The sequence below is a fragment of the Nocardia sp. NPDC058480 genome (assembly GCF_042720495.1).
Classification (GTDB): Bacteria; Actinomycetota; Actinomycetes; order Mycobacteriales; family Mycobacteriaceae; genus Nocardia.
Genome location: NZ_JBHXMN010000013.1, coordinates 57,005 through 114,675, shown reverse-complemented (window position 1 = coordinate 114,675; position 57,671 = coordinate 57,005). Strand labels below are relative to the sequence as shown.

Annotated in this window: 43 protein-coding genes and 2 pseudogenes (2 of these 45 running past the window's edge); 16 read left to right on the top strand and 29 right to left on the bottom strand. The window is 68.5% G+C overall.

Annotated features, from left to right (window positions below; genetic code table 11):
* The 3 genes and pseudogenes from ACFWO8_RS25825 to ACFWO8_RS25815 all read left to right on the top strand — a co-directional run.
* Positions 1-8,091: pseudogene (locus tag ACFWO8_RS25825) on the top strand (amino acid adenylation domain-containing protein); its annotated part reaches 3,798 nt to the left of the window's first position; the annotation flags it as partial.
* Positions 8,009-8,722 (top strand): annotated as a pseudogene (locus ACFWO8_RS25820) (condensation domain-containing protein); the annotation flags it as partial. The pseudogenes ACFWO8_RS25825 and ACFWO8_RS25820, both read left to right, overlap by 83 nt.
* 135 nt (positions 8,723-8,857) lie before the next feature.
* Positions 8,858-9,991: a thioesterase domain-containing protein gene (locus tag ACFWO8_RS25815; protein ID WP_378963760.1), complete on the top strand. Its 1,134-nt coding sequence runs from the start codon at positions 8,858-8,860 to the stop codon at positions 9,989-9,991.
* 11 nt (positions 9,992-10,002) lie between these two features.
* Here the strand turns inward: ACFWO8_RS25815 and ACFWO8_RS25810 are convergent, their stop codons facing one another.
* Positions 10,003-10,287, bottom strand: a complete 285-nt coding sequence (locus ACFWO8_RS25810; RefSeq protein ID WP_378963699.1) for a GNAT family N-acetyltransferase — start codon at positions 10,285-10,287, stop codon at positions 10,003-10,005.
* Positions 10,288-10,324: 37 nt separating this feature from the next.
* Entirely contained in the window at positions 10,325-11,698 is a 1,374-nt protein-coding gene (locus ACFWO8_RS25805) for an FAD-binding oxidoreductase (RefSeq protein ID WP_378963698.1), read from the bottom strand.
* A 353-nt stretch (positions 11,699-12,051) separates the two neighbouring features.
* Between ACFWO8_RS25805 and ACFWO8_RS25800 the strand changes: the two genes are divergently transcribed.
* Together ACFWO8_RS25800 and ACFWO8_RS25795 are read left to right on the top strand one after the other, a co-directional pair.
* Entirely contained in the window at positions 12,052-12,363 is a 312-nt protein-coding gene (locus ACFWO8_RS25800) for a hypothetical protein (protein WP_378963697.1), read from the top strand.
* Positions 12,364-12,428: 65 nt separating this feature from the next.
* On the top strand, positions 12,429-12,920 hold the full coding sequence (locus ACFWO8_RS25795; protein WP_378963696.1) for a GtrA family protein: 492 nt from the start codon (positions 12,429-12,431) through the stop codon (positions 12,918-12,920).
* 4 nt (positions 12,921-12,924) lie between these two features.
* On the opposite strand, the gene ACFWO8_RS25790 is transcribed toward ACFWO8_RS25795, so the two are convergent.
* The 4 genes from ACFWO8_RS25790 to ACFWO8_RS25775 form a co-directional block, all read right to left on the bottom strand.
* Positions 12,925-13,566 (bottom strand): Type 1 glutamine amidotransferase-like domain-containing protein, encoded by a 642-nt coding sequence (locus tag ACFWO8_RS25790; protein ID WP_378963695.1) that lies wholly within the window; start codon positions 13,564-13,566, stop codon positions 12,925-12,927.
* Positions 13,566-14,405, bottom strand: coding sequence for a maleylpyruvate isomerase N-terminal domain-containing protein (locus tag ACFWO8_RS25785; protein WP_378963694.1), 840 nt, complete (start codon positions 14,403-14,405; stop codon positions 13,566-13,568). The genes ACFWO8_RS25790 and ACFWO8_RS25785 overlap by 1 nt, the downstream gene beginning before the upstream one ends.
* A complete protein-coding gene (locus tag ACFWO8_RS25780; protein ID WP_378963693.1) occupies positions 14,402-14,854 on the bottom strand; it encodes an HIT family protein in 453 nt (150 codons plus the stop codon). Before ACFWO8_RS25780 ends, ACFWO8_RS25785 begins: the two co-directional genes overlap by 4 nt.
* Before the next feature lie 151 nt (positions 14,855-15,005).
* Positions 15,006-15,137 (bottom strand): hypothetical protein, encoded by a 132-nt coding sequence (locus tag ACFWO8_RS25775; RefSeq protein WP_378963692.1) that lies wholly within the window; start codon positions 15,135-15,137, stop codon positions 15,006-15,008.
* Positions 15,138-15,259: 122 nt separating this feature from the next.
* Here ACFWO8_RS25775 and ACFWO8_RS25770 point away from each other — a divergent pair, with 122 nt between their 5' ends.
* The 3 genes from ACFWO8_RS25770 to ACFWO8_RS25760 are packed head-to-tail and all read left to right on the top strand — an operon-like array spanning position 15,260 to position 18,140.
* Entirely contained in the window at positions 15,260-16,402 is a 1,143-nt protein-coding gene (locus ACFWO8_RS25770; RefSeq protein ID WP_378963691.1) for a Re/Si-specific NAD(P)(+) transhydrogenase subunit alpha, read from the top strand.
* A complete protein-coding gene (locus ACFWO8_RS25765) occupies positions 16,402-16,704 on the top strand; it encodes an NAD(P) transhydrogenase subunit alpha (protein ID WP_378963690.1) in 303 nt (100 codons plus the stop codon). The genes ACFWO8_RS25770 and ACFWO8_RS25765 overlap by 1 nt, the downstream gene beginning before the upstream one ends.
* A gap of 17 nt (positions 16,705-16,721) precedes the next feature.
* On the top strand, positions 16,722-18,140 hold the full coding sequence (locus ACFWO8_RS25760) for an NAD(P)(+) transhydrogenase (Re/Si-specific) subunit beta (protein WP_378963755.1): 1,419 nt from the start codon (positions 16,722-16,724) through the stop codon (positions 18,138-18,140).
* A 117-nt stretch (positions 18,141-18,257) separates the two neighbouring features.
* Here ACFWO8_RS25760 and ACFWO8_RS25755 read toward each other — a convergent pair whose 3' ends face one another.
* The 5 genes from ACFWO8_RS25755 to ACFWO8_RS25735 form a co-directional block, all read right to left on the bottom strand.
* On the bottom strand, positions 18,258-19,259 hold the full coding sequence (locus ACFWO8_RS25755) for an ABC transporter substrate-binding protein (RefSeq protein ID WP_378963688.1): 1,002 nt from the start codon (positions 19,257-19,259) through the stop codon (positions 18,258-18,260).
* A 34-nt stretch (positions 19,260-19,293) separates the two neighbouring features.
* Entirely contained in the window at positions 19,294-28,299 is a 9,006-nt protein-coding gene (locus ACFWO8_RS25750) for an amino acid adenylation domain-containing protein (RefSeq protein ID WP_378963686.1), read from the bottom strand.
* A 302-nt stretch (positions 28,300-28,601) separates the two neighbouring features.
* Positions 28,602-29,270 (bottom strand): isochorismatase family protein, encoded by a 669-nt coding sequence (locus tag ACFWO8_RS25745; protein ID WP_378963685.1) that lies wholly within the window; start codon positions 29,268-29,270, stop codon positions 28,602-28,604.
* A gap of 34 nt (positions 29,271-29,304) precedes the next feature.
* Positions 29,305-30,378, bottom strand: a complete 1,074-nt coding sequence (locus ACFWO8_RS25740; protein ID WP_378963684.1) for an isochorismate synthase MenF — start codon at positions 30,376-30,378, stop codon at positions 29,305-29,307.
* A 71-nt stretch (positions 30,379-30,449) separates the two neighbouring features.
* Positions 30,450-31,325 (bottom strand): SDR family oxidoreductase, encoded by an 876-nt coding sequence (locus ACFWO8_RS25735; protein ID WP_378963683.1) that lies wholly within the window; start codon positions 31,323-31,325, stop codon positions 30,450-30,452.
* Between the two features lie 144 nt (positions 31,326-31,469).
* On the opposite strand from ACFWO8_RS25735, the gene ACFWO8_RS25730 reads away from it, so the two are divergent.
* Positions 31,470-33,068 (top strand): (2,3-dihydroxybenzoyl)adenylate synthase, encoded by a 1,599-nt coding sequence (locus ACFWO8_RS25730; protein WP_378963751.1) that lies wholly within the window; start codon positions 31,470-31,472, stop codon positions 33,066-33,068.
* Between the two features lie 42 nt (positions 33,069-33,110).
* On the opposite strand, the gene ACFWO8_RS25725 is transcribed toward ACFWO8_RS25730, so the two are convergent.
* The 7 genes from ACFWO8_RS25725 to ACFWO8_RS25695 are packed head-to-tail and all read right to left on the bottom strand — an operon-like array spanning position 33,111 to position 39,301.
* Entirely contained in the window at positions 33,111-33,326 is a 216-nt protein-coding gene (locus ACFWO8_RS25725) for a phosphopantetheine-binding protein (protein ID WP_378963682.1), read from the bottom strand.
* 3 nt (positions 33,327-33,329) lie between these two features.
* Positions 33,330-34,169: a siderophore-interacting protein gene (locus ACFWO8_RS25720; RefSeq protein WP_378963681.1), complete on the bottom strand. Its 840-nt coding sequence runs from the start codon at positions 34,167-34,169 to the stop codon at positions 33,330-33,332.
* Positions 34,166-35,392 (bottom strand): enterobactin transporter EntS, encoded by a 1,227-nt coding sequence (entS, locus tag ACFWO8_RS25715; protein WP_378963680.1) that lies wholly within the window; start codon positions 35,390-35,392, stop codon positions 34,166-34,168. Before entS ends, ACFWO8_RS25720 begins: the two co-directional genes overlap by 4 nt.
* Entirely contained in the window at positions 35,389-36,384 is a 996-nt protein-coding gene (locus ACFWO8_RS25710) for an ABC transporter substrate-binding protein (protein WP_378963679.1), read from the bottom strand. The genes entS and ACFWO8_RS25710 overlap by 4 nt, the downstream gene beginning before the upstream one ends.
* A 46-nt stretch (positions 36,385-36,430) precedes the next feature.
* Positions 36,431-37,243 (bottom strand): ABC transporter ATP-binding protein, encoded by an 813-nt coding sequence (locus ACFWO8_RS25705; protein ID WP_378963678.1) that lies wholly within the window; start codon positions 37,241-37,243, stop codon positions 36,431-36,433.
* A gap of 10 nt (positions 37,244-37,253) precedes the next feature.
* Positions 37,254-38,309 (bottom strand): FecCD family ABC transporter permease, encoded by a 1,056-nt coding sequence (locus tag ACFWO8_RS25700; protein WP_378963676.1) that lies wholly within the window; start codon positions 38,307-38,309, stop codon positions 37,254-37,256.
* On the bottom strand, positions 38,306-39,301 hold the full coding sequence (locus ACFWO8_RS25695; protein ID WP_378963675.1) for a FecCD family ABC transporter permease: 996 nt from the start codon (positions 39,299-39,301) through the stop codon (positions 38,306-38,308). The genes ACFWO8_RS25700 and ACFWO8_RS25695 overlap by 4 nt, the downstream gene beginning before the upstream one ends.
* Positions 39,302-39,495: 194 nt before the next feature.
* Between ACFWO8_RS25695 and ACFWO8_RS25690 the strand changes: the two genes are divergently transcribed.
* Together ACFWO8_RS25690 and ACFWO8_RS25685 are read left to right on the top strand one after the other, a co-directional pair.
* Positions 39,496-40,134, top strand: coding sequence for an MspA family porin (locus tag ACFWO8_RS25690; protein WP_378963674.1), 639 nt, complete (start codon positions 39,496-39,498; stop codon positions 40,132-40,134).
* Positions 40,135-40,172: 38 nt separating this feature from the next.
* Positions 40,173-40,835: an MspA family porin gene (locus ACFWO8_RS25685; protein WP_378963673.1), complete on the top strand. Its 663-nt coding sequence runs from the start codon at positions 40,173-40,175 to the stop codon at positions 40,833-40,835.
* A 69-nt stretch (positions 40,836-40,904) separates the two neighbouring features.
* Here ACFWO8_RS25685 and ACFWO8_RS25680 read toward each other — a convergent pair whose 3' ends face one another.
* Positions 40,905-42,473, bottom strand: a complete 1,569-nt coding sequence (locus tag ACFWO8_RS25680; protein WP_378963672.1) for an MFS transporter — start codon at positions 42,471-42,473, stop codon at positions 40,905-40,907.
* A gap of 98 nt (positions 42,474-42,571) precedes the next feature.
* On the opposite strand from ACFWO8_RS25680, the gene ACFWO8_RS25675 reads away from it, so the two are divergent.
* The gene (locus tag ACFWO8_RS25675; RefSeq protein ID WP_378963747.1) at positions 42,572-43,729 is read left to right on the top strand and encodes a DUF5925 domain-containing protein; all 1,158 of its coding nucleotides are present in this window, start codon (positions 42,572-42,574) and stop codon (positions 43,727-43,729) included.
* A gap of 230 nt (positions 43,730-43,959) precedes the next feature.
* On the opposite strand, the gene ACFWO8_RS25670 is transcribed toward ACFWO8_RS25675, so the two are convergent.
* Both ACFWO8_RS25670 and ACFWO8_RS25665 read right to left on the bottom strand, forming a co-directional pair.
* Entirely contained in the window at positions 43,960-45,336 is a 1,377-nt protein-coding gene (locus ACFWO8_RS25670) for an MFS transporter (protein WP_378963671.1), read from the bottom strand.
* 138 nt (positions 45,337-45,474) lie between these two features.
* Positions 45,475-46,320 (bottom strand): NAD(P)H-binding protein, encoded by an 846-nt coding sequence (locus ACFWO8_RS25665; RefSeq protein WP_378963670.1) that lies wholly within the window; start codon positions 46,318-46,320, stop codon positions 45,475-45,477.
* A 95-nt stretch (positions 46,321-46,415) separates the two neighbouring features.
* On the opposite strand from ACFWO8_RS25665, the gene ACFWO8_RS25660 reads away from it, so the two are divergent.
* Positions 46,416-47,348: an AraC family transcriptional regulator gene (locus ACFWO8_RS25660; RefSeq protein WP_378963669.1), complete on the top strand. Its 933-nt coding sequence runs from the start codon at positions 46,416-46,418 to the stop codon at positions 47,346-47,348.
* Positions 47,349-47,355: 7 nt separating this feature from the next.
* A complete protein-coding gene (locus ACFWO8_RS25655; protein ID WP_378963668.1) occupies positions 47,356-47,772 on the top strand; it encodes an acyl-CoA thioesterase in 417 nt (138 codons plus the stop codon).
* A 91-nt stretch (positions 47,773-47,863) separates the two neighbouring features.
* Here the strand turns inward: ACFWO8_RS25655 and ACFWO8_RS25650 are convergent, their stop codons facing one another.
* The 7 genes from ACFWO8_RS25650 to pdhA form a co-directional block, all read right to left on the bottom strand.
* The gene (locus ACFWO8_RS25650; protein ID WP_378963667.1) at positions 47,864-48,082 is read right to left on the bottom strand and encodes a hypothetical protein; all 219 of its coding nucleotides are present in this window, start codon (positions 48,080-48,082) and stop codon (positions 47,864-47,866) included.
* 126 nt (positions 48,083-48,208) lie between these two features.
* Entirely contained in the window at positions 48,209-49,012 is an 804-nt protein-coding gene (locus ACFWO8_RS25645) for an SDR family oxidoreductase (RefSeq protein ID WP_378963666.1), read from the bottom strand.
* Positions 49,013-49,149: 137 nt separating this feature from the next.
* Positions 49,150-50,520, bottom strand: coding sequence for a uracil-xanthine permease family protein (locus tag ACFWO8_RS25640; RefSeq protein WP_378963665.1), 1,371 nt, complete (start codon positions 50,518-50,520; stop codon positions 49,150-49,152).
* Between the two features lie 86 nt (positions 50,521-50,606).
* Entirely contained in the window at positions 50,607-51,359 is a 753-nt protein-coding gene (locus ACFWO8_RS25635) for a hypothetical protein (protein WP_378963664.1), read from the bottom strand.
* Between the two features lie 146 nt (positions 51,360-51,505).
* Positions 51,506-52,840, bottom strand: a complete 1,335-nt coding sequence (locus ACFWO8_RS25630; protein ID WP_378963663.1) for a dihydrolipoamide acetyltransferase family protein — start codon at positions 52,838-52,840, stop codon at positions 51,506-51,508.
* Positions 52,841-52,878: 38 nt separating this feature from the next.
* Complete coding sequence (locus tag ACFWO8_RS25625) at positions 52,879-53,853, bottom strand: alpha-ketoacid dehydrogenase subunit beta (protein ID WP_378963662.1); 975 nt, start codon at positions 53,851-53,853, stop codon at positions 52,879-52,881.
* Positions 53,850-54,932, bottom strand: a complete 1,083-nt coding sequence (gene pdhA, locus ACFWO8_RS25620) for a pyruvate dehydrogenase (acetyl-transferring) E1 component subunit alpha (RefSeq protein ID WP_378963660.1) — start codon at positions 54,930-54,932, stop codon at positions 53,850-53,852. Before pdhA ends, ACFWO8_RS25625 begins: the two co-directional genes overlap by 4 nt.
* Before the next feature lie 172 nt (positions 54,933-55,104).
* Here pdhA and ACFWO8_RS25615 point away from each other — a divergent pair, with 172 nt between their 5' ends.
* Positions 55,105-55,599 carry an Lrp/AsnC family transcriptional regulator gene (locus ACFWO8_RS25615; RefSeq protein ID WP_378963659.1) on the top strand — a complete coding sequence of 165 codons (495 nt, stop codon included), beginning with the start codon at positions 55,105-55,107 and terminating at the stop codon, positions 55,597-55,599.
* Between the two features lie 114 nt (positions 55,600-55,713).
* Here ACFWO8_RS25615 and ACFWO8_RS25610 read toward each other — a convergent pair whose 3' ends face one another.
* Entirely contained in the window at positions 55,714-56,919 is a 1,206-nt protein-coding gene (locus ACFWO8_RS25610) for a benzoate/H(+) symporter BenE family transporter (RefSeq protein WP_378963657.1), read from the bottom strand.
* 352 nt (positions 56,920-57,271) lie between these two features.
* Between ACFWO8_RS25610 and ACFWO8_RS25605 the strand changes: the two genes are divergently transcribed.
* Positions 57,272-57,671 carry the start of a sulfurtransferase gene (locus ACFWO8_RS25605; protein ID WP_378963654.1) on the top strand. 419 nt of this gene lie beyond the right edge of the window, so the window shows 400 of its 819 coding nt (coding positions 1-400); it begins with the start codon at positions 57,272-57,274; its stop codon lies beyond the right edge, outside the window.

Sequence of the window (57,671 nt, the reverse complement as noted above, 5' to 3'; positions counted from 1 at the left end):
CTCGCGATCGACGCGGTGTCCTGGCGCATCCTGGTCGCCGATCTGATGCTCGCCTGGGCCGCGGTGACCGAGGGCGCCGCCCCGCAGTTGCCACCGGTCGGCACCTCCATGCGTACCTGGGCGCACGCGCTCGACGCCGCCGCGAGCACCGCGGAATGGACCGAGGAACTGGACTACTGGCACCGCGTGCTCGACACCACGGAGCCGCGGCTCGGCGATCGCCCACTCGACCCGGCCCGCGATATCGGCGCGGCAGTCGACCGCATCGAGATCCGGATTCCGGCCGAGACCAGTTCCCAGCTGGTCGGATTCCTGCCGACCGCGCTGCGCTGCGGCGTCGAGGAGGCGCTGCTCGCCGCCCTGGTATCGGCACTGACCGAGCACCGCGATGCGCCGGGACCCGCGCTGCTCATGCTGGAGCGGCACGGCCGCGACGAGACGGCCGTCCCCGGCGCCGACCTCTCGCGCACCGTCGGCTGGTTCACCAGTCAGTTCCCGATCGCGCTCGACCTCGGCACCGACCCCGATCCGGTGAATATGGTCGCCGCGGTGAAGGAGCAGCTGCGCGCGGTGCCGCACGGTGGGTTCGGCTTCGGCCTGTTGCGTCACCTGAGCGCCGACTCGGCTTCGGTGCGGGAACAGTTGGACCGCCTGCGGTCCGCGGGCACGCCACAGGTCGGATTCAACTATCTGGGCCAGATCTCGGGCACCGACGCAGGCATTCCGTGGCTGCCGGTCGGCGTGGCGGACCGGCTCGGCGGGGCGGGCGATGCCGAGCTGCCCGCGTCGGCGGTGATCGCCATCGACGCGGTGACCATGGACGAGCCCGACGGACCCGTGGTGCTCGCCGTCTGGCGGTTCCCGTCCGACGTGATCAGTCGGCCAGAAGTGGAACAGATTGTTCGGCACTGGGTTTCGATGGTGACCGCGATCGCGGATGCTGTCGCTGAGCCGGGTGCCGGTGGCCTGACGCCGTCGGATATCGCGCTGGTGCCGGTCACCGGTTCCCAACTGGCCGACTGGCAGCGCCGCTATCCCGGCATCGAGGACGTCTGGCCGTTGGCGCCGTTGCAGCAGGGTCTGCTCTTCCACACTCAGCTCACCGCAGGGCACACCGACAAGTACGCGGTGCAGGCCGTCTTCGAACTGGACGGCGAGGTGGATCTCGCTCGCCTCGAATCAGCTGCCACGGCACTTGTGCGCAGGCATCCCGCGCTGCGCACGGCCTTCGTGACCACCGCGGACACAGCGGCTCAGCTGGTACTCGCCGAGGTCGCTGTGCCGTGGCAGGTGCTCGAGGCGGGCCCGGCCGACTGTGCCGAGATCGCCGCGCGCGAGCTCGCCCGCCCGTTCGACCCGGAAACCCCGCCGCTGCTGCGCTTGCTGTGCGTGCGGTGCGGGCCGCGCGATGTCCGCCTGATCGTCACCAATCACCATCTGGTGCTCGACGGCTGGTCGATGCCGTTGCTGCTCGGCGAGCTGCTCGCGCTGTACGAAACCGAGGACGGCGGGCTCGGCGAGCCGGTGTCCTATCTGCGGTACCTGGAATGGCTCGACCGTCAGGACGCGGCCGCCGCGCGCGTGGCCTGGTCCGAAGCGCTGGCCGGGCTGGCCGGTCCTACCCTGATCACGGCGGTCCGCCCGCCGCTCGGTCACGACGGTGAACCCGGCGAGCTGCGTCGAGAGGTGCCGCTGACACCGGACACCGTCGCCACGCTCACCCGCCATCGCACCGAACGCGGCGTCACCATGAACACGGTCGTGCAGACCGCGTGGGCGCTGCTGCTGGCCGAGCTGACCGGGCACACCGACGTCGTCTTCGGCACCACCGTGTCCGGTCGCCCGCCGGACCTTGCCGGGGCCGAGCGGATCGTCGGCATGCTGGTCAACACGGTCCCGGTGCGGATCGGGCTGGTCCCGGACGAGCCGGTGGGCGAGCTGCTGGCCAGGGTGCAGCGGGAACAGGGCGTCCTTGTCGACCGGAATATCCTGGGGCTCAACGAGATACAGGCGATCGCCGGGCTCGGCCCCTTGTTCGACACCAGCATGGTCTTCGAGTCGTATCCGATGGACGTCGAGGCATTGCGGGCGGCCTCCGAGCAGGCGAGTCTGCGGATCCGCGACTTCCGCGGCCGCGACGGCACCCACTATCCGCTGTGTCTGGCCGCGGAGGCGCGTGACGGACTTCGGCTCCACCTCACCTGCTCGGACCGGTTCTTCGACGCGGCCGAGGCCACCGTGCTGGCGAATCGGCTGGCCCGGATCGTCGCCCGGCTCGCGGATCCGGCGCTGCCCGCGGCGGCGGTGCGTGGGGTCGACGGCGCCGAGATCGTCCGGATCGGGCCGGTGCCGATGCGTCTGCTGCCCGAGCTGCTGACCGTCGGAATACAGCCTGGCGGGACCGCCGTCGTCGGGGAGAATGCGGAGCTCGGGTACACCGAGCTCGACGAGCAGTCGAATCGGTTGGCGCGCACGCTGATCGCCGCGGGCGGTGGCCCCGAGGGCGCCGTGCTGATCGCGGTGCCGCGCTCGCCGGAATGGCTGCTCGCCACGTGGGCGATCGCCAAGTCCGGGGCGGCGTTCGTCCCCGTGGATATCGACCACCCGGCCGAGCGGATCGCTACCGTCGCCCACGATTGCGGTGCCCGCCTCGGTATTACGCTCGCGGCTTACCGGAAGGCGTTGCCCGACACGGTGTCCTGGGTCGTGATCGACGACGAGTCGACGGCCACCCGTATCGCGGCCCGCCCCGAAGGGCCGGTGATCGATGCCGAACGGGTTCGTTCGCTACATGCGGCACATCCCGCCTATCTGATCTATACCTCCGGATCGACCGGCGTCCCCAAGGGGGTGATGGTGACCCATGCCGGGCTCAGCGGACTGGTCGACGGCGTCTCCGCGCGCCTGCGCCCCGGCCCCGGCGATCGCCTCCTGCTGTGCATGAATCCCGCCTTCGACGCCTCGATTCTGGTGTGGCTGACCGGCTGCCACACCGGAGCCACGCTCGTGGTCGCGCCGCCACCGGCCATCGCGGGCGAACCACTCGCCGAGGTCATCGCCACCCACGCGGTGACCCACCTCATCGCACCGCCTGCGGTCCTCACCACACTGCCCACCGCCGCCGTCGCCCGAGTGCGCACGATCATCACCGGTGGCGAACCCTGCCCGCCCGAGCTGGTCGCGCGGCTCGGTCAGGGGCGGACGATCCTCAATTCCTACGGTCCCGCCGAGTCGACCGTCGCGGTGACGGTGAGTGCTCCGCTGACCACGGACGACGCGTCCGATCTCGGTGCGCCACTGCCCGGTTGCGGCCTCGCGGTCTTGGATCGGTGGCTGCGGCCCGTACCGCCCGGCGCGGTAGGCGAGCTGTATCTGATGGGCCCCGGCCTGGCCCGGGGGTACGTGGGTGCGGTCGCGCGCACCGCCGAACGCTTCGTGGCCGACCCGTTCGGCGCGCCCGGCGACCGGATGTACCGCACCGGCGACCTGGTGCGCCTGGCATCGACGAACCGGCTGAGTTACCTGGGGCGCAACGACTCCCAGGTCAAGCTGCACGGAATCCGGGTGGAGCCGGGCGAAGTGGACGCGGCGATGCTCGCGGCTCCCGGTGTCGCACTCGCCGTCACCGTGCCGCGGCGGGGACCGAAGGGGGAGCAGACACTGGCGTCGTATGTCGCCCCGGTCGCCGGCGTGGAGCTGACCCCGACCGCGCTGCGCGAGTTCCTGGTACGGCGACTGCCCCGGCACCTGGTGCCCGCCACGGTCACGGTGCTGGACGCGCTGCCGGTTACCGCCAGCGGCAAGGTCGACGTGCGCGCGCTACCCGAACCTCGGTACACGGCCGCGCCCTACGTCGCGCCGGTCGGCACCGAGCGGCTGGTGGCGCAGGCATACACGGCGGTGCTCGAACATCCCGAGGTCGGCGCCGACGACGACTTCTTCACCCTCGGCGGCGACTCGCTGTCGGCGACGCGGGTGGCTGCCCGGCTCGGCGCCGAACTGGGCGTCGAGGTGCCCGTGCGGCTGCTGTTCGAAGCGCCGACCGTGCGCGGCCTCGCTGCCCGGCTCGGTAGCGACACCGTGCGCCTCGCCGGTGCGCTCGGCGGTCCGCGCGCGGGGGCGCGTCCCGAACGGATTCCACTCGCGCCCGCCCAGCGGCGCATGTGGTTCGTCAACCAATACGACCCGTCCTCCGGCGCCTACAACATTCCGGTCGTCTTGCGACTGACGGGACAGCTCGACCTCGCCGCGTTGCGGGCGGCGCTGATCGATGTGGTCGGCCGCCACGAGGCACTGCGCACGATGTACCCCGATCACGACGGAATCGGCTATCAGGTCGTCGTCGAGCCCACCGAACTCGACGGTCACGTCGAAGCGGTCGGTATCACCACCGACGACCTGAGCGCTGCTGTACTCGCTTGCGTCACGGATGGTTTCGATGTCGCCGCCGCGGTCCCGATGCGGGTGCGACTGTTCCGGCTCGGCCCCGAGGAGCACGTGCTCGCCATGGTGGTGCACCACATCAGCGCGGACGGCTTCTCGATGGGAACGCTGGCGCGCGATGTGATGGTCGCCTACACCGCCCGCACCACCGGCGCCGCACCCCAGTGGCCCGCACCCGCTGTGCAGTTCGCGGATTACACACTCTGGCAACAGGATCGGCTCGGCAACGCCGACGACCCCGATTCGCTGGCGGCCAGGCAGCTGGCGTACTGGACTGAAACCCTTGCCGGACTGCCGGATCGGCTCGAACTACCCGCTGACCGACCCCGGCCCGCTGTCGCGTCACTGCGTGCGGGCACTGTCGTGCGCACGCTGGAGCCCGACCTGCGGACCGCTCTGGAACACCTGGCCGCGCAACGTCAGTGCACGTTGTTCATGGTGCTGCACAGCGCGCTCGCCGTGCTGTTCGCCCGGCTCGGCGGGACCGCCGACGTCGCCATCGGCACCCCCGTGGCCGGGCGCGGTGTCGCCGAACTCGACGACGTCGTCGGCATGTTCGTCAACACCGCAGTACTGCGCACCGAAGTTCCTGCCGCGCTACCGTTCGCCGACCTGCTCGACCGCGTGCGCAGCACCGATCTGGATGCGTTCGCGCACGCCGAAGTCCCCTTCGAGCAACTCGTCGACCTGCTCGAACCCGCCCGTTCGGCGGCGCGACACCCGCTGATCCAGGCCATGCTGGTGTTCGGGAACCTCGGCCACACCGAGATCTCACTGCCCGGACTCCGCGTCGAAGCGGTGGACCTGGACCAGCAGAGCCTGCGATTCGACCTGAGCGTCACGGTCGATCACGACGCCGCAGACGGTCTGTCGGTTCGATTCGGTTACGCCACCGACCTTTTCGACGCAAGTACCACGGCGAGCTTCGCCGACCGCTGGCTCGGTCTGCTGCGCGCCGTGGTGGCGAATCCCGATGTGCCGGTGGGCGATATCGACCTGCTCGACGCGCACGAACACGGAGAGCTGCCAGGCAAGGCATCACCCGTCGTCGCCGCACCCGCCGTGCTACCTGATCTACTCACCACCGCCGTCATTGAGAACCCGGACGGCGTCGCCATCATCGACGGCCCGACCAGGCTCACCTACCGCGAGCTCGACGAACGCTCGAACCGCTTGGCCCGGAACCTGATCCAGGCTGGAGCGGGCCCCGAGAAGTTCGTCATCATCGCCGTACGCCGCAGCGCCGAGTCCGTCCTCGCGGTCTGGTCGGTAGCCAAGACCGGCGCCGCGTTCGTCCCCGTCGACCCCGCCTATCCCACCGAACGCATCGCCCAGATCATCGCCGACTCCGGCGCGTCCCTCGGCATCACCACGACAGACACCGAATCGATCCGCCCCTGGATCGACACCCCGCGCACCGGTGTCGCGCTGACGGATGTCGAGCCTGCGAACGCTGGGTCTGCGGATGCCGAGCAAGCCGATGCAAGGCCTGCGGATGCGATTCCGGATCCTGGGCGTGCCGATGGCTTGATGGACGATGCTGTGCGAGTCGGTGGCGCGAACCCGGACTTCCGGCGTGTGCGCTGGTTGCCGCTGGACGATCCGGCCTCCGCTCTGGACTCCGCCACCTCGGACGCGCCCATCGACCCCGGCGAACGCCACGCGACACCGCAATTCGCGCACCCGGCGTATGTCATCTTCACGTCCGGGTCGACCGGCCGCCCCAAGGGTGTGTTCGTCACGCACGCGGGTCTGGCGAACCTGGTTGCCGCACAACGGGAACGGCTGGGCACCACGAGCGAATCGCGGGTATTGCACGTCGCCTCACCGAGCTTCGATGCCGCGGTGCTGGAACTGTTGCTGGCCGCGGGCGCCGCCGCCACGCTGGTGGTCGCGGGGCCGACCGCGTACGGCGGCCCGGAGCTGGGCGAGCTGCTGGCCCGCGAACGGGTCACCCACATCGCGCTCACCCCCTCGGCGCTGGCCTCGGTGGATATCGTGGCCCACGAGCACCTGCGTGCGATCATCACCGGCGGTGAGCCTTGCCCGCCGGAACTGGTGCAGCGGTGGGCGGCGCCGGATCGCGTGCACTACAACGACTATGGCCCGACCGAAGCCACCATCTGGGCCACCGGTGCGGGACCACTGGTTCCCGGCGACGAGATCACCATCGGTACAGCGGTTCCCGGCGTGGCCGCGCTGGTTCTCGACGAGCGCCTCCACCCGATTCCGGACGGCGTCGCGGGCGAGCTGTATCTGGCCGGACCGGCACTCGCCCGCGGCTACCACGGCCGCCCCGACCTCACCGTCGCGCGCTTCGTCGCCGACCCGTATGGCACACGAGGCGAGCGGATGTATCGCACCGGCGATCTCGTGCGCAGGCGCGCTCATGGCCTCGAGTATCTCGGCCGCTCCGATCTGCAGGTGAAGCTGCGCGGACTGCGGATCGAACCGGGCGAGATCGAAGCGGCGCTCACCGCCGACCCGGCGGTGCACCAAGCCGTGGTCACCGTGCACACCGACGCCGCACTCGGCGAACTGCTCGTCGCCTACCTGGTGCCGGAGCACTCGGCACAGTTCGACCTCGACGCGGTGAAAGACGCTCTGGCGCTGCGCCTTCCGTCCTACATGGTGCCATCGGCGATCGTCGTCCTCGACGCCTTGCCACGCACCGATAACGGCAAACTCGACCGCCGCGCGCTGCCGGCGCCCGACCTCAGGTCCGGTCGGTTCCGCGCACCCGTCACCGACACCGAGCGGGCAGTGGCCGACACTTTCGCCGACCTCCTCGGCGTCCCCGAGATCGGGCTGGACGACAACTTCTTCGCACTGGGCGGCAACTCCCTGATCGCCACCCGGATCGCGGCGCGACTGGGCGCTGCCCTCGACGCCCGCATCCCGGTGCGCGTGGTCTTCGACTCCCCGACCGTGGCCGAACTCGCCGCCGCCGTGCGCACCGCGGCCACCGCACCCGGCCCGCGGCCCGGCCCCCGGCCCCGCCCCGAACGGATCCCGCTCTCGGCGGCGCAGCGGCGGATGTGGTTCCTCAATCGGTACGACCCCACCTCCCCAGCCCACAATGTGCCGATCGCGCTGGCGGTCGAGGGCGACCTCGACCTGGCGGCGCTCCAGGTCGCGCTGATGGATGTGGTGGCCCGCCACGAATCGCTGCGCACGGTCTACCCGATCGACGCCGAAGGCGAGCCGTATCAAGATGTGCGTGCCGTCGCCGCCGCGTATGTGCCGATTCGGGTCGCCACCGTCGAGCCGGAACAGGTCAGGGACGAGGTCGCCGCCGAGATCACGCGGGGCTTCGACCTGACCACCGAACTTCCACTGCGCGTGCGGCTGTTCAGGATCGATGACGACCGGTCGGTGCTGGCGGTGACGCTGCACCACATCGCCTCCGACGGGTGGTCGCTGGCGCCACTGACCCGCGACATCCTGGTGGCGTACGCGGCCAGGCGGGCAGCCATCACGCCCACGTGGACGCCACTTCCGCTGCAATACCCCGATTACGCGCTGTGGCAGCACGAATTGCTCGGCGCCGAAGACGATCCCGGCAGTGTGTCGCACCAGCAGTTGGAGTACTGGCGCACCGCTCTCGACGGGCTGCCCGAGGACTCGGCACTGCCCAGCGACCATCCGCGGCCCCCCGGTGCGCACCCATCGCGCGGGGCTGGTCGAATTCGACATCGACGCCGCGATCCAGCTGCGGCTGCGAGAGCTGGCCCGCTGGCACGGTGTCAGCGTGTTCATGGTTGCCCACGCGGCGCTGGCGGTACTGCTGGCCAGGCTGTCCGGCACCACCGACGTGGCGATCGGCTCGGTCATCGCCGGCCGCGGCGACGGCGAACTCGACGACCTCGTCGGCATGTTCGTCAACACGCTGGTGCTGCGCAGCCACGTCAACCCCGAGGCCACTTTCGACACGCTGCTCGCCGCGACGAAGGACGGCGATCTCGACGCGTTCGGCAACGCCGACGTGCCCTTCGAACGGCTCGTCGAGGTGCTGGCGCCGACTCGATCTGCTTCGCGCCACCCGCTGTTCCAGGTGCTGCTCGTCTTCCAGAACTTCGAGCGGGAGCAGTTGGAGCTGCCCGGCTTGCGGGTCAGCCCGCTCGAGATGCCGCCCGTGGGCGCGAAATTCGATCTCGAATGGCTGCTGGCCGAGAAGTTCGGCCCCGATGGCGCGCCCGCGGGCATGTCAGGGATGCTCACCTTCGCCCTCGATCTGTTCGAGGCGCCCACCGCGCGGACGCTGGCGCACCGCTTCGTCGACGTGCTCGACGCGCTCACCGCCGACCCGAGCCGTGTGCTCGGCGAGGTCGATGTCACCGCGCCGCCGGGAACCGTCCGACATCCGGTCGTGCGCGCACCCGCACATCGCGTCGACCTGCCCTATCGGCCGCCGGTGACGCCCGTCGAGGCGGCCGTCGTCGCCGCGTTCGAGTCCGTTCTCGACGTCGAGCGAGTCGGCCTGGACGACAACTTCTTCGAACTCGGCGGCACCTCCATGATCGCCATCCGGCTGGTCTCCCAGATCCGTGACCGGCTCGATGTCGCGATGCCGGTGCAGTGGATGTTCGGCGACCCGACGCCCGGCGCGCTCGCCGCGCACATCGCCGGGACCGGCGACACGGTCGACCCGGCCCTGCGAACCCTGTTGCCGTTGCGCGCGGGCGGCAGCGGTCCCGCGTTGTTCTGCGTGCACCCGGCGATCGGGGTGGCCTGGTGCTACACGGGTCTGGTCGCCCACCTCGACCCCGACCTCCCGGTTTACGGTCTCCAGTCGCCCGGAATCGCGGCCGACCGACCCGACCGGCCGCTGCGGGAACGGGTCGCCCAGTACGCCGACGAGATCCAGACGACCCAGCCCGACGGACCGTATCGGCTGCTCGGCTACTCCGCGGGCGGGCCGATCGCACACGCCGTCGCTGTCGAACTCCAGCGCCGCGGCGCCCGAGTCGACGCGCTGACCATTCTCGACGGCCGCGCCGATGTCGACCCAGCCGGTGCCGCCGAGTTGCCGCCGCCGGAGGTGCTGCTCGCCGAGTTCGGCGGCCTCGACCCGGCGATGCTCGACGGCGACCGACCGCAGGCCGAACAGGCCGCTGAACTTCTGCGCGCCGGCGCCTTCGCCGACGCTCCCGATCGAATCGTGCCGCCAGCGTCGTCGGCCGATTCCGCGGCGGTTCGGGATACCGCCGCACCGCTGCCTGGCGCCGACAACGACGTCGGCGCCGGTAGCCGAGCCAGCGGGCTCCTCGGCGCGATCACCGCGACCGATCTGCGACGGCTCTACGCCGACTACCAGCAGATAGTGCGCGAGGCCGCCGAGTACGAACCCGGGATGTTCGACGGTGATCTGCTGTTCTTCAGCAGCACCAGCGCCCGTCCCGGGTACGAGCCCAACGCCGATACCTGGCGCCCCTACGTCAGCGGCGAGATCATCGACAACCAGACCGGCCACGAGCACAACCGGCTCACCGGCCCCGACGCCCTCGCCGTGATCGGCCCGATTCTGGCCGGATACCTACGCGACTAGGCGGATCTGGATCAGGCCACCAGGTCGGCGTATTCGCGGTGTTCGGCGATGTACTTCTCGACATACCAGCAGGTCGGGACGATCTTGAAGCCGTGCTCGCGGGAATCGTCGAGGCCGTACTTCACGACCTCCGCCGCGACCCCACGGCCACGGAACTCCGGAAATGTCATGGTGTGGTGGAAGTCGCGGACCTTGGCGTCCTCACGTTCGGCGTAGTCGGCGTATCCCGCGAGGATGTCGTCGTGGTAGATCTCGAAACGGGTGTCGGCGACGTTGTGCTCGAGCCTGGTGGTCATACCGGATGCTAACCCCACGCTCCCACGCGATGTTCCGCTAGAGGACCGCGCCGGGATTGAGAATGCCCTCGGGATCGAGTGCGTCCTTGATGCGGCGGGTCAGCGCCATGACGTCGGGGCCGACCTGGTTGGGGAGCCAGTCCTTCTTCAATCGGCCGACGCCGTGTTCGCCGGTGATGGTGCCGCCGAGGGCGATGGCCAGGTCCATGATCTCGCCGAAGGCGCGGTGCGCGCGGGCCGTGTTGTCGGGGTCGGTGGGGTCGTGCACGATCAGCGGGTGGGTGTTGCCGTCGCCCGCGTGCGCGATGACCGACACGAGCACATCGTTGCGTTCGCCGATGTCGGCGACGCCGGCGATCAGGTCGCCGAGGCGGGGCAGCGGCACGCCGACGTCTTCGAGCAGCAGCGGCCCGATCTTCTCCACCGCGGGAATCGCGAATCGGCGTGCGGCGGTGAAGGCCTCACCTTCGGTGGCATCGGCGGTGTGGAAAACCTCTGTCGCCCCGGCCTTCTCGCACAGTCCCACCATCAGCTGTGCTTCGTGTGCGGCGAACTCGCCCGGGGCGTCGGAGCGGGCGACGAGCAGGGCGGCGGCGGCGCGGTCCAATCCCATGCGCATCTCGTCCTCGACCGCGTTGATCGCGACGGTGTCCATGAACTCGAGCATGGCGGGGCGCAGCGTCGAGGTGATGGCCAAGATCGCATCGGTCGCCGCGGTGAGCGAGCCGAAACTCGCGACGACGGTCGACTGCGGTGGCTGGGCGGGCAGTAGCCGCAGGGTGAGTTCGGTGATCACGCCGAGCGTGCCCTCGCTCCCGACGAACAGTTTGGTCAGCGACAGCCCGGCCGAATCCTTGAGCCGTGGCCCGCCGAGCCGCACCACGGTCCCATCGGCCAGCACCACTTCCATGCCGAGCACGTAGTCGGTGGTCACGCCGTACTTCACACAGCACAGCCCGCCCGCGTTGGTCGCCGCGTTGCCGCCGATCGAACAGATCTCGAACGAGGACGGGTCCGGCGGATACCACAGCCCCTCCGCCGCGACAGCCCGCTTCACCTCGGCGTTGAGCAACCCGGGCTGCACCACCGCGATCCGGGTCACCGCGTCGACGCTGATCTCCCGCATCAACTCGGTACTGAGCACGATCCCGCCGTCCACCGCGGTCGCCCCGCCGGACAAACCCGTTCCGGCCCCACGCGGCACGATCGCCACCTTGTTGGTGTGCGCCCACCGCAGCGTGGCGGCGACGTCGGCGGTACCGCGCGCCCGCACCACTGCCAGCGGCGTGCCCGCAGCGGGATCGCGCGCCCAATCCTGGCGATACCCCGCCAGCAGATCGGGGTCGATGACGACCGCCCCGTCCGACAACGCCGAAATCAACGAATCGAGGTCACCGCTGCGCTCGTCCACCTGTCCACGCTAACCCGCGCACCCCGTCCGCCGCGGGCAGTTCGCGCTGGTCGACAGTTCACCAGGTGCGCACGCGGACATCGTCCGGGAAGAAGAAACGCTCGGGATGCCTGGTGATCAATTGACCAGATGTGATGTGGGTCCGAACAAGGCGGTTTCCGCATCATTGTGATCTGGCGCGCCCAGTTGGTGTATACGCCGTCCAATGCTTCACAATGCCCGTACCGGGTGTGTTCGATGGTGAATCGCCTCGCCGCCCAGCGTGTTTCGAGTTCTGCTCCACGGGTGCGCTTCGCGCGCATCGATCACGCGACGCTGTTGCGCCGCACCGTTTTTCGCAGGGAGGACTGGCGATGCCGAAACAACCGCAGGACCGCAGTGAGCTGGTGGGTGCCCTGTTGGCCGCGGAGTTCGCCGACGCGGGCATCGACACCGACGCGATGCGCAGTGTCCACACCGGCGCACACCACGAATGGCTGTCCGCGCTGGAATCGACGGGGATGTTCGACGTCCGCGCGCTGGCCGAGATCGCCGCGCGCTGGGCGGCCGACCCCGCGCTGCTGCGTGACGCCCTGCTCGCCGAGGCCGACGAGCTCACCCGCCGTCGCTGCCTCGCCGCATGGGCCTCGTTCGACACTCGCCCGATCGTGGCGGTCGGCCGCTAGCTGCTCGGCCCACCCGTTTGCCGTGTGCTCACCCTGGCTTCATCTGCCGCTGGCAGGCTGGCCGCGTGGAGCATCAGGCGAGTGTCACCGAGTCGGTGGCCGACCGATTCACCCGTTGGTGCGAGGTGGTCGTGGCCCGGCTGCCGTGGGGCCTGGATCGGTATATGCCCGCGACGCTTTTCGGGTTCGGGCTGATCAACAGCTTCACCTTCGGCGTCGACCTGCTGCTGCTCACCCTGCTGCACAGTGGACTCGGCCTGCCGGTCTGGCTGTCGATCACCCTCGCCTACATCGCCGCGTTCGGGCTGAGCTTCCTGCTCAACCGCACCTTCAACTTCCATTCCCACGCGCCGATGGGCAAGCAGGCCGCGGTGTATGTGATTGTCGTGCTGGTGAACTACCTGGCCTTCATCCTCGGCGTCGGCTCGGGTCTCACCGCCCTCGGCCTGGAATATCACCTGGCCAGGCTGCTCGCCGGCGGTTGTGAGGCCGTGTACATGTACTGCGCGATGCGCTGGTTCGTCTTTCGTCGCCAACCGGCGGTGACCGCGGTGTGAGGCTTCAGCCCCTGAGCACCTCGGTGCGGTCGCCGTCGACCAGGACGACATCGTTGTCCGTGAGTGCCCAGTGCGGGATCTCCTCGGCGACGCAGTGGGCCAGCATCGCGGCGGAATCGCCGTCCGGGTCGGTGGGGGAGTCCAGGTGGACGACCAGGCGACGATCCACCAAACCCAGTCCGTCCCACAGTGGTTCGATGCCGGTGGTGGGCAGCACCTCCGCGGGATCGTCCATGGTTTCCAGCCCGTGCAGGTCGGGTCCGAGCAGGCACGCGCCCGCGCTGTAGCCCGCGTAGACCAGCGCGTCTTCGCGCAACAGGGTGGTGAACACGGAATCAGCACCGCTGCGGGCGAATTGGGCACGAAGCACGAAAGTGTTACCGCCGCGCACCCAGACCATCGGGAACCCGCGCAGGTGCCGTTCCAGCCGTTCCGGTTGTCCGGCGTACTCGCGCAGATCCAGCACCTCGGGCGAATAACCCTGCTGCTCCAGCGGTTTCACATCGCTCATCACCGCCGACGACCAGGCGTCCGGCCAGGCGTCACACGCGTTCGGAATCACCGCGACCCGCCCCGGCGCACCGACGAGCCCCACGAGCCGATCGGCGAAACCACCGAACCGGTACGACGCCAGGAAAAGTCGCATCAGATGGTGAACGCCAGATTCCGCACAAGCCGCTCGCCGAGGGTCGTATCGCCCTCGACGACGACCTCGCCGGGGTGCCGGTCAGCCGTCGTGCGCCCACCGCGCAACCGGGCGAAAAGCCCGGAGTCCAACCGGAGCACGGTCGTCGGCTCCTCGGAAATCTCGTCGAGAACCGTTCCGCGCCCACCGGCGACCGACAGATGCACCTGCCTGGTCACCGGGCCGGTCAGATCGAGCGTGACCAGCGAACCATCCGGCGCTTTGGCGCCTTTCACCACCGCGCGACCGAGACCGATGGTCAGTTCGGCGAACGCGGCCTCGGCCCGCGCGCCACCCTCTGGCACGCTGCGACCGATCCCGTCGGCGAGGTCGAGTTCGTGCATCCAGCAATCGAAAAGCCGCACCCGCATGAACCGGCCGTAGGGCACCTGCCCCACCGGCGACACCGTCGTGGCCTGCCAGGCATCGTCGTCCATCGCGGCCAAGGCGGCCCGGCGACGCTCGGTGGTCTCGTCGAACAGCGCGAGCAGGCGCTTGCCGGAGAGCGGGCGCAACCGGTCGACCCAGATCTCGTTGAGCACAGCCACTTCGTTGCGCACATGCGGCAGCGTTCGCACATCGGTCTTGGGGCGCAACGGATCATGCGGCGGCGGTGTCTGGCCGAGCAACCACGATTCGGTGCCGATCACGTGCGCGACCACGTCGAACAGGGTCCAGCCTGGCAGCGGGGACGTTCGCCGCCAAGTCTTTTCGTCGAGGTCGGCGACCAGCAGCGCGATGGCTTCCCACTGCTCGGCGAGCAGGTCGGTGAGTTGTTCGCGCCCCGGCGTCTCGGTCATCCCTGTGCTCCTTCTGCTTCGCTCTGGTCGAGTGCGGACAGGCCCGCGCGGATCGCCGCCGCGGTCGAATTCGGTTCGTACGGACGACGCAGCAGGAAGCCCTTGGCGAAGCTGAGTTTGTCACCGTGTTTGCGGGGGACCACGTGCAGGTGGACGTGGCCGACGGTCTGGAACGCGGCGGTGCCGTCGTTGAGAATGAGATTGGCTCCGTCGCTCGCGAGCCCGCTCACGCGCAAGGCGCGGGCCAGGCGGTGGCCGGTGCGGAACATCCGGGCGCCGAGTTCGGGATCGAGATCGTCGAGCTCGGTCGCGTGGACCTTGGGCACGATCAGGGTGTGGCCGCGGGTGACGGGACGGATGTCGAGGAACGCGCAGACCGCGTCATCGGAGTAGACCATGGTCGCCGGTGCGGCACCCGCCACGATCAGACAGAAGGCGCAGTCGTTCACGGCCTCGACCCTACGGTGTGATCTGGGTCGCGCAACAGCCCGAGCGGGACATCGGCATGACGCGCGTCACGTCCGCTGTGCCCCGGACCGGCCGGTCCAGCAGTCATACGTCGAGGTAAGTAACCGACGTCGATGTGCGGTCTTGTGCGTCTCACCTGCGACGACGAATCTCGACGAGGGCGCAATCGGCTAACTGCCAGGCCAGGAGGTCGTTGTCACGGATGAACAGGCCCGAGGTGTCCGATTTGTGGTCGTCGGTCCAGCTCTCCGTTGTGACGGGCATCTCCGCTAGGCTCACCGCGAGCCGAGTACAGTTGCGAGGATTTCAGTCGAACTTACCCGCAGGTAACTTCGGCTACCCGTTGTTCCCAGGCTCGAAGCCAGCACGAAAAGGAAGTCTGACTAGTGGAGACAACGCAAAACGTGGGCGAGGGTTCGCCGCGCGGAGCGCGTGTCGGAGTCGTTCGCGAGTCCGGCCCGGGCGAGCGGCGAGTCGCATTGGTGCCCAAGATCATCCCCTCCCTGTCCAAGCAGGGTGTCGAGGTGATCGTGGAAGCCGGTGCCGGCCTCGGCGCTCTCATTCCCGACGCTGCCTATGTAGAGGCAGGCGCGACCATCGGTGATCCGTGGTCGGCCGAGGTCGTCGTCAAGGTTGCCCCGCCCAGCGATGCCGAGGTGGCCAAGCTGTCCTCCGGGCAGACCATGATCGGGTTCCTCGCCCCGCGCAATGCCGAGAATCAGATCGGTGCGCTGAAGTCTGCCGGTGTGCAGGCCTTTGCCGTCGAGGCGATTCCGCGTATCTCGCGCGCGCAGGTGATGGATGCCCTGTCCTCGCAGGCGAACGTGGCAGGCTACAAGGCTGTGCTGCTCGCCGCGTCGGAGTCGACCCGGTTCTTCCCGATGCTCACCACCGCCGCGGGCACCGTGAAGCCGGCCACCGTGCTGGTGCTCGGTGTCGGTGTCGCCGGTCTGCAAGCTTTGGCCACGGCCAAGCGTCTGGGTGGCCGGACCACCGGTTACGACGTGCGCCCCGAGGTCGCCGATCAGGTGCGCTCGGTTGGTGCGCAGTGGCTGGATCTGGGCATCGACGCCGCCGGTGAGGGCGGGTACGCCCGCGAACTCACCGACGAGGAGAAGGCCCAGCAGCAGCAGGCCCTCGAAGACGCCATCAAGGGTTTCGACATCGTGATCACCACCGCGCTGGTGCCGGGTCGCCCCGCGCCGCGCCTGGTCACCGCCGCCGCTGTCGAGGGCATGAAGCCCGGCAGTGTGATCGTCGACCTGGCCGGTGAGACCGGTGGCAACTGCGAGCTCACCGAGCCCGGCGAGGTCGTGGTCAAGCACGAGGTGACCATCGCCTCGCCGCTGAACCTGCCCGCCACGATGCCCGAGCACGCTTCCGAGCTGTACTCGAAGAACATTTCGGCGCTGCTGGAACTGATGCTGGTCGATGGCAAGCTCGCCCCCGACTTCGAAGATCAGGTCCTGGCGGACTCCTGTGTGACCCGTGAGCGCAGCGAAAAGATCGAATCGAGCGTGGAAGCCTGATGTACACCGAACTGCTCGCCAATATCGCGATCCTCGTTTTGTCCGGGTTCGTCGGATTCGCCGTCATCTCCAAGGTCCCCAACACCCTGCACACCCCGCTGATGTCGGGCACCAACGCCATTCACGGCATCGTCGTGCTCGGTGCGCTGGTGACCCTGGGCAATGTGAAGGACCCCTCGCTGCTGGTGCAGGTGATCCTGTTCGTCGCGGTGGTGTTCGGAACATTGAACGTCATCGGTGGTTTCGTGGTCACCGACCGCATGCTCGCCATGTTCAAGGGTAAGAAGAAGGCGGCCGAGTGATGCACGCAGTCGACAATATGACCTACCTGGTCAACGGCCTCTACATCGTGGCCTTCTCCATGTTCATCTACGGCCTGATGGGCCTGACCGGCCCGAAGACCGCCGTCCGTGGCAACCAGATCGCCGCTGTCGGTATGGGTCTGGCCGTTGTGGCCACCTTGATCTCGGTGCGCCACGCCGCCCTGCTCAACTGGATTCTCATCGCCGCCGGTCTGATCGTCGGTGTGGCACTGGGTGTTCCGCCCGCTATCCGCACCAAGATGACCGAGATGCCGCAGCTGGTCGCGGCGTTCAACGGTGTCGGTGGTGGCACCGTCGCGTTGATCGCGTGGGCCGAATTCGTCGACAGCGCGGGCTTTTCGCAGCTGCACGAAACCCCGACGATCCACATCATCATCGGTTCGCTGTTCGCCGCGGTGATCGGCTCGGTCTCCTTCTGGGGCTCGATCATCGCCTTCGCGAAGCTGCAGGAGATCCTGTCCGGCAAGCCGATCAGCGTCGGCCGCCTGCAGCAGCCGCTGAACCTGCTGCTGCTCCTCGGCGCGATCGTGTGCGCCGTGGTGATCGGCCTCGGCGCCGACAACGGTGGTGTTTCGCAGCTGTGGATGATCGGGCTGCTCCTGTTCGCCGGTGTGCTCGGCCTGATGGTCGTGCTGCCCATCGGTGGCGCGGATATGCCGGTCGTCATCTCGCTGCTCAACGCCCTGACCGGTCTGTCGGCCGCGGCCGCGGGTCTGGCGCTGAACAACACCGCGATGATCGTCGCGGGCATGATCGTCGGCGCGTCCGGCACCATCCTCACCAACCTGATGGCCAAGGCCATGAACCGCTCCATCCCCGCGATCGTGGCCGGTGGCTTCGGTGGCGGTGGCGCGGTCGCGGGTTCGGGTGACGGCGAGGCCAAGACCGCGAAGGCGACCTCGGCCGCCGACGCCGCGATCCAGATGGCCTACGCCAACCAGGTGATCGTGGTCCCCGGCTACGGCATGGCCGTGGCCCAGGCCCAGCACGCGGTCAAGGAGATGGCTTTGCTGCTCGAGGGCAAGGGCGTCGAGGTCAAGTACGCGATCCACCCGGTCGCCGGTCGTATGCCCGGTCACATGAACGTGCTGCTCGCCGAGGCCGAGGTGTCCTACGACGCGATGAAGGAAATGGACGACATCAACGGTGAATTCAACCGCACCGATGTGGTCCTCGTGATCGGCGCCAACGACGTCACCAACCCGGCGGCCCGCGACGACAAGTCCAGCCCGATCTACGGCATGCCGGTGCTCAATGTCGACCAGGCCAAGAGCGTCATCGTGCTCAAGCGCTCGATGAACTCCGGCTTCGCGGGTATCGACAACCCGCTGTTCTACGCCGACCACACCTCGATGTTGTTCGGTGATGCGAAGAAGTCCGTCGGTGCGGTCACCGAGGAACTGAAAGCGCTGTAACACAAGCGAATACGCAGACGAGGGACCCCGCCGTTCTCCGGAACGGCGGGGTCCCTTGCCCTGCGGCTCATGGGTTGTTCGCGACCATGCTATTCGTGTGTGGCGGGGACGATCAGGCTATGCCTTGAAGCGTTCGGCCAGCAGGTCGAGGGTCGCCATGGCGACCCGGTAGTCCGGGCGCTTGCTTTCCGCCGGCAGCTCGTAGAGCTGGCCCTTCTGGAAGGCAGGCAGCATGGCCAGCGCCGGATCTTCCTTCAGCTGGGGGATATCGCGGCCGCCGTCGAGCTTGATCACGAACAGCACCGGCGCGTCGACGACGGTGCTCAGCAGCTCGGGGCTGAAGGTCACCCAGTCGCCGGCCGCGGCCCGGGGCGGGTTGCCTGCCTTCGCTTCGATCTTGTCGTCGATGGTGAAGCCGACCTCGGAGAGCAGCGTGGCCAGCGGGGTGTTGGGAGCGAGCAGGATGGGCTTGCCGTCCGCTTGGGACTGCATCACGGCCACCGCGCCCTGCGGCACCTTCAGACCGGATTTCACCGCCTTGACCTTGTCGTTGTAGGCGGTGATCATGGGGCCCACCTTTTCGGAGCGGTTCACGAACTCGGCTACCGCCTTCAACTGGTCCTGCCAGTTGGCGAGGTCGGACGCCACCAGCGCGGTGGGCGCGACGGCGGTGAGCTTGTCGTAGTTCTTGATCGTCTGCTGACCCGGCCAGCCCGGTCCGCCGCCGATGATCAGGTCCGGCCGCTGGGCGGCGATGAATTCCAGGTTCAGGTCGTCACCGGAGGGCACCGTCTCGGTACCCTGCTCCTTGGCTTCCGCGGCCCAGGCCGGGGGGAACTCGCCGGGCTTCAGCGTGAGGCCGAGAATGCGCGGATCCGCGGCTGCCACCTTGGCATCCAGATCGAAGAGGTACCCGGCGAGAGCGCCGTTGAGTACCACGATGCGCTGCGGGTCGGCGGGCACGGTGACCAGGCCCTTGGCGGTTTCCACCTGGCGAGTGCCGGTGACGGCGGCCTCGTCGGAGGTGGAGCTGCCGCAGCCCACTGCCGTCGCGGTCACTGCGACGATCAGGAGGGCGACGGCGGCACGCATGCGTGCCGTCATTCGATGTGCTGACATTGAGGGTTTTCCTTCTTTCATTCCAGGTGGAGGTTCAGGTGCGGATCGCCGGATCCACATCGAGGAGCGCCGCGACCTCGATCCAGCCGGTCGGGGTCGCAATGTCGTTGTGCGAGTAAGGAAGTCGGCGGACCACCAGTTGTGCGCCGGCCGCCTTCCAGCCGGTCATCTGGGCGTGCACGCGTTCGGGTTCGTCACCGGCGTCGGCGCAGTACATGGCCATCGGGCCGCTGTAGCGCGGGGACTCCGATTGCGTGACCATGCGCAGCAGCTCGGTCGCGGCATTGCGCACCACTACTGCCAATTCCGGTGCGTACTCGGCGATTTCGGGCAGCAGTGCGTCCATTCCGGCGGGGTCGGCCAGGGTCGCGGCGGCACGATCGGTCAGGTTCGACAGCGGATGCGAGTCGAGCAGACCCACATAGCCGACCTGCTCGCCCTCGGCTTCCAGGATCGCGGCCATCGCGTGGGCGAGGTTGCCGCCAAGCGAGTAGCCGAGCAAGTGGTACGGACCCTGCGGCTGGATGCGGCGGACGGCGGCCAGGTAGTACCGCGCCAGCTCGTCGAGCGTGCGCATGTGGACATCCGGCTCGGTGAGCTGGGGCATCTGCAGGCCGATGATCGGTCGCTCGGCGCGCAGCAGCCGGGCCAGCGGAGCGTATTTCCATGCGGTGCCGCCGATCTGATGGATGCAGAACAGCGGTGGGACCGACCCTTCGGTGCGCAGCTCCAGCACCGGATCGAGGCGGCTGCCCAAACTGGCGAGACCGTCTGCCGGTCGAGGCGCGGTGGGATCGACCGCGCCGATCCGCGCCGCGAGTTCACGAGGCGTGGGAGCGGCGAAGACGTCGTCGAGGACCACCGGTAGGTCCGCGCGGGTCAGACGGCCGATCAGTCGCACAGCGAGGAGTGAGTGCCCGCCCTGTTCGAAGAAGTCGTCGTCCGCGCCGATTTCGTCGAGCGACAGGACAACTGCCATGGCCTGGCAGATCGTGTCGAGCAGGCCGGAACCCGTGTCCCGCACAGGATCTCCGACCGGTTCGCTCGTCGTCGAAACCTCCGTCCGCCCGGAATCGGCAACGGTCTCGCCGGACCGGCTGGATTCAGGCGCGGGCAGTTCTTGCCGGGCGATCTTCTCGGTCGCGGTGCGCGGAATATGATCCAGCACCACGAAGGCGGCAGGAATCATGTACGCGGGCAACGCTGTTCGCAGCTGCTCGCGCACCGCGCCGGTGTCGAGCACGACGGCGGACTCGGCGATGAGATAGGCGACCAGGCGCTGATCACCCGGTGTGTCCTCGCGCAGCAGCACCACCGAGTGGGCCACACCGGCACACGTGAGCAGGGCCGCTTCGATATCGCCCAGTTCGATGCGCTGGCCGCGCAACTTCACCTGGCTGTCGGTGCGGCCGACATAGTCGAGTTCCCCATCCGGATTGCGTTTCACCAGATCGCCGGTGCGGTACATCCTTTCGCCTGTCCCGTCCGGATCGGCCACAAACGCGGCAGCGCTCAGATCGGGGCGGGTCAGATAGCCGCGCGCCAGCCGGACACCGGTCATGTAGAGCTCGCCGATGGTTCCCTCGGGAACCGGCCGCAGTTGGTCGTCGAGGATGCGAACGGCATCGGCGGGCGCGCCGACCGGGACCGACCCGGTATCGGCATCGACGGTCTCGTGGAAGGTGAAGCCGATCGCGGCCTCGGTGGGACCGTAGAAGTTGTACACGGCGGTGCCGGTCAGTGCGCGCATGCGGTGCGCCGTCGCGGGCGGCAGCACCTCACCGCCGGTGAGAACACAGCGCAGATCCGCGCATCCCGATAGGTCGGCCTCTTCGGCGAGCACGGTCAGCATGGAAGTCGTCATCCACATCGCGGTCACCCGCTCGGTGCTCATGAGCTGAGCCTGATAGTAGGGATCGCGGTGACCGCCCGGCCGGGTCAGTACGATCCGGGCGCCGACGTGCAGCGGAAGGAACATCTCCATGAGCGAGGCGTCGAAGATCGGCGGGGTGCGGTAGAGCATCGTGTCGCCCGGCCCGAACCGGCGCTCGCGCTGCAGCCACTCGAAGGTGGAGATGATCGAGGCGTGCGACAGGCTCACGCCCTTGGGCACACCGGTGGAGCCGGAGGTGAACAGCAGGCAGGCGGTGTTGGCCGGGCGCAGCGGCGCGAGCCGGTCGGCATCGGTGAGTTCCGCATCGGTGAATCCGCTGGTGTCCGCCTCGTCCAGCGAGTGCAGAACGAGGGCGGGAGCGGCGGTGTCGAGGATCTTCTCGACGCGCTGGGCGGGCTGTTCCGGGTCCACCGGCAGGTACACGCCACCGGCTCGGCAGATGGCGTGCGCCGTGACCACCGATTCGATGGAGCGTGGCATGGCAACGGCCACCACGGTTTCGGGACCGACACCGCGCGAGATGAGCCACCGGGCCAGTCGATTCACCCTGGCGTCGAACTCGCGGAAGTCGATCGTGACGCCTTCGGCGGTGATGGCGGGCGCCGCCGGATCGACCGGCGTCCCCCATTCGGCGAGGGTGTCGCCCCTTGGGTCCGGCTGTTCGCCGGCGGTGGGTCGTGTGGCGGCGGTAGTCGATGCCGTCTCGACAGTCGGCGCCGTCGCGGCAGCCGCGGTCGGTGCGGTCGCGGTAGCCGCTGTCGGGACAACCTGTGCGGTCGCGACAACCTGTGCGGTCGCGACAGTCGGTGCGGTCGCGACAGTCGCGGGCGATGTCCCGGTGGCCGTGGTCGTGGTGGCCGCGGCGGCAATCGCGACCACTGGTGCGAGAGGCTCGAGGAACGGGGCGGGAGTGGGGTCCGTGGCGGAGGTGACGGCGGTGAGGATCGTGCCGATCCGCTCGGAGATGTGGGCGAGCGTGGTGTCGGGTACGGCGGCGCGGTCGTACCAGATCACCAGTTGCAGATGGTCGCCCGGCGGGGCGATCAAGGTCATCGGGTAGTGCGTGTTGCCGTGATTGTGGAAGTCGCCGCGTCGCAACTCGTGCGACTCCGGTTGCTCGGCACCGGAATTCGGGAAGTTCTCGAAGGCGACCAGGGTATCGAAGAGGGTGCCGATCCCGGCGATCCGTTCGATCTCCGCCAGTCCCGCGTAGTCGAACTCCTGCATGGCGAACTGGTTCTCCTGCAGTTCGGCCAACTGCTCGAGCAGCGCGCGATCCGCGTCGAAGGCACAGCGCACCGGCACGGTGTTGGCGAACAGGCCGACCATGCCCGCGACACCTGGCAGTTCAGCGGGGCGGCCGGAGACGGTCGCACCGAACACGACGTCGGTGCGTCCGGTGAGTGCGGCGAGCACCAGCGCCCAGGTGCCCTGCACCAGGGTGTTCATCGTCAGGCCGCGGCGGCGGCCGAGTTCGGCCAGTGCCGTGGCGAGCGATTCGGGCAGCGGAACCTGCCACTGCCGGACTTCCCGCTCGCGGAAAGTGCTGGTGCGCACCAGCGTCGGCTCGGCGAACCCGGCCAGTCGCCGCGACCAGGCTGCGCGGACGGCCGCGCGGTCACGGGTGCCGATCCAGGCCAGATAGTCGCTGTACGAGGCGGGCGAGGACAGTTCGTCGCCGTGGTAGACGGCGAGCACCTCGCGCAACACGATGGGCGTTGACCAGCCGTCGATCACCAGGTGATGAGTGTTGAGCACCAGCCGGTGCGCTTGTCCTGGCAGCCGAACCAGCGTGGCGCGTAACATCGGCGACCGGTCCACTGTGAACCGGTGCCGGGTGGCGTCGATTTCCAGCCGGTCGGCGGCGGCCTGCGCGGCGCGCAGCGGCAACCCGGACAGATCGACCTCACGCCACGGCATGCCGACCGACCGGGGGACCGCCTGCACCGGCTGATCCAGGCCCTCGTAGTGGAAGGCCGCGGCCATGGTGGGATGCCTGCCGATGACGGTGTCGAAAGCCGCCGACAACCGCGCGCCGTCCAGTGGTCCGTGCAGGTCGACGCGGGCGCTCAGGGCGTAGACATCGTCCGCGCCATCGCGAATCGCATGGAACAGCAGGCCCTCCTGCAAGGGCGAGAGCGGCAGCAGTTCGGCCAGCGGGCCGTGCGCGGCCTCCAGCGTGTCGATGGTTTCCTGGGCGACGGCGAGTTCGGGGGAGTCCGACGGTGTGAGCCCGCCGGGGAACAGCATCGCGTGCGCGGCGAACGCCTCCAGCGCGAGTTCGAAGTGCCGCTGGATTTCCGTGACCTGGTGCGCACCGAGAATCCGGCTCGCCGCAGTCCACTCCACGGCGAGCCGGGGCCCACCCGGGTGCGCGGTGGTGGGTTCGTGCACGAAGACATTGAGCGAAAGTACTTCCGTGAGCGCCTTTTCCGGTGGTTCCGTCACCGCAAACGCGTCGTGTTCGGGCAAGCTCCAGCCGAGGGCGGCGCCGCCGCCGAAGCGGCCGAGGTAGTTGAGCAGCACCTCGGGTGCGCGCCGCTCGGTGAATCGCGGCGCGGTCTCCGGATCGAGCCTGCGCAGCACGCCGTATCCCACGCCATTGCCGGGGACGGCGCGCTTGGCCTCCTTGACCGCCCGCAACAGCCGTCCGGCCGCCGCCCCGCCTGCCAGTGCCTCGGCGAGCCCAGCCGGGTCGTCGATGCCGGTCGCCGGCGTCCACACCGGGTACTCGCTGGTGAACCAGCCGATGGTGCCCGCGAAATCGGTATCGGCACGCAGGGCGTCGCGCCCGTGCCCCTCGACCGTGACGGGCCTGCCGGTCTCGAGCGCTTCGCCACGCTCGTGCCGCCACGCGTTGAGCGCCAGCATGAGCGCCGCGAGCAGCACGTCGTCGGTCTTGGCCCGATACGCGGCGGGGAGCGTGGTCAGCAGTGCCTCGGAAATCTCGGGAGCTGCGAAAGTTCTTGTCTGGTTCGCACTCTCGACGAGGTCTACGGCGTGGTCGAGCGGCCGTTCCCCCAGTGACGCGACGGTGGCGTCGCCGAGCGCGCGTTGCCAGTGCGCCAATTCCGAACGGTGCTCGCCCGTGGCGCCGGACTCGGCGAGCAGGGTGGCGTGCCGCCGCCACGAACTGCCCTTCGCGGGCAGCCGAACCGGGCGCCGGTCTCGGGCTGCCGCACACGCCTCATACAGCTCGGGCACCAGGATGCGCCAAGAAACGCCATCCACCACCACGTGATTGGCAACCAGGACCAGGCAGTCGGCGGTTCCCGGCGCGGTGCGTACCAGCGCAGCGCGAATCTCGATCCCCGCTGCGGGATCCAATTCCCCCGCGAGCTCTGTCGCCACCGACTCGAGCAGTTCATCCTCAGCGGACTTGCTGTGTGGTGCTGAGGAATTCGGCCCGCTGTCCGGGACGGTTGAGGATAGTGATGTGTCGCCCGCGGCTTCGGCAGAGGACTTGCCGTGCGGCGTTGAGGAGTTCGGTCCACCGTTCGGGGTGGTTGAGGGTAGTGATGTGTCGCCCGCGGCTTCGGCAGAGGACTTGCCCTGCAGCGCCGAGGAATTCGCTCCACCGTCCGAGGTGCCCGAGAGGGGCGATGTCTCACCCGCAGCGTCGGCACGCGCGGCCGCACCAGCGGAAGACTCGGCGGTGACCGTGCGGCTCGACAGTGATTCGTCGAACGGCAGCTCGCGGACCAGGCTCGATGCGCGCACCGCGCCGACGTCCGCGACTTCCAGCCGGTCCGATTCGTCGAGGATCAGGCGCAGGGCGTCGTGGCGGTCGAGCAGTGTTTGCAGGCCGGTGGTCAGGTGGTCGAGGGTGAGGTCTTCGTGCAGGGTCAGGGCGGTCCACTGGGCGTAGCCGGCTACGGCGGTGCGGCTCGGGTTCGCTTCCAGGAGTGCGGCCACCATGGGCGGGATCGGGACCAGGCCGGTCGCCTCATCCGGGGCAGGGGTGTGGGTCTGCTGCTCCGACACCTGGGCCACTGCCGCGATGGTGGCCAGATCGCGTTGGGCCAGCAGTGTTTTCGGCTGTACCTCCCAGCCGATTGCGCGCAGGCGGCTGCTCACGCCGATCGCGGTGATGCTGTCGCCGCCGAGTCCGAAGAAGTCATCGGTGGCGTTGACCTGTGCCACGCCGAGCACCTCGGCGACCACACCGCACAGCGCCCGCTCCTGCTCGGTGCGAGGCGGTCGTCCGGTCGAGGTCAGCTGGGGTGTGGGCAGGGCAGCGCGATCGAGTTTGCCGTTCACGGTGGTCGGCAGGGCGTCGAGGACGACGAGCGCGGAGGGCACCAGGTGGTCGGGCACCATGGTGGTGAGCTGGTGGCGCAGCTGATCGGCGTCGAGAGCACGGCCGGCCTCGGGGACCAGGTAGCCCACCAGCCGGGTGCTGTCCCCGGACTTGCGGATGGTGGCGGCCGCGGCGGCCACGCCGGACAGTACCCCGAGCGACGCTTCGACCTCGCCCAGTTCCACGCGATAGCCGCGCACCTTGATCTGCTGATCGCCGCGCCCGAGGTAGTCGTAGCCATGGCCGGGTAGCCAACGGGCCCGGTCGCCGGTGCGATACATGCGCTCGCCCGCCGCGAACGGGTCGGCGACGAACCGCTCCGCCGTCACCTCGACGCGTCCGAGATAGCCGCGCGCCAACTGCGGACCGGCCAAATACAATTCGCCGATCTCGCCGTCCGGTACGAGTTGCAGCGCACCGTCGAGCAGGTAGGCGCGGGTTCCGGCGAGCGGACCGCCGACATGCGGTAGCGCCCCGGTCACCGGCGCGCTGAGCGCGTCGACGGTGGCCTCGGTCGGACCGTACATATTGCGGGCGGCCACCTTCGAGGCGACGATGACCGACCACAGGGCGGGCGGGGTCGCCTCGCCACCGAGCAGCAGCAGCTCAGGACGGTGAGCGCGGCCGAGCAGCCCGTTGTCGATCAGGGCGGTCGCCATCGAGGGGGTGGTGTCGACGACATCGATGCGATCGGCACCGAACGCGGCGACCTGGGCGGCAGCGTCCTTCTGAATATCGGTGTCGTACAGATGAACCCGGTGTCCGCACCACAGCCACAGCAGTTGGTCCAGCGCCGCGTCGAAGGCGAAGGAGTAGGTGTGCGCGATGTGCAACTGCCGCCCGCCGACGCGCTCGGCGGCCTCGGCGTAGACGGTCGATCGGTGGTGGTGCAGCAGCTGGGCCATCGCACTGCAGGAGATCTGCACGCCCTTTGGCTTTCCGGTGGATCCCGAGGTGTACACGACGTAGGCCAGATGCGCGGGCAAGCGCGGCGCGGCGAGTTCGGCGGTGGTGAGCGGGCCGTCGGCCAGTCCGCCGACCACCTCGCGAATCTCGCTGTCCGACATCCGGATCAGGGCAACCGACCGACGGGCGTCGGCGAATATCGTGTCCGCGACCGTGTCGTCGGTGAGGATCAGCACCGGGGCGGCGTCGTCGACGATGTCGGCGAGGCGTTGGGCCGGGTGTCCGATGTCGAGGATCAGGTAGGCCGCGCCCGCGTGCCGCACTGCGAGCTGGGCGATGACCAGGTCGACGGTGCGCGGCAGCGCGATGCCGACGATGTCCTCGGGGCCGACGCCCCGGCCACGCAGGTACCGCGCCAACCGGTGCACCCTGGCGCCCAGTTCGGCGGCGGTGAGCCGGTGGGCGCCGTCGACGAGCACGATGTCATCTGGTTGCGCCGCGACCATGCTGTCGAAGATCTCGACCGCGTCCGTCGGCTGACCGGGCAGCGCGGCACCGGCGCGATCGACGTCGATACTCGCGCCGATCTCGTTCTGGTACAGGGCGATCGCGCCGATCGGCCTATCCGCCGCGTCGATGAGTTCGGTGATCAATGTGACCAGCGCGTCCATCCGCCGCTGCGCCGTGGCGGCGTCCAGCGATCGGGCGTCGACCTCGAATCCGAGCTGGATCCGGTCCTCCGACAGTGGGGTGACGGTCAGTCCCAGATCCTCTGGTGGGCCACCGGCGACATTGCGCAGCGTGCCGGTGGCACCGTCGAAATCGAGGGCGAAGTCGAACGCCTTGAGGTTGATGCCGATGCCGTGCAGCAGCGCGCCGGTCTGGGTGCCGCCGAATTCGCGGGCCAGGTCCTCACCGCGGAATCGCTGGTGGGCGCGCATCTCCCGCAGGGCATCTGCCACCCGCTTCCCGAGTTCGCCGAGGCGATCGGAGCTGGATACCGAAATTCGCAGTGGCAGTACGTTGACCGCCATGGAGGGGGTGGTGAGGGCGGTCTTGCCCACCCGCGCCATCACCGGCAGTGCGATGACCACATCGGTCTCGCCGAGCAACCGGTGCACGAATCCCACGTATCCGGCGACGAGCACGTCGGCCCAGGTGATTCCGGCTGCCGCGGCCGCCGCCTTGACGCGTGCCACCAGGTCGGTGTCGAGGACGGCGCGGATCTCGTGGGTCTGCTCGACTATGCCCTCGGGTGCGCGGCCGCGACCGTCCAGCGGTGGCAGCGGCGTGAGCCGGTCGCGCCAGTAGTCGCGGTCGTGCTGATGTGCCTGGCTTCCACGGTATTCGAGGTCTTCGGCCACGAGCGTCTCGATCGAGCCCCACCGCAGGCGCGGCACGTCGGCGCCGCGACGCAGCGCGGTGTAGTGCGCGGCGACCCGGCGCGACACCATGGCCGCGCTGTAGCCGTCGATGATCAGGTGGTGGTAGAGCTGGATGCACCACACCTCGTTGTCGGTGAGGCGCAGCCGTGTGTAGGTGTAGAGCTGCCGGTCGACCATGGCCCGGCACGAGGTGGCCGAGCGTGCACGTTCGGCCGCGACCAGCCGGTGCGCGGCCGCGATCGGGTCGGTCTCGCCGCGCAGATCCACGATCGGGCGCAGGTCGGGTTCCAGGTCGGTGATCCGCTGGCGCGGTCCCGCCGGGGTGTCGGCGAATCGCAGTCCCATGGTGTCGGTTTCGACGATGGTGTGGCGAATCGCGGTGTCCAGCAAAGCCACATCGACGGGATCGGGTCCGGCGATCTCGAGCACCTCGCCGACCATGTAGCTGAGCGAGTCGGGGTCGAGCCGCTGGGCGTTCCAGATGCCCAATTGTGCTCCGGTGAGCGGCAATCCGGGATCTTCGGCGCCTACTTCGTCCCGTTCCACCGATCCCACAGCAACTCCTTCACCCTCAACGTTCCCCGACTCTCCCTAGTGCCACCCGGGCCGATGAGAGCCCAGCCGGAGAGAAGGGTAGGTTAGCCTAACTTCAGTTTCAATAGTGGATTGTGACCCGCGTCACCAGATCGGCCTTCCTGTCGCCGGAACCGGCCACTCCTGCGGCGTTCTCGGCGAGCGGAATCAACAGTGGCGCAGAGTGTCCGGTGCCGAAGGAGCCCTGTCGTTCAGCGCGGAACGGCAGGACCCCTCGCCGGTGACGGAAGTGGCTGTGCCACAGCTGTGCTCGACGGCGCCGATCAGGCGGATCGGCGCTCAGTGGATTTCACCTTCGCGCTGCCGAGCTGACGGATCAGATCGTCGGTGCTGCTGACAGCCCCGCAGCGGCGGGCGACGTAGTTCAGCGCCATGATGTGTTCATCGCGGCTGAAGTCGGCGGTGGCGTCGTGGACGAGGAAGGGGCGCACGTCGCCCATGAAAGCTTCCGCGGCACTGAGCATGCAGCCCATGTGGGTGTAGACGCCGGTGATGAGGAGCTGGTCGCGGCCGTAGTAGCCAAGCAGTTCACGCAGGTCGGTGCGCTGGAAGGCGGAGTAGCGCCACTTGGTGACCTGGATATCCTGCGGATCGGGGGCGATGGCGTTGATCACCTCGGTATCGGCGCCCTCGGCCATGCCGGTGCCCCAGAAATCGGCGAGAATGCCGCGCCGCGACGGATGCTGGTCGCCGGGTTGCATGGTGTAGATGACCGGGATGTCGAGCTGGTGGCAGTGGTCGCGCAGCTTGGCGATATTGGCGATGAGGGTGCGGGCGGGATCGCGATACAGGTCGTAGGCGTCGAGGAAGTACTGCTGCATATCGTGGATCAGCAGTGCGCTACGGCCGGGTTCGGCGGTCCAGTCGACCCGATCGGCGGTGAACTCGTCCGCGGTCGGCATCGGGTAGGGCGCGATCGGGGGAATGGGCATGATCAGTCTCTCGTTGGCGTAGTGGTCGGCAGGGTCAGCCGACGGTGACGGGCAGGTCGGCGATACCGAGCGACCCGAGAATTCGCTGGAATTTGCCGGTGGTCTCGGCCACTTCAGCGGCGGGGTCGGAGGCGGCGACGATCCCGCCGCCCGCGTGGGCGAGCAGGGTGGTGCCGTCGGCGGACAGCTCGGCGCAGCGGATGCTCACCATCCATTCGCCGTTGCCGTCGGCATCGCACCAGCCGACCGCGCCTGCGTAGAAACCGCGCTCGCCCTCGAGTTCGGCGATCAGGCGCGCCGCGGTGCCGGTCGGCGTGCCGCAGATCGCGGGGGTGGGGTGCAGCGCCACCGCGAGTTCCAGCGCGGATGGCCCGGCCAGCGGGACGGTCGCCGAGATCGGGGTGCCGAGGTGCCACATCGCCGGCGTCTCGGTGAGATCCGGTGCGGGCGTGTCGACTTCGGCACAGCGGTCGCTCAGCACGGCAGCGACCTGGTCAACGACATAGCGGTGTTCGGCCTGATCCTTGGCCGAGGTGAGCAGGGTGTCGGCGGCCCTGCGGTCTGCCTGGGGGTTGTCGAGAATGCGGCGGGTCGAACCTGCCAGCGGATGACTCAGCACCTCGTTACCGTTGCGGCGCACCAGGATCTCCGGGCTGGCGCCGACGAGATGGCGACCGGGATATCGCCCACCGGCGGCGGAGAGGTCGACCAGGAAGCCGTTCGACAGCGGGTCGGAGCCGACCATCAGGTCGAGGATGTCCATGGCCCGGACCGGTGTCGGCGAGACGGCGCGAAGAGCCCTGGCCAGCACGACTTTGCGGATCGGATGCGTCGGGTCGGCGAGCAGCTCGACTGCGGTGGCGACGCGGCGCTGGTGTTCAGCGGGCGCGGGTACCGCCTCGTCGAGCTCGAACCCGGGTACCGCGACGTGCGACCGGGGCAGGTGTGGCGAGTCGGTGACGGTGACCGAATCCGGCGCCCACAGCGCCGTCGGCGCGCCCGGGGTGAAGGGTAGTGCGCCGACGATGTGGCTGATCCGCCCACTGCGCAGCGCGGTCACCGCGTCGTGCGCCGAGCGGAAGATCGTCCCGCCCGCGGATGCGGACACAGTCCTTTGCGGACGGGACAGTACGAAAGCGGGGTCTGAACTGTCGGTACTGATGGTGATCACCCTTTCGGTCACATATCTAGCGTTGCGCCACCGTCGACCCGCAGGTCATGCATGGTGATGTGGCGGGCGCCGTCGGACGCCAGGAAGTGGACGGCCGAGGCGACGTCGGCGGGAGCGGCGATGCGGCGCAATGGGATTCCGAGCCGGTAGGCGGCGGGATCACCGTCGAGCAGTGCGGTCTCGGCGGCTTCGTCGAGTGGCGTGCCGCCGAACAGGTCGCGCAGCATAGCCGTGTCGGTGGAACCGGGGGACACCAGATTGACGCGCACGCCGAGCGGAGCTACCTGCAGGGCAAGGGATTTGGTGAAGGCGACGGCGGCGGCCTTGGCGGCACCATAGGCGGCCATGCCGACCCGGGGCGTCGCTGCGGCATTGGAGGAGACCACGACGATCGCTCCGCTTCCCGCGGCGGCCATCTCGGTGGCGGCGCGCTGGGTGACCAGCATGGTTCCGGTGGCGTTCACGGTCAGACAGTGGGTCCAGCCGGCCGGGTCGAGATCGAGCGGAGTGCCACCGACCATGATGCCCGCGGCGTGCACAAGCACCTCGACGGTGCCGTGCTCGGCGGTGAGCCGGTCGAAGGCCGCGCGCACGGCCTCGGCGTCGGTGATGTCGACGGTGACACCGTGGACGGCGGCGCCGCTCCTGGGAAGGGTTGCCGTCCTGGCACTTCCGTCGCTACGGCGCGACGTGTCATCATCGAGCGGGGCGGCGCTCGCCATCGTCGCGGCGATGGCGGTGGCGGTCTCGTGCACCGCCGGGTCGAGATCCCACAGCGAGACCACGCGGTCCTCGGCAGCGAATCGCGCGGCGATCGCGGCTCCGATACCCCCGGCCGCGCCCGTGACGACGACGAGTCGTCCGCTGGAATCACTATTCAGCATGAGGTTAGCCTAACCTGAATCTGCGGTCGGTTGGTTAGCTTCCCTCAGAACCTCCGACGGCAACACCGGAATGCCCGCTGGAAAGAGGTGCTCGACTTGACCGAACCCGTACTCCCCGGCTTCACCCCGTGGCCCGCTGACCTTATGCAACGCTACCGGGGCCAGAACCTTTGGGCCGGTGAGACATTCGGTGACGTACTCGCCGCGCGCGCCACCGCCACTCCGGATCGGATCGCGGTCCTCGACACCGCCAACCGCTGGACCTACGCCGAACTCCACCACCGGTCGCGCTCGCTCGCTACCGGCCTGGCGCGCCTGGGCATCACGCCGGGCGACCGGGTGCTGGTGCAGCTGCCCAATCGTGCGGAATTCGTCGAGGTGATCTTCGCGCTGTTCGAGCTCGGCGCGCTGCCGGTATTCTGTCTGCCCGCGCACCGCGCCGCCGAGCTGGTGCCGATCGCCAAAGCCGCCGCGGCGACCGCGATGATCACCAGCGCGACGTATCAGCGTTTCGACTATGCCGCGCTGGCGGAGTCGGTGCGCGCCGATGTGCCCGGCCTGCGGCATGTCCTGCTCGTCCTCGACGAGGATCAGACGGCGCCCGACGGTACCGACGACCTCGCCGAATTCCGTGACGAGCCAACGGATCTGCCGGGTCCGACGGCCGGTGATGTCGCGTTCCTGCAGCTGTCCGGCGGCAGCACCGGCATTCCTAAACTCATCGCCCGCACCCACGACGACTACCTCTACAGCGTGCGCCGCAGCGCCGAGATCTGCGAACTCGACAGCGACACGGTCTATCTCGCGACGCTGCCGGTCGCGCATAACTTCCCGATGAGCTCGCCGGGCATTCTCGGCGCGCTGTGGGCCGGTGGCACAGTGGCGATGACGCCCGATCCCACTCCGGCGACCGCCTTCCCATTGATCGAGCGGTTCGGTGTCACCATCACCGGCCTGGTGCCGCCCCTGGCCCGGCTGTGGACCGAGCGCGCCGAGGCGGGCTCGACACCCGACCTGTCCAGCCTGCGGGTGCTCCAGGTGGGTGGCGCCCGCTGCCAGGACGAACTGGCCCGCCGGATCGGGCCCGCGCTCGGGGTCACCCTGCAGCAGGTGTTCGGGATGGCCGAGGGTCTTGTCTGCTACACCCGCCTCGACGATCCGATCGAGGCGGTGGTGAGCACCCAGGGGCGGCCGATGTCGGAGTTCGACCAGATCGCGGTCGTCGACGACCACGGTGTCGTGGTGGCGCCGGGCGGGCAGGGCAATCTGATCACCCAGGGCCCGTACACGATTCGCGGCTACTACGACAATCCCGAGGCCGATGCCCGCAGCTTCACCGACGCAGGCTGGTACCGCACCGGCGATATCGTCTCGGTGCGGCCCGACGGCAATCTGGTGGTCGCGGGCCGGGCCGGTGACTGGGTGAACCGTGGCGGGGAGAAGGTGTCGGCCGAGGAACTGGAGGCCCTGCTGCTCGAGCATCCCGGCGTGCGCGACGCGGTGATCATCGGCATTCCCGATCCCGTTCTCGGCCAGCGGATCTGCGCTTTCGTGCAGCCGGTCGACCCGGCGCAGCGACCCACTTTGATCACGGTGCGCAAGTTCGTGCGCGGTCGCGGGGTCGCGGCCTGGAAGATGCCCGACGCGGTGGTCGTGGTCGAACAGTTCCCCGAGACCGGCGTCGGCAAGACCAGCCGCAAGGAGCTGCGGCAGTTGCTGGCCGACGGCGCGTACGGGAACTGAACCCGCCAAGGGGTGGCGTGCCTGCCACGCCACCCCTGCGGCTCAGGCCAGCAGTTCGATCCATGATCCGAGGACGGGCTCGCCTGCGAGCGTGGGGAAGTCGACCTCGGCGTGGCCGGCGGAGCGCCATTTCTCGACCAGCGACATGATGCGCACCGAATCGAGCCCGGCGTCGAGCAGATCGGTCGCCGCGGTCAGTTCGGCCGGGTCGACGCCCAGCACGTCTGCCACGTCACCGATCACCTGTTCGTCGGTCATGTCTCAGTCCTCTCGATCGAAGTCGGCGATGCCGCGCTTCCAGTACCCGGCGATGAGCGAGTCCTTGGGGCCCAGGCCCAGGTCGTTGCGGATGATCTTGCGGACCCCGCGCAGGCAGCCCGCCTCGCCCGCCACCCACGCGTAAACGCGGTGTCCGGCAGGCACTTCCACTGCGCGCACGGCTTGCTCGAGAATGTCGCTGGTGCCCGGCTCCAGCTCGCCGCGGTGCAGCCATCGCACAGTGACACCGGCGGGCGAATCGAGCGGGATCTCCTCCTCGGGACCGGCCACCTCGATCAGCGCCCAGCCGGTGGTGTCGCGCGGCATGCGCTCGAGCCAGCGGGCGATGGCGGGCAGCGCGGTGATGTCACCGGCGAGCAGATAGTCGTCGTAGGACTCCGGGATAACGACGCCGCCGGGCGGACCGGCGATGTGGACCTTGGTGCCCGGGGTGACCGAACTGGCCCAATCGGAAGCGAGGCCGCCGGGATGGATGACGAAATCGATGTCGAGTTCGCCGTCTTCGATGCTGTGACGGCGCACGGTGTACTCGCGCGAGACCGGTCGCGGGTTTCCCCACTCGAGCATCTGGCCCTCGAGCTTGGGCAGCCGGAGTACGCCGTCCTCGCTCGGGAAGATAAGGCGCACATGCTCATCCGGCACGTAGCTGTGGAACTGCGCGATCTCCGGGCCGCCGAAGGTGATCCGCAGCAGCGCCGCGCCGACGGGGACGACCCGCAACACCTCCACTTCCTGCAGACCGATCGGGTACGGCACCTTGGCGCCGTGGTCCCCGGCGAGCACCTCGGCGATGCTCGCGGCGTAGTCACTGCGATCCTTCACCGTTGTTCCTTTCTGTGCAGCGGCCCGGCGGCGAGCGCCATCAGGCAGGTGAGTACCAGGACCGCGACGCCGTAGAGCACGAGCGCGCGTCCAGGAGCGAACATTTGGCCGACGAATCCGGCCACCATGGAGCCGACCGCGGTACCGGCGACCGACTGCACCATGAGCAGACCCGACATGCGCCCACGCATGTGGTCGGGCGTGGCTTGTTGCAGCATGGTGTAGCGCAACACCATGTTCACCGCCCTGGCGAGGCCGAACCCGGCAAGCCCGAGGAACACCAGCGCCGCGTGCGACCACAGCCCGGCCGCGATCACGCCGATCGGCATCAGCGCCAGCGAGATCAGCAGTGCCCGACCGGTATTCACGCGGCCCATCCAGCCGCTGGTGAGCGTGCCGAGCACCGCACCGGCGCCGGGTGCCGCGTAGAGCAGGCCGAGGGTGCCGGGTCCGGCGTCGAGTTCGACATCGGCGAAGGCGGGTAGCAGCACCAGCGGTCCGCTGACGAGCATCCCGATCAGCCCGGTCAGCAGGATGAGCCGGATGGATTCGTGGCGCACCGCGAAGGAGATGCCCGCGGCGAGCTCACGCACCGGGTTCTCCAGGTCTCGCTCGGGCGGCGGCGACGGTCCGATCGCGGTGATCAGCCCGACGGTCGCGGTGGTCGCGAGGGCGCAGAGGAAATAGGCCGTGGCCACACCGGTTTTCGCGACGAGCAGACCGGCGATCGCCGGGGTGATCATCGTGCCGAGGTCGGTTGTCAGCGAGACCAGCGCGCCCGCGGCCGCCACCTTCTCGCGGCCGACCAGCACCGGAACCATGGCCATCAGCGCCGAACCGCTCACCCCGCCCGCGAGGCCGTCGATGACAGCGGCGAGATAGATCGCGGGCAAGACCGGATCCGGCAGCACGGCGTTCACACCGAGCAGCAGGAATCCGATACCCGCGGCACTGCGCGACCATTGGATCACCGAGCGACGGTCGTACCGGTCGGCGACCACACCGCCCGCGAGACTGCCGAGGAACAGCGCAGCCGCCGTCGTGGTGGCGACACCGGCGACCTGCACACTGGACCCGGTCAGCTGATAGACCTGCAGCGGCAGGGCAACCATGAGCAGCCCGATGCCGAGCACCGACACCAGCCGCGCCGCGAACGCGCACCGGAAGGGGCGCGACTCCCGCAGGGGGCTGAGGTCGATGAGCAGTCCGCCGGGAGCGCTCACTTGAAGCGTTCCACGAGCAGATCGAGGGTGGTCATGACGGTGCGGTAGTCGGGCCGCGAGCTGGTGGCAGGCAGTTCGAAGACGGTATTCGCCGTGAACGAGGGCAGCGTGGCGTACATCGGGTCGGCACGCAGTTCCTCGAGCGAACGACCGCCACTGAGCGGGATGGTGAACAGCACCGGCGCGTCGATCACGGTGTTGATCAGCTCAGGACTGAAGCTGATGAAGTCGGCGCTCTGCTCCTTGGCGGGGTTGCCCGCCCTGGCCTCCAGCTGGGTGTCGAGGGTGAAGCCGACCTCCGCGAGCAGGGCGGGCAGGGCGGCGGTGGGCACGAAGACGGTCGGCTTCTGGCTCTTGATCGACTGCATCACCATGGTCGCGCCGACAGGCGGCTTGATCTTGCTCTTGGCCTCGGCCAGCTTGGCCTGGTAGTTCGCGATCAAGGTGTCGACGTTGGCGGGCTTGTTGACGGTCTCGGCGATGAACCGCAGCTGGTCCTGCCAGTAGGTGGTCTCGGTCGGCATCAGCACGGTCGGGGCGATCGCGCTGAGCTGGTCGTAGGCATTGACCGACTGCTGGCCCGGATAGCCCTGGCCGCCGCCGATGATCAGATCGGGGCGCTGGGCGGCGATGAACTCGAGGTTGATGCTCTCGCCGGACGGCACAGCCTGCGTGCCCTGCTTCTTCGCGTCCTCGGCCCACCCGGCGGGGAACTCGCCCGGCTTGTTCGGGACGCCGAGCAGGCGCGGATCCGCCGCCACGACCGTGGCCTCGAGGTCGTAGAGATAGCCCGCCAGATTGCCGTTGAGTACGACGATGCGCTGCGGGTGGGCGGGCACCTTGACGGTGCCCTTCGCGGACGGCACCTCACGTGGGCCTGCGTCGGCGGCGTCGGTGGACGAGCTACCGCACGCGGTGAGCACCGCGACCAGCGCGAGAACCAGGAGGGCGAGCGCGGCGCGGAAACGGCCTGTTGATCGATGGGTGAACATGAACGGGGTTTTCCTCATTTTCTTCCGATGGCTGCGCAGTGTCATCTCAGTGCACCTGCGCGGCGTTCTCTGCTAGCGGAATCACCAGTGGCGTACCGGTTTCCGGGTCTTCGATGATGCGGCACCGCAGCGAGAACACTTCGTGGACCAGCTCCGCGGTGACGATCTCGGCGGGCAGCCCGCAGGCGGCGACCTGCCCATCGCGCATGGCGATCAGGTGGTCGGCGTAGCGGAAGGCATGGTTGAGGTCGTGCAGTACCGCGACGATCGTGCGTCCCGAATCGCGATTGAGTGAGCGGCACAGATCCAGCAGCTGGATCTGGTAGGCGATATCGAGATAGGTGGTCGGCTCGTCGAGCAGGATGATGGGCGTCTGCTGGGCGAGCACCATCGAGATCCACACCCGCTGCCGCTGACCACCCGATAGTTCGTCGACCGGACGCGCCGACAAATCGGCGATGCCGGTGGCCGCCATCGCCGCCGCGACCGCCTCCTCATCGGTGCGCGACCACTGACGAAGCAGCGTCTGATGCGGATAGCGGCCGCGGGCAACGAGATCCGCCACGCGGATGCCGTCGGGCGCGGTCGAGGTCTGCGGCAGCAGGCCGATCTGACGGGCCAATTCCTTCGCTGGATAGTCGGTCACCGGCTTGCCGTCGAGGAGCACCATCCCGGATTCCGGGGTGAGCAACCGGGCCAGCGCGCGCAGCAGCGTGGACTTGCCGCAGGCGTTCGGGCCGATGATCACGGTGAACTTCCCGTCCGGGATGTCCACGGAGAGTTGATCACTGATCGTGGTGTTCTTGTAGCCGAGCCGAACCTGGTCGGCGCGCAACCGCGCGGCGTGAGAGTCGTTCATATCGCTTTCCCTATTTGCGTCGCGCTTCGGCGACGAGCAGATACGCCAGGTACAGGCCGCCGATCGAGCCGGTGACGATGCCGACTGGGATGGTGGTGGGTGCGAAGGCGTGCTGGGCGATCCAGTCGCAGGTGATCAGCAAGGTCGCACCCATCGCGGCGGAGGGGACCAACGCGATCGACGGGGTGCGGGTGAGTCTGCGCGCCAGGTGTGGTGCGGCCAGGGCGACGAAGACGATCGGCCCGGCGACGGCCGTTGCCAGCGAGGTGAATCCGACGCTGAGCGCGATCAGCCAGCCGGTCGCCTTGCTCGCATCGAGCCCGAGGGCACGCGCCGTGTCGTCACCGAGTTCGAGGATCTGCAGGCGGGGCGCGGCCGGGATCAGCGCCAGCGCCAGCACGGCCAGGATGATCATCGTGGGTGCGACCTGTGGCCACGACAGTCCGTTGAGCGAGCCCGCTCCCCAGGCCGCCGCCGACATCGCCGCGTCCAGGTCGGCCCGCATGATCAGCCAGGTGTTGACCGAGGCGAGCATGGCGCTCACGCCGATGCCGACGATGATCAGCCGAAAGCCGGTCACGTTGTGCCGGAAGGCCAGCAGATGGATCGCCAGGGCGGCGCCGAGGCCACCGATCATCGCGCCCGCCGCGGTCTGGAAGTTCCCGCCGCCGAGCGTCAGGATCACCAGCAGCGCACCGGTGTAGGCGCCGGTGCTGAACCCGATGATGTCGGGGCTGCCCAGCGGATTGCGGGTGACCGACTGCAGGATCGCGCCACTGACGCCGAGTGCCGCACCGAGCGCCAGCGCGATCAGGATGCGCGGCAGTCGCCAGTCCCACACCACCAGCCGGTCGAAGCGCTCGTCGCCGACGAACAGCGCGCGCAGCACGCGCGGCGCGGGAATCGGGAAATCGCCGGTGCCAAGGGCGAATACGGCGGTGGCGATGGCGATGGCGAGCAGAATCGCGCACACCACCACGGTGCGCACGCCGATCCTGGTGGTGAGACCGAGGCGCCGCGGTCGCACAATCAGCATGGTGCGCCCGAAATCGATTTTCGTACTCATGCGGCTCCCACTCGTGAACGGCGCGCCAGCCAGATCAGCATCGGCGCACCGAGAAACGCTGTGACCAGGCCGGCGGGTACCTCGTCGGGACGAATGATGATGCGGCCGAGAATGTCGGCGGTGAGTACCAGCAGTGGCGCGAGCACCAGCGAGTACCCGAAGATCCAGCGCTGATCGGGACCGACCAGCCAGCGGGCGATGTGCGGCACCGCGAGACCGACGAAGGCGATCGGGCCGACGGCCGCGGTCGCGGTCCCACACAGCAGCACCAGCGCCAGTGCGGTGAGCACCCGCGTGCGGGTTACGTGCACGCCCAGTGAACGGGCCAGATCATCGCCGAGGGCAACGACATTGAGCGAACGTGTGCAGACCGCCGCGATCAGCAGCCCGACCACGATGAACGGCGCGGCGCCCGCGATGATGTCGAACCCGCGGCCGGTGAGCGAACCGGCGTCCCAGCGCCGCATCTCGTCGAAAGCCTTGGGGTCGAGCAGCATCAGGCCCCGGGTGAGTCCGCCCAGCACCGCGGTGGCGGCGACGCCGGCCAGGGTCAGGCGGATCGGATCGGTGCCGGTCTGGCCCGCGGTGCCGAGCCGGTACACGACCACCGAGACCAGCGCCGCGCCAACGAATCCGAACCACACATAGGATGTGATCTCATTCATACCGAGTAGTCCCACCGCGATCGTGATCGCGAAAGCCGCACCCGCGTTGACGCCCAGTAGTCCGGGGTCGGCGAGCGGGTTGCGGGTCAGCCCTTGCATCAGGCAGCCCGCGACCCCGAGGGCCAGCCCGCAGAGCAGTCCGAGAACCGTTCTCGGCAACCGGTATTCGGCGACGGTTACGTGGTCGGGCGTGGTCGCAGGACCGGTCAGTGCCAGCCAGACTTCGCCGACCGGAATCGATTTCGTGCCGACCAGCAGGCTCAGCAAGCAGGCTGCGATCAGCAGTGCGACCGTCAGCAGCCAGCCGAACCAGCGCGGACTTCTCATCAGGGGAATCTCTCTCACTTCGAACTACACCATTTGGGAGGTTAGCCTAAGAAACGGCTAGATAGGTGAGCCTTGCCTGACTGCAAAAGAGTTTAGTGAAGGCAAGGTCTTGATAGGTGAGGCTAACCTGTCTAAAGTGCCACCTGTTCAAGATCGGTGCGAATCGGTCACAACAGTTGATGAGGACATCCACGATGCGAAAAATGCTTGCGGCCACCGCGCTGGCCACGGCCGCGCTGGCCGTTGCCGGCGGATCGGCGAACGCGGACACCTTTGTTCCGCTCCCCGACGGCGAGAAGGCCGGTCCCGGTGTGGTGATCAAGCGAGTGGGGGAAAGTGCCCTGATCTCGCCGTCGATGGCGGCCAACGGCGCCGGTCGCGTGGCGTGGGTGAGCGGAACCGTGCTGGCCGAGGTCGCCGAGACCCCGAAGGGTGATCCCCGGCCGTGGGTCGGCGGTGCAGGCAACCCGGGCACCAACAACTCTTCGACGCACGGCTCCTCGCGGATCAACACCGGCTACATCGTCGGCTGCCAGGTGAGCATCGACGACAACGCGATCTCGGCCGGCGTCTCCGGTGGCATCTCCACCAGCGGCGTGAACGCGGGTGGTTCGCTTGGCGTCAAGATCGGCCCGGGTGAAGTGAAGTTCGTCGGCGTCGAGGGCTTCGACATCGTCGAGAAGGGCAACTACCACGTCAGTTACAAGGACGTCGAGCTGCAGATCCAGGGTTGCGCCGGTTACGCGCAGGCCCGGTCCTACACCGTGGTGGAGATCATCGGCGACAACTACTCCAAGACCACCCTCTACGGTGCTCCGTTCAGCATCGGCTGACCTGGTCGCCCCCCTTTTCGACGAATAGGAATCTCTCCATGACCACCTTCAAGAAGGCGACCGCCCGCCTGGCCGGCGTCGCTGGAGCCGCGGCTGTCGCGCTCGGTCTGCTCTCCACCGGCGCCGCGAACGCCGACACCTTCATCCCGCTGCCCGGCGGCGAGATCACCGAGACCCTGCCCGACGGCACCCCGGTGACCATCCGGCTGGTCAACGAGTCGGTCAACATCAGCCCGTCCATGGGCGCGACTCCGCTGCACCGCAATGTCTGGGCCTCCGGCCGGGCCGAGGTGCAGGTCCACGGTGAGCACAAGGGCGTGAAGCTCTACCCGGGCTACGTCGTCGGCTGTCAGGTCGACATCTCCGGCGGTAACGCCAACGCCGGCGCCAACGGCGCGGTCAACGGCAACAAGGGCAGCGGCGGTGTGACCACCGGCGGCAACCTGACCCTCGGCCCCGGCCAGGCGTCGACCTTCTGGCTGCTCGATGTCGAGGGCCCGAACGCCTACGGCGAGCAGAGCAGCGTCCCCGCTATCAAGTTCTTCGGCGACAGTGGCTCGGTGACCTGGGCCGACTCGACGATCGGGCTCGCGGGCTGCGCGGGTTACGCACAGGCGCGTTCCTTCGTCGCGGTCGAGGTGACCACCCAGTTCGGTCGTTCCGAGCTGCGTCTGTGGGGCCAGCCGTTCAGCCTTGGCTGATTGCTTCCGGTGAGTACGGACCCCGTGGGGAGCATCGCGCTCCCGGCGGGGTCCATCGCATGTCCTGGGTCAGTCCAACTCGTCGGCCGCGCGGTCGTTCGGTGCCGGAATGTGGCGCAGCAGCATCACGACCAGTCCTGCGGCGACGGCGGTGAGCCCGATGCCGACGATCGAATTCACCTGCAGCGCATGGGCGTAGGCCTCGCGTGCGATCGTGGTCAGCTCGGCGCCGAAGGGCTCGGGTAGCGCCGACGCGACGTACAGGGCGCCCGCGAGGGTGTCCTCGGCGGTGTGGGTGATCTCCGCTGGAAGTCCGGCGGGCAGTTGCTCGGTCATCTGCCCGCGGTAGACGGCCGTGCCGATGCTGCCGATCACCGCGACGCCGAGTGCGGCCGAGAGTTCCTGACCCGTTTCGGAGATGGCGGAGGCGGCACCGGCGCGTTCCGGGTCCACCGCGCCGACGATCAGGTCTAGGCCGAGCACGAACATCGGGCTCAGGCCGAGCGAGAACACCACCATGCCGGTGACGATCAACGCGAGGTCATCGCTGCCCGAGAGCTGGGTGAAGATCGCGTAACCGGCCATCGCGATCACCAGGCCGCCCGCCATCAGGTACGCGGGCCGGATCTTGGGTGCGAGCGCGCTCACCACGCCCGCCGCCACCACCATCGCGACCGCCTGCGGCACGGTCCACAATCCGGCCTCGAGCGCCGAAAGGCCGAGCACCAGTTGTAGATACTGCGAGAGCAACAGGAACAGCCCGCCCATCGCCAGCATGGCGACCATCAACGCGACGAGCGATCCGCTGAACCGGACATTGCCGAACAGCTGCAGGTCGATCAGCGGATTGGTGAGGCGCTGCTGGCGCAGGACGAACGCCGCGCCGAGGACCAGACCGGCCACCAGAACGCCGACGGCCTCGATCGACCAGCCGTCCTTAGCCAACTCCTTGATGCCGTAGATGACAGCCATCACCGACAGCAGCGACAGGATCGCGCTGAGAATGTCGAGCTTGCCCGGATTCGGGTCCTTGTACTCGGGCAACAGGAACGGGCCGCTGCCCAGCAGCAACACCATCGCGGGCACCGCGACCAGGAACACCGAACCCCACCAGAAGTTCTCCAGCATCGCGCCACCGACCAGCGGTCCGATCACCATGCCGACCATGAAACTGGTCATCCACACGCTGATCGCGGCGGTGCGCTGGCGGTCGTCGTGGAACATATTGCGGATCAGTGCCAGGGTGGACGGCATCAGGGTCGCGCCCGCGATACCGAGCAGCGCGCGGGTGCCGATCAGCATGTTCGCACTGGTCGAGTACGCGGCGATCACCGAGGCGACGCCGAAGGCCAGTGCGCCGATCATCAGGAGTTTGCGGCGGCCGATGCGGTCGCCGAGCGTGCCCATGGTGATGAGGAAACCGGCGACCAGGAAGCCGTAGATGTCGAGGATCCACAGCAGTTGTGAGCTGCTCGGTTCGAGGGCTTCGCTGATGCTGGGGATCGCCAGGTAGAGCACGCTCAGGTCCATCGAGATGAGCAGCGTCGGCAGGGCGAGGACGGCCAGCCCGATCCACTCCTTGAATCCGGCCCTCGCGGTGGATTCCGGCGGGGACTGGTCGTGCTGAGTGGAGGTCACCCTACGACCGTACCGACGGATTCACCTCCGGTGCCAGTGAGTTTTCGCGGCGGTGTGCCCCATAAGTCATTGGACATTCCCGGCAGGCGGCCACGATGATGGGCTCGGTGTCCACACGTAATGAACAGCTCAGGCTCGTCGATTCGCCGCGTCAGCCGCAGGATCAGGGCGAGCCGTTTCCGTGGTCGGCGACCATCGACTCCACCTATTCGACCCGCGACGCGATCGACGCACTGGCCCTTGCCCCCTTCCTGCGCGGCGATCAGCCGTTCGCCCGCCAGGCCCACCTGGACCGGGTGCGCCCCGACGCGGCCCTACGGCCCGCCGACTCGCGGATCGTGCGCGCGGTCGCCGACGACGACAGCAGTGCGTTGCTCGCGGCCGGTGACGGCTGGGCGTTGCGGGCCGTGCGATGGGCGAGCGGTTCGGCCACGGTCGAAGTGACCGCGGTGAGCGACGAACTCGCCGTCGAGGTGCTGGCGCAGGCCACCGAGGGCGCGGCGCTGTCACGTGACAGCGAGGCCACAGTCGAGATGGGCTTCTGGCACATGGACGTTCGCCGCCCCGCGCGCAGACGACGCCAGATCGCGGCGCCCGCGTGGGCGGAGATTCGTGGCAACTACTCCGGCTCGGTGGCCGCGGGCATGGAGCGGTTGATGGGGCTCGGTGTCGCCGATATCAAGGGGCGGCTGGTGCTGCTGCACGGTGAGCCCGGCACCGGCAAGACCACCGCGCTGCGTGCGCTCGCGCGGTCATGGGCGCCATGGTGTCAGGTCGACTGTGTCGTAGATCCGGAAGAACTGTTCAGCAATCCCGGCTATCTCATGGAAGTCGCGGCAGGTGCCGACGGCGACGACGAGGACGGGCGGTGGCGGCTGCTCGTGCTGGAGGACTGCGATGAGCTGATTCGCGGCGAGGCTAAAGAGGCTGCGGGGCAGAAGCTTTCGCGTCTGCTCAATCTGACCGACGGCATGCTCGGGCAGGGGCGCAATGTGTTGATCGCGATCACCACCAACGAGGACCTCTCCCGGCTGCACCCCGCTGTCGTCCGGCCGGGTCGGTGCCTGGCTCAACTCGAGGTAGGTCGGTTGTCGGGTGCGGAGGCCCGCGAGTGGCTGGCACGGCAGGACGGCGTCGTCGATGAGTCGGGCTTTCCTGACGGGGCGACATTGGCCGAGTTGGTCGCTCAGCGTGACGGTGGGATCCAGATTCAGTCGACTATCGATCACTCGACGGATGTGGGTATGTACCTCTGACGATCGGTAGTGGTGGATCCGAGGTCTGGTAGTCCCAGGCAGGTTTGACGCTGTGTTTATTGGCGCGCTGGCGCGCGCGTGTCCGCGGCCCCAAGGGGCCGCCGGTTAGCGCTCGAGACTAGAGCCTTCGGCTCAGCGCTTTCGAGCGCTAACCGGCGACCCGGCCGCGGACCGGCCACTTCGTGGCCGTCCCTCCCTAAGGGTCGGGAGTGCGGTGGTGGGGAGTGCGGTCATGGCGGATTTGGGGTGTGGGGTGTGGTTGGTAGTGCGGTGGGGGTGCGGGCTGGGGTGACGATGTTGGCGGCGGCTGCGCAGATCAGTGTGAGGATCAGGGGCATCGTGAGTGCGGCGGTGAGGGGGATCAGGGCGGTGAGCCAGCCGATCATGGCGGGGCCTGCTAGGAGGCCGAGGTAGCCGATGGTGAAGACGCGGGACATGTCTGTTGCCGCTGTGGTGCCGCCGAGGTTGCCTGCGGTGGAGAAGATCTGGGGGACGCCGCCTGCGAGGCCGAGGCCGCACATCGCCCAGCCGAGGAGGGTGAGTGGGAGCCAAGGTGAGGCGATGACCACTGCGAATCCCGCTGCGGCGAGCAGGCTTCCGTAGCGGACGATCGCTACGGGGCCGATGGCGCCACTCACCCGATCGGCGAGGAATCGACCGAGGGTCATGGTGGCGGAGAAGGCGCCGAAAGCTAGGGCGGCAGCTGCCTCGGAGGTGTCGAGGTGTTCGCGTACCTGTAGTGCACTCCAGTCGGCCGCCACACCCTCGGCGAGGAGAAGGACGAACGCTATGCACCCGAGCGAGAACACTTTCTGTGTTCGCCGGCGTCGTTCGCTCCGCTGGTCGGTGCGGAGCCGAGCCGAGTCGGCGGGAACGGCACCACGGGGTCGGAGTTCTGTCGAGTGGCTCGCGTGGGTATGGTCTCGTCCGCCCGCGGTTGCGTGCGAGTCGGCTGTCGGATCCTGGCTCGCGGTGAAAACGGGCTGCGTACCGGCACTGTCGTAATGCTCTGGATGCGAGGGTGATTCGGTTCGACTGTGGCCGAGCAAGTGTGGCACCAGCACTGCGGTGATGACCAGCCCGCCGATCCCGGAGCAGAGCAGCGTCAGCTGCGTCGCCCACCCCGCGTGTTGGGCAGCCGCGCCGACCAGAGAACCGGCGAACGCGCCCGCCGAGAACATCGCATGGAACGAGGACATGATCGGTCGGCGGTACGCACGTTCCACGTGCACCGCCTGGGTGTTCATCGATACGTCGAGGGCGCCCATCCCGAACCCGAAGCAGGCCAAGGCAATCGCCAAGGTGACCGGATCGGTCGCCAGCCCCGGGCCGAGCACGGTCACGGATATGGCCGATGCGGCCAAGGCGACCAGCGTGCGGCTGCCGAACCGGTCGGCGGCCGGGCCCGCGAGCCGCATACCGACGAGCGCAGCGCCCGCCATCAGCAGCACGAGCACGCTGAGCGTCGAGGGCGACACCCCGGTCCGGTCGGTGATCGCCGGAATGTGGACCACCCACATGGCCAGCAGAACCCCGTTCAGCGTGAAAGCCGCGAACACCGCGGCCCTGGCCAGCCGAAGTCCGCGGTCGATCGTCACTGAACTCACCGCTTCGACGGTACCGGGCAGGACTCCGGCCTCGCCGCTGATCGCGGTGCACCTGGCATTTCGAGATCACCAGGCAAGGGCGCGGATCGCCTCTCGGGCGATACTTGCGCCATTGCCTGGTGATCGACTGTCCAGCTATTACTGCTGGGGTGTCCAGGCTCCGGTGGCGGCGGTCTCCTTGGCGTAGTCGGTGAAATCGCGGGCCTCGCGGCCGAGGGCGCGGCGGACACCGTCGGCGGTGGAAGAGTTACGGCCGTCGAGGATGGTGCCGAAGAGGTAGTCGAGCAGGCTGATCGCGTCCTCGGGAACCTGGTATTCGCTCAGGGCCGCAACGAATTCCGGCCGGGACACGGGGATGAAGGCGATCTCGCGACCGGTGGCCGCGGCGATCTCGCCGACCGCATCGGTGAAGGTCAGGGCGCGTGGGCCGGTGAGTTCGTAGAGCTGACCGGCGTGGCGCGGGTCGGTGAGCGCGGCCGCCGCCACCTCGGCGATGTCGTCGACGTGCACGAACGGCTCCGGCACATCGCCGTTGGGCAGCGCTACCGCGCCGGCGAGCACGTCGTCGACGAAGGCGCCTTCGCTGAAGTTGTGGGCGAAGAAGGCGCAGCGCACGATGGTCCAGCTCAGGCCCGAATCCCGCACGATCTCTTCGCATTCCAGCGCTTCTGGTTCGCCGCGACCGGACAGCAGCACCACCGAGCGAACGCCGGCGGATCGGGCGGCGGCGGTGAACGCGCGGATGATGTCCGGGGCGCCGGGGACGGCGAGGTCGGGCTGGAAGGCCAGGTAGACGGAGTCGACACCTGTGAGCGCGGGTGCCCAGGTCTCGCGGTCGGTCCAGTCGAAGGGGATCGCGGCGGTGCGCGAGCCGTGGCGAACCGGTCGTCCGGCGGCTTCGAGGAGGGCCGCCACCCGGCTGCCGGTCTTGCCCGTAGCGCCGGTGATGAGGGAAAGCTGCTGGTGAGAAGCGGTGTTTGTCATGAGATAAGTACACCGCCGCGCGGCTCGCGGCGACATCGTCGTGCCGCTCACGAACATGCGTTGTCGTCTACGCGTTGTCGTCTACTGTGGACAGGGTGGATGCGTTAGCCGGTCTGCTCGAAGGTCCACGCGCCCGTGGTGCGTTCCTCATGTGTTCGCTGCTGAACCCGCCGTGGTCGCTGCGCGTGCAGGATGAGGCCCCGCTCACGGTGCTCGCGATGATCCGCGGAAAGGCTTGGGTCAGTACGGATTCGATGCCCCCGCGGCAACTCGGCGCGGGCGATGTGGCGGTTTTCCGTGGGCCGCAGCCGTATACGGTGGCCGACGATCCGGCGACCGAACCCGAGATCGTCATCCGGCCGGGTCAGATCACCACGACGCCGGATGGCGAAATACTCTGCGAGACACTGAGTCTCGGTGTGCGGCAGTGGGGCACCGATCCCGAGGGTGAGACGCTGATGGTCACCGGAACCTACGAATCGGCGGGCGCGGTGAGTAGGCGGTTGCTGCGCGCGCTGCCACAGGTCGCGGTGCTGCCGCGCGGGGAGCTCGATACTCGATTGCTCGACCTGCTCGTCGACGAGGCGACCAAGGACCTGCCCGCGCAAACCGCCGTCCTCGACCGCCTGCTCGATCTGCTGCTCATCGCCGCGCTGCGCGCGTGGTTCGCCCGCGACGACGCCCCCGCCTGGTACCACGCCTACAGCGACCCGGTGGTCGGCAAGGCCCTTCGCCTGCTCCAACACAATCCGGCCCATCCGTGGACGGTGGTCGCGTTGGCCGAGGCGGTCGGCATGTCGCGCGCCGCGCTGGCCCGCCGATTCACCGAGCTGGTCGGGGAACCCCCGATGAGTTTCCTGACCGAATGGCGGCTCTCGCTCGCGGCCGATCTGCTCGCCGAATCCGATGTGACGGTGGAATCCATCGCTCACCAAGTGGGATACGGGAGCGCGTTCGCGCTCAGCACCGCCTTCAAACGGCACTTCGGGGTGAGCCCGCGCGACCACCGGCAGGGAAGCGCGGCATGATGGCCCGATGAGCTATCCCGTCCTGTGGCCGATGCCGACCCGGTGGGCCGACAACGACCAGTACGGCCACGTGAACAACGTGACCTACTACTCCTTCTTCGACACCGCCGTGAACGCCTGGCTGATGCGCGCCACCGGCACCGATATCACCGAGCTGCCCGCCCTCGGCGTCGTCGCCCAGACCTCGTGCCGGTTCCACGGGTCGGTGAGCTTCCCCGACCAGCTTCAGGTGGGGCTTCGCATCGCCCGCCTCGGCAACTCGAGTATCACCTACGATCTGGCGATCTTCCGAGAGGGCGACGCCGGTCTCGAGCTCGCCGCGACCGGCGAATTCGTCCACGTCTATGTCGACGCCGACACCCGCAAACCGGTGGCGATCCCCGAAGTCGTGCGCACGGCGGCAGCAGAACTCGTCACCGATTAGTGGTCTGGAGCCCGTCGCGGTACAGCCTTCAGGAGGCTATGACCCCTACCTCGGGGGATCTGCTGGTCTGGAGCCTGTCGCGGTAGAGCGTTCAGGACGCGATAACCCCTACCTCGGGCCATTCGCTGCCGCGGCGGGCGCGCAGGATGATCTGGCCTGCCGGCGAGTAGCCCGGTGGCCCGGGAAGGGCGGCGAAGGTGGTTTTGTCGATCACCACCGACGAGTCGAGTTGGTCCCGGCTCGGTCCCCAGGCGTACTCGACCTCGGTGAGTTCGTCGCGAACCTTCTTGAAATACATCAGGTGTGCCATCGCCGGATCTCCGCGTAGACCTCCGCCGGTCAGCGGATCGTGACCGGCGGCTACCGACCATCGTGGCAGGAATCGAGCGATCTCGCCGCTACCTCGCCGAATTTTTTCGGGCGTATCGTCCGGTGTTCACGCGCGCAGCATGGTCTGGAACCGGCGCATGCCGGAAATCCACCGGTCGTAGTCGGAACCCTTGTTGCGGTACATCTGCAGTACCTCGGGGTGCGGCAGGATCAGGAAGTGCTCGGCGGCCATCGCCTCGATGACGGTGTCGGCGACTTCCTCGGGGGAGAGCACCGCGCCCGCCGTCTTCACGGCTTTGATCGCCAGCGCGGCTGCTTCCGGGCTGTCGGGGATGAGCGCACCGGTGAGCAGTTGGGTGTCCACCCCCATCGGGCACAGGCAGCTCACGCGAATGCCCTTGTCGCCGTAGGTGACCGAGAGCCATTCGGCGAAGCCGACCGCCGCGTGTTTGGTCACCGAGTAAGGGGCGGAACCGATTTGGGTGAGCAGGCCCGCGGCGGACGCGGTGGAGATGAAATAGCCGCTGCCGCGCTCGAGCCAGCCGGGAACAAGCAGTTTCGCGGCCCGCACGTGGGCCATGACGTTGATGTCGATGGTGCTCGCCCACTGCGCCTCGGTGCTGTCGAGACCGGGGCCGCCACCGATGCCGGCGTTCGCGAAATATAGGTCTACCGGGCCGAATTCGCGTTCGGCGGTGGCGATCACTTCCGCGACGACCTGCTCATCGGCCACATCACCACCGACCGCGATCGCATGGGCGCCGAGGTCGGCCGCCACCTTCGCCGCGCTGTCCGCGTCGAGATCGGCGACGACTACCCGCGCGTCACCGGCGACGAGACGATGAGCGAGTGCGGCACCGATACCCGCACCCGCGCCGGTGACGATCGCGACCTTGCCTGCTATCTCCATCCCCGCACCCTAGCTCGATTCGTGGAGCGCTGGCGCGCTCGAGTTCGCGCCCCCGGCGGTCCCGCCGATCCCTCCTCGGGGTCGGGATGTGCGGGCTGGGAATGTGGCGCAGGCCGCGACTGGTTCTCTCGGCTCGATCAGATCGCGGCGGCAGGTTGCCCGGTGGTGGGCAGAGACGTCGGTGGCGGTGTGGTCGAGCCGCGCGCGACGGTGCCGAGGCGAGTGTGGTTGAAGACCAGGTTCAGCAGGAACGCGGTGGCCGCGCCGAGGGTGACACCGCTGTCGAGGAGGATCTGCGCCGAGGTAGGGAACTTGTCGAACATGTCCTTGGTGAAGACCGGCAGCAGTCCGATGCCGATCGCGGTGGCGGCGACGGTGGCGTTGACCCGGTCCGTCAGATCGGCTTTCAGCAGCGTGGTGACGCCGACGACGGCGACCGTCGCGAACAGCACCAGCCCGACCCCGCCGACCACCGGCTTCGGAATCACCGCGACCACCTCACCGATGCGTGGCACCAGCCCGAGCACCACCAGGATCGCGCCGCTCACCGCGGTCACATACCGGCTGTAGACCCTGGTCGTGGCGACCGCGCCGACGTTCTGATTGAAGATCGTGTCGACGAACGCGGTGAAGATGCCGCCGAGCACGCCCGACAGGCCGTCACCGACCAGGCCGCGCGCGAGATCACCCTTGCTGAGCGGCTTGCCGGTGATCTCGCTGATCGCCAGCATGCTCGCGGTCGACTCGGCGAACACCACGGCCATCACGATGCTCATCGCCACCACCGCGGTCACCGGGAACTGCGGCGACCCGAAGTGGAACGGCTGCGGGATGCCGATCCAGTCGGCGGTGCCGACCCCCGCAGTGGTGATCAGCCCCATCGGCAGCGCGATCACGATGCCCGCGACCAGCGCGATCAGCACGCCGAGCTGCGACCACACGCCGCGCCCGAGGCAGACGAACCCGACCGCGATCAGCACGACCACGGCGGCCAGCCCGATATTCGACGGCGAGGCGAAACTCGGCGACTTCGGATCGGTCCCGATGATCAGGCCCCCGGCGACCCCGATCAGCGATACACCGACCACCGTCAGCACGGTCCCGGTGACCAGCGGCGGGAAGAACCGCACCACCCGCGCGAACGGCCACGCCAGCGCGACACCGACCACACCACCGATCAGCATCGACCCGTACACGGCGTCGAGCCCGTACTCCTTGGCGATCAGGATCATCGGGTTGAGCCCGACGAACGTGGCACCACACACGATCGGCAGCCGGGCACCGGCGAGTTTGCCGACACCGAGGCTCTGCACCAGCGTGATGATGCCCGCGACCAGCAGATCAGCGCTGATCAACAGTCCGATCGTCGCCCGGTCGAGCCCCGCGGCCGCGCCGAATACCAGCGGCACGGTGATACAGCCGGTGTACATGATCAGGACGTGCTGGATGCCGAAAGCCAGCTGCCGAGCGAACGGCAGTCTGGTGTCGACGGGATGCGCCTCACTCATGTAACAGGTTGTAGTCCCCGTTTTTTACCGTGAGTGCGCGCCGTGTTTCGTCAGCGTTGCGGGTCGGATATATCGCTCGGATCGGTTCAATACCGCTGGTAATTGCCCTGCGGGTAGTTCGGTCGCCGCTGTGCTGCCCGAATCCAGCGTCCGGTCGACGGTGCCGCTGCCAAGACCAACATCAAGATCGCGACAGCGGCTTGGACTCCGGAGATAGTCATACCCGCTTCCGAAGTCACGGGAGCATCGGCCATGGACGCGAGGGACGCGACGCCGCCGAGCGCACTGAGCGTCGACACGACGATGACGATCACCCGGCCCGCAGTCTTACGCAGGAACAGCAGGATCGAGCCGGTGAGCAGCAGCACGCCGATGATGGCGCCGATCACCAGGAAGGTCGTTACCAGCGGAGTGAGGGAGGTGCTCGAACACCCGAAGCTGCCGTCCGGTAGCTGGACGAACTTGCCGGTGCATTCCGTCGCGAGCGGTGAGTTGTAACTGACGACCGCCCCGCCCAGGGAAATCAGCGAAAGCACAAGGGCGAGAACGGCGGCGAGGATCCCAGTGGCGCCGCTGACCGCACCCTGCGGAGCGCCGTAGCCGGGCATGCCGTACTGCGGATTGCCGTGGTTGGGAGCGCCGTAACCAGGTCCGCCGTGCCCAGGCGTGCCGTAACCGGGAGCGCCGTAACCGGCAGCGCCGTCGCCAGGAGTGCCGTGACCGGGAGCGCCGAACCCAGGCCCACCGGGACCGGGCGCCGGATATCCGCCGGGCTGGTAACCCTGCTGACCCGCGGGCGGATAGCCCTGACCTTGTTGCGGCCCATACGGATACCCCATGACGCCCCCCATTTTCTGGCTGAACTTGCCGACATCTGTGTTCGTGCGGCGCCGAGCCTGATCGGACGCGCACCGCCCGAACTATACGGTCGGCTTCCGGCAAGGTCATGACCTGCCATCGACAACTGTTGTGCTCACACGGCCTCTCAGATGCGGCTGAGCAGCGTCAGCGGATCCTCCAGGAAACCTGCGGTGGTGGCGAGGAAGCGGGCGCCGAGTTCGCCGTCGACCATGCGGTGGTCGAAGCTGAGACCGAGCGTGGTGACCCAGCGGACCGCCAGTTCGTCGCGGAAAACCCACGGGCGCTTGCGAATCGAGCCGATGCACAGGATCGCGGCCTCACCCGGATTCACCAGTGGTACACCGGAGTCGACGCCGAATACCCCGACATTGGTGAGGGTGAAGGTGCCGCCGCGCAGGTCGTTGGGGGTGGCGTTGCCGGAGCGGGCCGTTTCGGCCGCCCAGCTGATCTCGCGGCACAGTTCGCGCAGGCTCAGTGACTGCGCTTCCTTGAGATTGGGCACCATCAGGCCACGGTCGGAGGCGACCGCGATCCCCAGGTTCACGTAGTGCTTGGTGATGATTTCCTGGTTCTGCTCGTCCCAGGCGGTATTGATCCCCGGGTACTCCGCGATCGCCGCCAGCGTCGCCTTGGCGACCAGGGCCAGTGGGGTGAGAGTGAGGTCTTCGAAGGATTTGGTGGTGCGCAGGTGGTCGAGCAGTTCCATCGAGGCCGTGCAGTCGACGGTGACGAAGGTGCTGGCCTGCGGGATCGTGCGCGAACTGGCCTGCATCGCGGCCGCCGTGCGCTTGCGGATGCCTGCGATGGGGGTGCGTTCTTCGCGGGCGGTCGGCTCGATGAGCCCGTCGGCATCGGTGACGTGGCCGTTCGACGGGGTCGGCGCGATGTCACCGAGGCGGGCTGGGGTGCGCGGCTGGGTCACCGGAACGGCCGAGCGCACGTCTTCGACGGTGACCGCGCCCTCCGGCCCCGAACCCGCGACGAACCACAGGTCGATGCCGAGTTCCTTGGCCAGTTTGCGTGCCGCGGGGGTCGCGGCGGCGCGGTGGGTGCTCGGCGTGCTCGCGGCCATCGATGATGTGGATTTCCTTCTGCGCGAAGTCGATTCGGCCTCGGGCCCGTAGCCGACCAGGACGTTCGTGCGCGGCTCCGCGGCCGGCGGCGGGGACACCTCTAGGTCGTTGCGCACCCGGATCAGCGGCGCGCCGACCGGCACGGTGTCACCGGGCTGAGCCAGCAGTTCGACCACCACCCCGGAGAACGGCGACGGCAGCGCGACCACGGCCTTCGCGGTCTCCACCTCGGCGATGGTCTGGTTCAGTTCCACCGTGTCGCCGACCGCGACGGCCCAGGACACCAGGTCGCCGTCGGCCAGGCCTTCGCCCAGGTCGGGCAGGCGGAATTCGAGAACATGACCGTCGTCGGTGGCGGCTGGTTCCGGCACGAGGGCACCTTTCATCGCTCTGTTGGCAAGCTACCGCCGCCGGCCCTGACGATTCAGGCGGAAAGGCAGCGGTCGACCGCCGCCAGAATGCGGTCGGGGTCGGGCAGGTGGTGCTTTTCGAGCTTAGCCGGGGGGTAGGGAATGTCGTAGCCACCGACGCGCAGCACCGGCGCCTCCAGGTGATAGAAGCAGCGTTCGGTGACGCGGGCGGCGATCTCGGCGCCGAGCCCGGCGAACACGGGCGCCTCGTGCACGACGATCAGCCTGCCGGTCTTGTCCACCGATTCGGCGATCGTGTCCACGTCGATCGGTGAGAGGCTGCGCAGGTCGATCACCTCGAGCGAATGACCTTCCTCGGCAGCGATTTTCGCCGCTGTCAGCGCGGTGGCGACGGTGCCGCCGTAGGCGACGACGGTGACATCGACGCCGCGGGTACAGACCCTGGCCTTGTGCAGTGGCAGATCCGGTTCGCCTTCGAAATCCACGTCGGCTTTGTCCCAATAGCGACGTTTCGGTTCGAAGAAGATCACCGGATCGTCCAGTGCGATGGCCTGGCGGATCATCGAATACGCGTCGGCGGGCGTACTCGGTGAGACAACGCGAAGGCCCGCGGTGTGCGCGAAATACACCTCCGGTGATTCCGAATGGTGCTCGACCGCGCCGATGCCACCGCCGAACGGAATGCGGATTGTCAACGGAGCCTTCACTTTTCCACCGGTACGGTTGTGGATCTTGGCGACCTGGGAAACGATCTGGTCGAAGGCCGGATAGACGAAACCGTCGAACTGGATCTCCACCACGGGCCGGTACCCGCGCAACGCCATCCCGAAAGCTGTTCCGACGATGCCGGATTCAGCCAGCGGCGTGTCGATGACGCGGTTGTCGCCGAAATCCTTCTGCAGGGTGTCGGTCACGCGGAACACGCCACCGAGCCGACCGATGTCCTCGCCGAGCAAGACGACCTTGGCGTCGTCTTCCATCGCGTTGCGCAGGCCGGTGTTGAGGGCGGCGGCGAAGGTGGTGATCATGACTGCGCTCCTTCGGCGAGGTAGGCCGAGAACTGTTGGCGCTCTTCGGTCATCAGCGAGTGCTCGGTGGCGTAGACGTTGTCGAACATCCGCTCGGGATCGGGGTCGGGCATCTCGATCGTCGCGGTGCGCAGGCGGCGGGCGACGTCGTCGGCCTCGTCGGTGACCTGCTGGGCGAACGCGGGGGAGAGGTGGCCCTCGTGCTCGAGGAGTAAACGCACGCGTTCGATGGGGTCACGCTGTCCCCAGTACTCGGTGTCGGCGGCAGTCCGATAGCGGCTCGGGTCGTCGGCGGTGGTGTGCGGGCCCATCCGGTAGGTCATCGCCTCGATGAAGGTGGGGCCGCCGCCGGTGCGGGCGCGTTCGACGGCTTGCCGGGTGACGGCCAGGACGGCGAGGACATCGTTGCCGTCGACCTGCACGCCCGGAATCCCGTAGCCGTCGGCACGGCGCACCAGCGGGAATTTGCTCTGCACGGCCACCGGTTCGCTGATCGCCCACTGATTGTTCTGGCAGAAGAACACGACCGGCGCGCTCCACGCCGCGGCGAATCCGAGTGCTTCGGCGATATCGCCCTGGCTCGTCGCGCCGTCGCCGAAATAGGTGATGGTCGCGATATCGGCGCCGTCGAGGTGGGCGGCGAAGGCGTAACCGGTGGCGTGCAGGCCCTGGGAGCCGACGACGATATTGGCATTGGTCATATTGACCTCGCCGGGGTCCCAGCAGTGGTGGGAGACGCCGCGCCACAGGGCGGTGAGCTGCTCGGGCGGCACGCCTCGGCAGTACGCGACGGCGGTTTCGCGGTAGGAACAGAACACGTAGTCATCGGGGTGCAGCGCGTGTGCCGAGCCGACTTGCGCGGCCTCCTGGCCGAGCAGTGGCGGCCACAATCCGAGCTGGCCTTGGCGTTGCAACGCGGTCGCTTCGACATCGATCCGGCGGGTGATCACCATGTCCCGATACAACTGCCGCAACCGCTCGGCATCGACATCGGCGACCAGCGCGCCGTGCTCCTTGTCGAACACCCGACGACCGTCGGGCTGAATCAACTGGACCGGGTAGGTCTGCTTCTGCGACATCGTGATCGCCTCCTCGCCACCGTGCCTTGTGGGCCGACGCAGGTACGCCACTTTCGCTGAGTGCGATGTGTATCACTCAGCATCCACGATAACGCGGGGTGCGCAAGCTGCACACGCGCAAATGAGCAGAATGCATGGTCTGCGCCGGTCCGGCGCTGTCATACTGCGTTGTATGACCAGTCGCGAACCGGACGCCGTGACACTCGATGCCACCGACGCGCGGCTACTGCGCGAACTGATCGCCAACCCGCGCGCCACCGGGGTGGAGCTCGCGGCGCGCCTCGGCCTGTCGCGCAACACGGTGCAGGCGCGTCTGGCCCGCTGGGACAGCGGTGGGGTGCTCGGCAGCTTCGAACGCCGGGTGGAACCCCGCGCCCTCGGCTACCCACTGGCAGCCTTCGTCGCGGTCGTGGTCGACCAGCACCGACTCGACGCCGTGGTGGACGACCTGGCCGACGTCGCCGAGGTCACCGAGGTCTGCGGCATGACCGGCGCCACCGACCTCACCGTGCGCATCGTCGCCCGCGACGCCGACGACCTCTACCGCATCGCGGGCCGAATCCTGAAGATCCCCGGCGTGGAGCGCACCAATATGGCCCTGGTCATGCGCGAACTCGTCGGACCGCGAACGGGCCCCCTTCTCGACCGCCTGGCTGGTCCGAACTGACATCTCTCCGTCGGGAGCGCCCGCGCTCCGCCCAGTTACGGACAGCGCTATGTGTCCGGCCGGTGCTGTCCTCGCTGAACCGCCCGTCGCGCCGATGAACGGCGTGGTGGATGGTCAGGTACCGGTGGGGAGGAAGCGGCGGACGACCAGCCCGGCGACGAGGGCCCAGAAGGCGCCGCCGATGCCGAAGAGGGTGGTGCCGGAGGCTGCTACGAGGAAGGTGACCAGGGCTGCCATGCGATGGGCTGGGTCGCTGAGGGCGCCGGTCAGGGCGGCGGCGAGGGTGGCCAGCAGGGCCAGGCCCGCGACGGTTTCGATGGTGCCCGCGGGGGCGGCGGCGATGAGGGTGACCAGGGCGGCGGAGGCGAGGCCGAGGACCAGGTAGGTGGCGCCCGCGGTGGCCGCGGCGATCCAGCGTCGCTTGGGATCGGGGCTGGCGGTGGGGGCGGCGGCCAAGGCGGCGCTGATGGCGGCGAGGTTGATCGCGTGGCCACCCGCCGCGGCACCGATGATGGTGCCGATGCCGGTGACGAGCATGGCCGGGCGCCACGGGACCTGAAAGTCGAATGAGCGCATCACCGCGACGCCGGGGATGTTCTGGGAGGCCATGGTGACGATGTAGAGCGGCACGGCGATGCCGATAATGGCCTGCCAATGCCATTGGGGCGCAGTCCATTCCACCGTTGGGACCATGGCGGACAAGTCCAGGTTCCGGTTGTTCACGACAATGTCGATGCCAGTACCGAGGGCCGCCGTGGCGAAGGCGACGAGCACCGCCCATTTGGATGCGAACCGTTGCAGGACCAGCCACACCACGATGACGGGGATGACCACCGCGGGCGAGGTTCGCAGCGCCTGCACCGGGGCCAAACACAGCGGGACGAGGACACCGGCAAGCATCGCCTGGGCGATCGGGACCGGGATCGCGGCCACCAGCGAGCCGAGCCGTTGCCAGAGGCCGGTGATCACGATCAGCACGCCGGTTACCGCGAAGGCCGCGACTGCGCCGGGCCAGCCGCCCGCGACCAGTCCGGTGCTGGCCAGCAGGGCGGCACCCGGCGTTGACCAGGCCAGCGTGATCGGAATCCGGTACCGCAAACTCAACAGCAGGATGCCGATGCCTTGGGTGAAGCACAGGATCAGCAACCCCGAGGCCGCCTGCGCGGGACTCGCCCCGACTGCCCGCAACCCGCTGAGCACCACCGCGAACGAACTCGTGAAGCCGACCAGTGCGGTGATAGCGCCGGCGCCGAGCGGCTGCGCTATGCCTGCCGGTTTGTCGGCGACATCACGGGAAGTGGTGGTGGAGACCTGCTGCATTGTGCCGATATTGCCCGACGAATCCCCGGCCGTCGCCTGCCAGTCCCGCGAAAGTGGACCGATTCGTCCAGTCGGATGTCCAGTCCAGTTTCGTGATCGGCCTGCAGGAACGCCTGCCGCCGCGCGCAGGTATGGCTGTGCGTTGTCGAGTGGTGCCGGCGCCGGGGCTCGGGCCGCGCGGATCGAGGCGTGGCGCGCGAGCAGTGTCGCGCTGTGCCGATCGGGCGGTCGTGGCGAAGGTCGGCGGTTCGGCGAGGTAGTCGGTCTCGCGCAGTTGGGTGCCGTATCCGGAGCGGGTGCGTAGGGTGTCGGGAACGATGGGGCAGGTCGGCAACGGCTGGGAGGAGTGGTAGTGGGTGCGGTGTTGATCTCTGCGACTGAGCTTCGGGAAGAGCTGGCGGACAAGGCGATTCATCTGCTCGATGTGCGGTGGGCACTGGGTGATCCGAATGGGCCGCAGCACTATCTCGACGGGCATATTCCCGGCGCGGTGTTCGTCGACCTGGAGACCGAGCTGGCCGGTGCGCCTGCGCCTGCCCGCGGCAGGCATCCGCTACCCGACCCCGGCACCTTCGAGAAGTGTGCGCGCAGTTGGGGATTGAGCACCGGGGATCCAGTGGTGGTCTACGACGCGACCGGTGCGACGGCGGCTGCGCGCGCATGGTGGCTGCTGCGGTGGGCCGGTGTGGACAACGTGCGCATCCTCGACGGCGGGCTGCCCGCCTGGATCGCGGCCGGTGGGGAACTCGCGA

Coding starts and splice junctions, on each gene's coding strand:
- ACFWO8_RS25810 (WP_378963699.1), bottom strand. CDS start 10,287: ATGACCACCAGGCTCGAGCACAACGTCGCCGACACCCGTTTCGAGATC.
- ACFWO8_RS25800 (WP_378963697.1), top strand. CDS start 12,052: ATGCCGAAACAACCGCAGGACCGCAGTGAGCTGGTGGGTGCCCTGTTG.
- ACFWO8_RS25790 (WP_378963695.1), bottom strand. CDS start 13,566: ATGCGACTTTTCCTGGCGTCGTACCGGTTCGGTGGTTTCGCCGATCGG.
- ACFWO8_RS25785 (WP_378963694.1), bottom strand. CDS start 14,405: ATGACCGAGACGCCGGGGCGCGAACAACTCACCGACCTGCTCGCCGAG.
- ACFWO8_RS25775 (WP_378963692.1), bottom strand. CDS start 15,137: ATGCCCGTCACAACGGAGAGCTGGACCGACGACCACAAATCGGACACC.
- ACFWO8_RS25765 (WP_378963690.1), top strand. CDS start 16,402: ATGTACACCGAACTGCTCGCCAATATCGCGATCCTCGTTTTGTCCGGG.
- ACFWO8_RS25760 (WP_378963755.1), top strand. CDS start 16,722: ATGACCTACCTGGTCAACGGCCTCTACATCGTGGCCTTCTCCATGTTC.
- ACFWO8_RS25755 (WP_378963688.1), bottom strand. CDS start 19,259: ATGTCAGCACATCGAATGACGGCACGCATGCGTGCCGCCGTCGCCCTC.
- ACFWO8_RS25745 (WP_378963685.1), bottom strand. CDS start 29,270: ATGCCCATTCCCCCGATCGCGCCCTACCCGATGCCGACCGCGGACGAG.
- ACFWO8_RS25735 (WP_378963683.1), bottom strand. CDS start 31,325: ATGCTGAATAGTGATTCCAGCGGACGACTCGTCGTCGTCACGGGCGCG.
- ACFWO8_RS25730 (WP_378963751.1), top strand. CDS start 31,470: ATGCAACGCTACCGGGGCCAGAACCTTTGGGCCGGTGAGACATTCGGT.
- ACFWO8_RS25725 (WP_378963682.1), bottom strand. CDS start 33,326: ATGACCGACGAACAGGTGATCGGTGACGTGGCAGACGTGCTGGGCGTC.
- ACFWO8_RS25710 (WP_378963679.1), bottom strand. CDS start 36,384: ATGTTCACCCATCGATCAACAGGCCGTTTCCGCGCCGCGCTCGCCCTC.
- ACFWO8_RS25705 (WP_378963678.1), bottom strand. CDS start 37,243: ATGAACGACTCTCACGCCGCGCGGTTGCGCGCCGACCAGGTTCGGCTC.
- ACFWO8_RS25700 (WP_378963676.1), bottom strand. CDS start 38,309: ATGAGTACGAAAATCGATTTCGGGCGCACCATGCTGATTGTGCGACCG.
- ACFWO8_RS25695 (WP_378963675.1), bottom strand. CDS start 39,301: ATGAGAAGTCCGCGCTGGTTCGGCTGGCTGCTGACGGTCGCACTGCTG.
- ACFWO8_RS25690 (WP_378963674.1), top strand. CDS start 39,496: ATGCGAAAAATGCTTGCGGCCACCGCGCTGGCCACGGCCGCGCTGGCC.
- ACFWO8_RS25685 (WP_378963673.1), top strand. CDS start 40,173: ATGACCACCTTCAAGAAGGCGACCGCCCGCCTGGCCGGCGTCGCTGGA.
- ACFWO8_RS25675 (WP_378963747.1), top strand. CDS start 42,572: ATGGGCTCGGTGTCCACACGTAATGAACAGCTCAGGCTCGTCGATTCG.
- ACFWO8_RS25665 (WP_378963670.1), bottom strand. CDS start 46,320: ATGACAAACACCGCTTCTCACCAGCAGCTTTCCCTCATCACCGGCGCT.
- ACFWO8_RS25655 (WP_378963668.1), top strand. CDS start 47,356: ATGAGCTATCCCGTCCTGTGGCCGATGCCGACCCGGTGGGCCGACAAC.
- ACFWO8_RS25650 (WP_378963667.1), bottom strand. CDS start 48,082: ATGGCACACCTGATGTATTTCAAGAAGGTTCGCGACGAACTCACCGAG.
- ACFWO8_RS25645 (WP_378963666.1), bottom strand. CDS start 49,012: ATGGAGATAGCAGGCAAGGTCGCGATCGTCACCGGCGCGGGTGCGGGT.
- ACFWO8_RS25640 (WP_378963665.1), bottom strand. CDS start 50,520: ATGAGTGAGGCGCATCCCGTCGACACCAGACTGCCGTTCGCTCGGCAG.
- ACFWO8_RS25635 (WP_378963664.1), bottom strand. CDS start 51,359: ATGGGGTATCCGTATGGGCCGCAACAAGGTCAGGGCTATCCGCCCGCG.
- ACFWO8_RS25630 (WP_378963663.1), bottom strand. CDS start 52,840: ATGAAAGGTGCCCTCGTGCCGGAACCAGCCGCCACCGACGACGGTCAT.
- ACFWO8_RS25625 (WP_378963662.1), bottom strand. CDS start 53,853: ATGATCACCACCTTCGCCGCCGCCCTCAACACCGGCCTGCGCAACGCG.
- pdhA (WP_378963660.1), bottom strand. CDS start 54,932: ATGTCGCAGAAGCAGACCTACCCGGTCCAGTTGATTCAGCCCGACGGT.
- ACFWO8_RS25615 (WP_378963659.1), top strand. CDS start 55,105: ATGACCAGTCGCGAACCGGACGCCGTGACACTCGATGCCACCGACGCG.
- ACFWO8_RS25610 (WP_378963657.1), bottom strand. CDS start 56,919: ATGCAGCAGGTCTCCACCACCACTTCCCGTGATGTCGCCGACAAACCG.